Below are 56,579 nucleotides of genomic sequence, written 5' to 3' on the forward strand. Positions count from 1 at the left end.
CGGTTCTGCGAAAAGTGCCGCTTTTGGCGGGCGAAGCGTCCGGAATAAGGGTTCGACTGACCGCGACAAAAACACGAGGGGCCGAGGCACTCGAAGAGTGCTGGGGTCCCAATATCGAATTGGGGTGCGAGCACGACATGATCGAAATTGATCGGGAGTTGCTCGATCTGCCTCTCAAAACGCGGGAAACCGGCCCCTCAAAGGCGACGGCGGCCCTGATCTCGACGGTAGAGGTGGCGCGGCTGCTCAGCGACAGACTCTCCCTCGAGCGTGAACTTAGCTTGAAGGCCGTGGCAGCAAGAGTTCGGATGTCCGCCCGCACCCTGCAGAGGCGCCTGAAATACTGCGGCGTCGAGTTCGAGGAGCTGCTTGATGAGACTCGGCGAAGCGAGGCTATCCGGCTCATCCGCGAAGGAGGTCACAGCATGACCGAGATCGCCTATAGGGTAGGTTACAGCGATCCCGCTCATTTCACGCGCGCGTTTAGACGTTGGACTGGGATGGCGCCATCTCGATTTCCTCCAGACCATCAATGAGATAGATAAATGGAAGTCGTGCAAACATTGGCTTCCCTCCTTGCATGATTGTTTGGCGTTTTATGGTCTTAGGGGTGCCCCCCTCGGGATGCGAGCCACGACACTCCTCCCAGAGGACGAGCAAGGCGACACCTGGCTTCTTGAGCTCGACAGCAAGATCGGCCCAGTTCGGCTCGACGCGTCTTCAGGTGAGATCTAGCGCCGTGCCGTCGCACTGGCTGGCCTCGATGCGCTGCAGGAGCTTGCACGAGCTACTGAATGTTTCCTTAAACCGTATTCGATTTAAGGATAAAACATGGAGTAATTCAAAGTGCTACAGCGGTCTGTGCGCGTCTAATAAGACGCGCCGCGTTGTAGGACCTTAGTCCGAGACGGACCGGCAAAGGTCGTAGGTGCGTTGCCGAATCTCACTCCCCATGCATACTCGGGCAGGCAAAGCGCCCACGGAACAACGGCCCGCCCCGCCGCCGTGAGCGCGAGTGGTCCCAGAGCGAAGGCCCCCAAGCCCAATACCGCAGCGCTCTGGGACCCGCCTTCTGGCGCAACTGCCCGCCCTCTAGAATCTCTCGCATCACTTTCAGGTCTCCCGACTGCTGACTACGGTCGGGGCTTTCTGGCGCTGAAGATTGGTTGCGGCGACAGGATTCGAACCTGCGACCTCCAATTTATGAGGCTGGCGAGCTACCGGGCTCCACGCCGTAGACCGGTCAGATGGCCGTTCCGCGCCTCGCTATCAGGCATGTGCCCCCTATTGGAGCGCCTTGCCTGTCGGCTTTTCTGTTTGCAAACAGCCCCGATTAGCCGGAAACGCGCTGTCGCTAGCCGGGGAGTATGCCGAGCTGGTGCACTACTCGGGAAGCCAGTCTTTCGCCGTAACGCGCTTGTGCTGGGCGACGGCTCAGCGATCAATCCGCATCGGCTTTCGCCTTCCTGATTTGAGTGAGGCATTGCCTCGAATTGTTGTCGGATCCATCCACCTCTCCGGCGGAAGGCAAAGGTCGCCATTACCAATGCGGGATCAGAAATAGGTGGGCCACTTTCAAGCGACTACTAAAGCGCGCGAACGAGCCGCGAACAACCACAGGACGAAGAGTGTCCACCTACCCCGAGATTAACCTGCTTGCAGTAGGAACAAATAGTGAAAGGCGATCACCCTACCGCATAGCCGGCGGTCATTGAGGTTTGGAACCGATGACCGCCGCCCAATGGCAGCCTGATCAATAGTATGGCGACACGCACTCCTGGCGCGGCCCATAATACGGCTGGAAGGTATTGTCGTAGGCGCTGTATGAACGATAGCGGTCATAGCACCATTCGACATGGGCTGAGGGCGCGTTCGAATAGGCTCGGCGGGGCGGCGACGCGATCGCACCACCGATAACGACGCCTGCTCCAAATGCAGCAAGAGGATACCACCAGCCGTCACTGTGCCGACGATACCCGTCCCGCCGGTAACGGTAGCCGTTATAGCCGTTATAGTAGCCGTATCGAGGCCCCGAATTGTAACGGTACCCGTTGTACCCGCGCGAATGCGGCGGGCCACCATAGTGACCTGGCTTGTGGTGGATCAGTTCCACAGCTTGGGAGTTCGGCTGCGCTACTGACACAGGAGATACAGGCAGAGCCTGTGCCGGTACCGTCGTTAGGGCCGTGGCAACTGCGACGAACACCGCACCTATTCTTTTCATGACATCATCCGATCGTTCTTTACCGGATCATTTTCCGGCACCTGCCATGAACGCAGGATGAACGCGGGTGGTTTGGCACAGCATCGAGCGTTAAAGCTCCAGTCACCGGGCTCGCTGGATTTCATCCAGGAGCCATTCCCTGAACGCGCGAATCTTGCGGGAATTCTCCCGTTCCTCCGGATAGACAAGCCAAAGGCTGGTTCCGTTGCGGGCGATGACATTGAAAAGCTGCACCAAACGTCCGGCCTTGATGTCCGGCGCGAAGAAGGCTGGCGTAAGCAGTGCAACACCTTGTCCGGCGAGCGCGGCCTGGCTGACCACTATCTGCGTGTTGAAAAAGACCGCCGAGGAGATTTTTGGCTCGGAATCCGCAAATCCTGCCGCCTTGAACCAAGCTCGCCACCAGTCATCATCTCTTAGCAACGGCAGCGCAAGGAGATCAGAAGGTGCCGATATGTTGCCAGCCCCTGCCAAGAAATCTGGGCTGCAGAATGGAGCGAACTCCTCGGCCATTAGCTCATGAGATACCAGACCTGGCCAGCGACCGTTACCCGCGCGAATACCGACATCGAACGGCTCGCGCGCAAAATCGACCACGCGGCTCATAACTTCCAGTCTCAATTCAAGATCGCGATGGGCGGTCTGGAACGCCCCGAGGCGCGGTGCCAGCCAATTGGTCGCGAAGGTGTGGATCGCGGTAATCGAGAGCAAGTTCTCGGATGTCCATGGTATGGACACGCGAAAAGCATGTATGGGCCTGGCTATGTTCTTTAGCCTTTGAGGTCCAATATCCACGTATGGCAGAGGCAGCTTTCGTTCGACATGTTCATAGACACTGCTGGACAGGCAGACTCCGCCTGGTTCTGCCACTCCCTCCAGACGCACGGCGATGTTGACACCGTCTCCAAAGAGATTGCCGCCATCGGACAGGACGTCACCGAGATTGATGCCGATGCGAAATCTCATCTTGTTGTTCTCGGGAAGATCAAGAGAGCGCTCAGCCAGATCGTTCTGAATATCGACCGCAGCCCGCACTGCCTCGACCGCACTGGCGAATTCCGCCAGCACGCTGTCGCCTGCCCCTGCGAATATCCGACCGCGATGTTTGGAGACTAGCTCAGCGATAACAGTCTAGCAGATGCAGAACGCGGCGTGAGTCCGTTCCTCATCAACCTCCATAAGTCGGCTGTAGCCGACAACATCGGCAGCGAGGATAACGGTTAGGTGGCGCTCCATAGCGGGAATGAGGATACCGAACTACGAGGCGTAATGCCATTGCCCCGGCAATCCGCCAACGGCATAGATTTCACCTCCAACGCGATTGACGTGCTATTGTGCTGCGTGCGTCTACCGTCGACGTAGCGTTGAACCGTGGCGGCGACGGCCTCGAAATCATCGGCGGAGATGGTCTTGATGTTTTGCGCCACGACTGGCTCCCTTTTCTGCGCCAAGGCTGGCGGCAGGACAGCCCGCGTTGGCCGAGATAGACGATTGTCCGTGGCTGTCGTAAACTGATTGATGACGGCAACGGTCCCTTCGGGAGCGAGCGAATGCCTATCTTCATGGACCGGCACGATCTTGCGGGCGCCTCCGCTGCGGATGTCGCCGAAGCGCACCTTAAAGATCTCAGCATACAGGATCAGTATGGCGTCAAGTTCCTGACCTACTGGTTCGACCACCGGCGAGGAACGACCTTCTGTCTTATAGATGCACCGGACGCCGAAACCGCGCAGTGCGTCCACCGCGAGGCTCACGGGTTCGTAGCCGGCGAAGTCGTGGAGGTAGCGCTATCGGCTGTCGAGGCTTTTCTGGGCCGAATACAGGACCCGGAGGCTGCGGGGCTGTCCGCGAAGGAAATGGATGCCGGTCACCGGGCGATCCTTTTCACCGACATCGTTGGATCAACCGAAATGACATCACGGCTTGGCGATCGCATGGCAACTGAACTCGTGCGAGCTCATGACGCCCTCGTTCGTGGTTGCCTGAGCCAAACGGACGGCCGCGAGGTCAAGCACACCGGGGACGGAATCATGGCTGCGTTCCCCTCGACGGCATTTGCAGTCGATTGTGCGAGGGAGATCCAACGCGAGTTTCAGCGCTACAACGCGGGCAATGGCGAGCCCATTCACATTCGCATCGGGCTGGACTGCGGCGAACCTGTCGAGGACAGCAATGACCTTTTTGGCACCACGGTCCAGCTGGCAGCGAGGCTTTGCGCGGCCGCGCGAAGCGACCAGATCCTGATATCTGAAAACATATTCCGAGAATATGACAACGCGGCCGTCTTCACCCATGGCATGCGCCATCACCTGAAGGGATTTGCAAAGCCTGTCCTGGCGTATCAGTGCGAATGGCTGAATGCGTGAAGCGGATAGCTTGAAGCCCTGGAACGGCGTCTTCTGGCCCGCAAAGCAGCTGAGGCGCGACCTGCGCCGGGCCTCATCCCTGACGGATAAGCAGCGGGCTTACTTGCTGATCGTGATAATCCCAAAACTCTTTTTCGAACCGATCGACGATGCCCGATCTACTCTGCCCTGAAGCACGAATGGCCAGAAAGCCGGCATCGATAAAGATCGAAAAGGGGCGAACGGTCACGCCTCTTCCGACGAATTCGCTGGCCGACGTCGGATCGATGATCGCGATGCCGGCACCCTCGGCCACCAGCGCAAGGGCGGTGTGGGACAGCTTCGTTTCCAGCGTCGACAGCTTGGGAATTCCGGCAAGCGCCACTTCCACACGCATGGCGAAAATCGTACCGGGCTCAAGGCTGATCATTCGCTGTCCCTTGAGATCGTCCGGACAGATCACTTGCCTTGCACACAGTGCATGACCATCGGGAATGGCGACGACCCCGGGCAAGGGGCGGGTCTCGATGGTAAAGCCGGGTCGATCGAGCGGGCCATCGGCATAGCCTATGTCGGCCTGGCCCGCAGCAACCGCTTCGATGACCATCGACGATGGAAGGCCGCTTAGCGAGGCGTGAAGGCTCGGCTTGTCACGCAGGAAGCGCGCGAGGAACCGCGGCAGGAAACCATTGCCAAGCGCCGGCATCGCCGCAATGCGCAGGGTCCCAGCCGACTGCCTTGCTATTTCTTCGGCGACGGCCGCGATCCGGTTCAGCCCGACGAAGGCCCGTTCGACTTCCTTCCACAGCGTGACGGCTTCCTGAGTGGGATTGATCTGATTGCCGCGGCGATCAAAGAGCCGAAGCTTCGTTGTGTATTCCAGATCGCGGATCAACCGGCTGACCGCCGGTTGAGTGATCGACATGAGTTCTGCCGCCGTCGTCATCTGGCCGGTCAGCATGACAGCCCTGAAAGCCTCGACCTGTCTGAGATTCACATCGGCCTCCATAACATTTGCTTATTCTCATGCCGAATTTTCGAATTTGACGTCATGGATCCCCCATGCAAATTTCGTTGTCAAGCGAGGGCACTCCATTGGCTGGCTGAGGACTTTAGACAGGGTCCGGCTGGCGGCGGCACCTTCTCATCACAATCGAAAACCTTAAGAACCGGCGCTCCATCGGGCGCCGAAACGATGACGCATGCAAACATGCGCAGGGAACCGAAAGGCTGAATTGGTGGGTTACTTGCAGCTCATGGGCTTTAGCCCCGAAGGGTGGGGATACGATATGCTGGCGGCGACCGGCATGACGGTCTCGGTCGCAATCAGCGGGTTTCTTGCCGGCGGCATCCTGGGATGCCTCGGCGCGGCGGCGACGTTCTCGCGGTTCGCCGCGCTGCGTTTCGTCGCTGCGTCCTATACGACCGTGCTTCGCGGCATTCCCGACCTGCTCGTCATCTACCTCTTCTATTTCGGTTCGAGCTCGGTCATCTCAACGGTAGCGGCGATGTTCGGCGCCCAGGGTTTCGTGGGCGCACCGGCCTTTCTGACCGGAACACTTGCGATTGGCGTCGTTTCCGGCGCCTACCAGACGCAAGTGCTGCGAGGAGCGGTTCTGGCCCTTTCCAAGGGCGAGATCGAGGCAGGCCGGGCCTATGGCATGCCGCCATTCCTGCTTTTTCGTCGCATCATCCTGCCACAGGCCGCCCGTTTCGCGATACCCGGTATCGGCAATGTCTGGCAGCTGGTGCTGAAGGAATCCGCGCTGATTTCGGTGATCGGGCTGGTTGAACTGATGCGTCAGGCCCAGATCGGCGCCGGATCCACCCGCCAGCCGTTCAGCTTCTACCTGACGGCGGCAGCGCTCTATCTGACGATCACCTTTGTCTCCGGCCGCGGGTTCCGTATCGCGGAACAGCGTGCAATGCGCGGTGTGAGGAAAGCTGTGTGATGGCGCTCGACCTTCCTTTCCTCGCGGACACTTTCCTGGCGCTTCTGACAGGCATCCCACTGGCGCTTCAGCTCGCCGCAACGTCCATCATCGCCGGCGGCATCCTTGCCTTCGGCCTCGCACTGATGCGGGTATCCGGGAGATGGTGGCTCGATGGCCCGGCCCAGATCTACATCTTCATCTTCCGCGGAACCCCACTCCTCGTGCAGATCTACATCATCTATTACGGCCTCAGCCAATTCGAGATGCTTCGGCACAGCTTCGCGTGGCCGTTCTTGCGGGAGGCCTATTGGTGCGCCGTCATCGCGCTTGCGCTCAACACCGCAGCCTATAGCGCGGAAATCATCCGCGGTGGCCTGATCTCGGTTCCTGCCGGCCAGGTGGAGGCGGCGCGCGCCTGCGGAATGTCGAACACGACGCTGTTCCGGCGCATCGTGCTTCCGCTCGCCCTGCGGCAGATGCTGCCCGCCTATAGCAACGAAATCATCCTGATGACGAAGTCGACGGCACTCGCCTCGACGATCACGCTGATGGAGATCACCGGCATCGCCGCCAAGCTCATCTCGGCAAGCTATCGCCCCGTCGAGGTCTTCATCTGCGCCGGCGCCATCTATCTCACCATCAACTTCATCGTCGCACGGCTGTTCGCTGGCCTGGAGTACGTCTCGACGCCGGAGCGACGGACCCCGTCCGCGATGGGTTGCGCCTCCGAAACACGGAAGGAATGTCATGTCTGACCATGGAAGTGTACCGGCAGTCGAACTATCGGGAATCCGTAAACGCTACGGCCCGCTGGAAGTTCTGCACGGCATCTCGCTCACTGCCAACGAGGGTGACGTGATCTCCATTCTCGGATCGTCGGGATCGGGAAAGTCGACCCTGCTTCGCTGCATCAACATGCTCGAAGTTCCCAACGCCGGATCGGTCGCGATCCATGGTGAAACCATCCGGCTCCATCAAAGACAAGGCGCCACGCCACGCCCGCACGACAGCCAGCAGGTCAACCGTTTGCGGGCCAAGGCCGCGATGGTGTTCCAGTCCTTCAACCTTTGGTCCCATCTGACCATTCTCGAAAACCTGATCGAGGCCCCGGTGCACGTGCAAAAGCGGGACCGCAAGCAATGTCTGGCGGAGGCGGAGGCCCTGCTTGAGCGTGTCGGCATTGCCGACAAACGCCACCATTATCCCGCCCACCTCTCCGGCGGCCAGCAGCAGCGCGCGGCCATTGCCCGTGCATTGGCGATGCGTCCGAGCGTCATGCTGTTCGACGAGCCGACATCAGCGCTCGACCCCGAACTGGTCGGCGAAGTGCTGAAGGTCATGCGCGACCTGGCGGCGGAGGGGCGCACCATGCTGATCGTCACACATGAGATGGCGTTTGCCCGCGACGTGTCGACCCGCACGGTCTTTATCCATCAGGGCGTCATCGAAGAAGACGGCCCGCCATCTGAGGTTTTTTCCAACGCGCGTTCCGAACGGTTCCGGCAGTTCATTTCACGGGAGGAAAGAGCCGCCGGCTAGAGCATTTCAGGAAAGGCGGCGGCAATGCCCGAGCGGATCTGCCGTCGACAGAAATACCAACCAGAAAACACATAAGAGGTGAACTGATGAAAGTGCATACGATCCTGACAACTCTCCTTGTTGCGCTTGGCGGAACTGCCGCGGCCCAGGACAAGGTGCTGACGATCGCAACCGAGGGCGCCTATGCACCGTGGAACTTTTCCGGGCCCAACGGCACGCTCGACGGCTTCGAGATTGATCTCGCCAAGGTGCTTTGCGAGCGCATGAAGGTGAAGTGCGAGATCGTCGCCCAGAATTGGGACGGCATCATCCCGTCGCTGACGGCGAGGAAATACGACGCGATCATGGCCGGCATGAGCATCACGCCCAAGCGTGAGGAAGTGATCGCCTTTTCAACCCCCTATGCCGCGGGCATCAACGCGTTCGCCGTCGCCGCCGACAGCCCGCTTGCCGAAATGCCGGGCACGGGCGAGAGCTACTCGCTGGATAGCCAGGCGGACGAGGCCAAGGCTCATATCGACGAAATCGCCAAACTGCTCGACGGCAAGGCCGTGGGCGTACAGGGGTCGACGACGGCATCGGCATTCATGGAGAGCTATTTCAAGGATGCGGCCGACATCAAGGAATACAAGTCGACGGAAGAGCACAACTTCGACCTGGTGAACGGCCGGGTCGATGCCGTGCTCGCCAACGCGACGGTTCTTACGGAGTCGCTGGCAAAGCCGGACATGCAAGGTGCGAAGATATCCGGCCCCCTCTTTTCCGGTGGAATCTTCGGCTTCATCGCCGTCGGGTTGCGCAAGGAAGACACCGCACTGAAGATGCAATTCGACGAAGCGATCGAGGGCGCGCTTGCCGACGGGACCGTGAAGGAGCTGTCGATGAAGTGGTTCAAGATCGACATCACCCCCCGGCTCTGACGGACCCGAACCGGGTGCGGCGGCCTTAGCCGCACCCAACTCGCTGACAATATCGAGAATACTTCATGGCACTTCTGGACGAATGCGAGATGGCCGTCGTGGGCGGCGGCCTCGTCGGCGCAGCATTGGCCTGGGGCCTTGCGCGATCCGGCACCCAAACCATGGTGCTGGACGGGGAAGACCTGGATCTCAGAGCATCGCGCACCAACTTTGCGCTGATCTGGGTGCAGGGCAAAGGTCTGGGCGCGCCGCATTATGCGCATTGGTCGAAGACTTCGGCCGAGCTCTGGCCCGAATTCGCGCAGACGCTTGCCGCCGATACCGGCATCGACGTGGCCTTGAGCCAGCGCGGCGGCTTTTCCTTCGCGCTGTCGGCTGAAGAACTCAGAGACTGGCGAATTGAGCTCGAAACCATCGCCGCGCAATCCATCGGAGAACCCGCCCCCTATGAAATATTCGATCCGCAGGCCCTTCGTGAACGCCTTCCCCTGATCGGTCGCGACGTCGTCGGTGCGATCTATTCGCCGACCGATGGCCATGTGAACTCGCTACGGCTCTTTCGCGCCCTTCATGCGGCCATGAAACATCGCGGCGTCGAGTATCGCGCCCATCGGCGCGTGGACCACATCGAACCGATAGCGGGAGGTTTTCGCCTGACGGGCGAATGGGGTGGCGTGCGCGCGCGCCGCATCATCCTTGCCGCTGGTGTGGACAATGAGCGCCTCGCACCGATGGTCGGCCTTCGCGCGCCGCTCAAGCGCAGCAAAGGCCAGATTCTGGTGACCGAGAAATGCGCGCCGTTTTTCAGCTTTGCATCGACGACCATCCGCCAGGCCGACGAAGGTGGCGTGATGATCGGTGACAGCGAAGAGTGCACGAGCTCTGCCTTAACCACCAATCAGGACATCACCGCCGTGCTGGCAAGCCGCGCGATCCGTGTTTTCCCGACGCTGGCCGACGCCAATGTCGTCAGAAGCTGGACCGGATTTCGCGTCAAGACCCAAGACGGCTTGCCGATCTACGAACAGTCTTTGACCCATCCGGGTGCCTTCATCGCCATCTGCCATTCCGGCGTGACGCTGGCCGCCAATCATGCACTCGCCGTGGCCCCGCAAATCGCGGCGGGGACACTCTCAAGCGCCCTGTCTCCCTTTCATTCGCGGAGGTTCGATGCTCCTAAGAACGCGTGAAATCACCGACAAACTATCCTTCACCTTCGACGGCGAGACGCATTGGGCCGAGCGCGGCGACACGCTGGCACTCGCGCTCCTGGCAGCCGGCGTCGACGTCTTCCGCAAGAGCGCCGTCGGCGGCGTCCCGCGCGCGCCCTATTGCCTGATGGGCGTCTGCTTCGAGTGCCTGGTGACAGTCGACGGCGTGCAGAACCGGCAAAGCTGCCTGATTGAAGTGCGTGAAGGCATGGTCGTTGCCAGCCAACAGGGTGCACGCACTTTGACGGAAAGAGAGTGCAAATGAACGCACATACCGTCACCCATGCCGAGCAGTTGGCCGCGCGGTATGACCTCGTGGTCGTCGGTGCCGGCCCCGGGGGTCTCTCGGCCGCGATAGAAGCCTCGACCGCCGGGGCTCGCGTGCTCGTCGTTGACGAAAATCGCTGCCTCGGCGGGCAGATCTATCGCGCAATCACCCGCAACACGCCAGAGCGGCAGCCGTTCCTCGGCGAGGATTACTGGAAGGGCCGTTCGATCGCCGCAGCCTTCCTGGACGACATGGCGGTGGATTATGCACCATCGACCACCGTCTGGGATCTTGTGCCTGCCGATGGAGCCAGGCCCTGCGATAATGCCGTGGTGGGTCTGTCGATCGGCGGGACGACCCGCAGGATTGAGGCGCGCGCGGTCATCCTTGCAACCGGCGCCATGGAGCGGCCGATGCCGGTGTCGGGCTGGACGCTGCCCGGCGTGATGACCGCGGGTGCGGCGCAGATTGCACTCAAATCCATCGCGGGCATCCCGAAGGGCAGGACCGTTCTGGCCGGTTGCGGCCCGCTTCTCTATCTGCTCGCGGCGCAACTGCTTGATGCCGGGGCAGATATAACCGCTCTCGTCGACACCACCGACAAACGACAGCGGCTACCGGCGCTGCGTCATCTGCCGGACTTCCTGCGCTCACCCTATGTCGCAAAGGGACTGGCTCTTCTCATCAAGGTCCGCAGGCGCACACGGATTATCTCGAACGTCTCGCAGCTGTCGATCAACGGCACAGACAAAGCGCAAGGCGTGGCCTTTCGCGCCGGCGGTCGCCACCAAACGATTGCCGCCGACTGCGTGCTCCTGCACCAGGGTGTCATTCCGAACATCAACCTTGCAAGTGCGGCAGGTTGCGAAATCGAATGGAACGATCGACAGCGCGCCTTCCAGCCGCGGACGGATCGCCAGGGACGCACGACCACGACGGGGATTTTTGTCGCCGGCGACGGCGCCTTCATCGGCGGCGCCCAGCATGCTGCGGTCAGTGGACGGATCGCTGCACTTGCCGCCCTATGCGACCTCGGTCTGACCACACCCAGCAGCGTAGGTGAAAGGGCCGGTCGGCTGGAAGCGGAGCGCGAGACATATCTTCGCGGCAGGGACTTTCTCGACGTGCTTTATCGACCGGCGCAGCAATTTCGAGCGCCACCGGACGAAGGCACCATCGTCTGCCGCTGTGAAGAGGTGACCGCCGGAGCGCTACGCCAGGCAATCGCCCTGGGCCCACCGGGCCCAAACCAGCTCAAGACGTTCACGCGTTGCGGCATGGGGCCCTGTCAGGGCCGCCTCTGCGCCTCCACCGTCACGGAGATGATGGCGGCGGAACGACGCGTCAGCCCAAGCGGGATCGGCACCTATCGCCTGCGCGCGCCGGTCAAGCCGCTTCGCCTTAGCGAACTTGCGGCCCTTCCCCAAACCCGAGATGCGGTGGTCGCCGTGACCGGCCGCGTCCCTGAAGAACCAAGCAATTTACAAACAGAGAAAGGCAATGCCCCATGACTGAACGCCACCTCCCCACCCCGATCATGCATCGCGTCGTCGAGCACAATGGCATTGTGTTCGTCGGTGGCACGACCTGCGACGACGAAAGCCTCGACATGGCGGGACAGACTGAGGAGATCCTTGCGAAGATCGAGAGCTATCTGGCACAAGCCGGGTCGGACAAGACAAAGCTGCTGTCGGTAACGATCTTCATCACCGAAATGAACCTCAAGCCTGAGATGGACGCAGTCTGGAAGAAATGGCTGACACCGGAGACCTTTCCGGTACGCGCAACCGTCGGCGTTGCTGATCTCGGCGCCGACACCAAGATCGAGGTCGTGGTGACGGCACATCGGTAATTGATCCGACCATCTTCACACTCCGGGGTCCGTCAAACCGATAAGGCGGACCCGACGCAATGATGGCAAGCATCGCCATGCCGGGTGGAAAGAACAATTTTCAACAAGAACAAACCGAGCCCCGCTCGTTTTGCGCTTTGTCAAAGCCGACGCGCAAGCGCGAGTACTATGTCTCTGGCTTGAACCGGATATCGAGAACGGCCGCTCCCAGAAACGACCGACCCGTCAGCCGTCAGCGCCGATCCACGCGACTTCTCGTCAACGGCGATGCCCACCCCGAGATCATCCGGCACAAGCAAACGGTCAAGACTTGAGGCGCACGTCAGCAGTGTCTCCCTGATAACGATTAAGACCGATATCTATCCGGGTCGCCCTGCGATGGATTTCCGCCATGACCGGCTCGAAAATCTTGTTGCGGCGCTCGAGGTCGGCATGTTCGGCAAGGTAAGCCGGCACCAGTTCGGCAATCTCATTGAAGACGGATTGTTCGTCGATCGTGGCCAGGCGCCCATTCTGCACCACGATCCGGCCAGCGACCATCACGGTCTCGATCGAGGAGCCGTTTTCCGAGTAAACCAGATGCTTTGCGACGTCGTTGAGCGGCATGAAGGGATAGCTGCTGAGATCAAGGATCAGGAGATCTGCCGCCTTGCCGATCTCGATCGAGCCGGTCACCTGTTCCAGCAAGGCCGTCCTCGCGCCGCCGATGGTCGCCATGGCGAGAATCTCGTCCGCTGCCACCCACCTCTCATAGTCGGGCCCGGCGGCGCTGTGGACGAGGCCGGCGACGCGCATGACATCGAAAATGCGCGCTGTATCGTTCGAAGAGACGCCGTCGGTACCAAGGCCGATCGACACACCGGCATCGAGCAGGCGGCGGATCGGCGCAATGCCGGCGCCGAGCTTCAGGTTCGAGACGGCATTGTGGGCGACCGAGACTCCGGCCTCGCCCATCAGCCGCATGTCCTCGTCGCTCACCCAGACCGAATGCGCGATCGTCGTGTTGCGTTTTAAAAGACCGAGATCGTGCATGTAGGCGATCAGGGATTTACCATGCAGCATGTGGCCGGTCACGGCTTGGGTCTTGGTTTCGAGAATATGCGTGTGGAACGGAACGTGCTTTTCGACCGCAAGATCCATGCACGCCGCCATGAGATCCGGCGAACAACGCTGCGGCGCGGAGGGGGCGATCATGAAATGCAGCCGGCCCGATTTGCCGTGCAGGCTGGCGAAGGCCGACCTGCAATAGTCGATATAGGCATTCGCCGTCAGCGGCGGGCCAAAATCGAGAAGGGCCTGCAACTCGGGCGGCATCACCTCGCGGGCAAAGGGCAGCGCATCGAGTGTGTGGACGTTCATCACGGCGCTCGAGACATTGGCGCGAATGCCGGCATCGTCATAGGCGCGAAAGACGGTTGAAAGGCGATCGAGATCATGCCGGGGCGGATCAAAGAAATCGTCGCAGAAGGTGGTGACGCCGTTGCGCAGCGATTCCATGGCCAAGAGCAGGCTGCGCAGATAAAGCAGCCGTTCGCCGATCGGGTCGTTCATCAGCAGCGGATAGGCATAGAGCAGCCAGATTTCGAGCGGCATGCGCTCGTAGCGGCCCCGAAGGAAGGTCTCGCTGGAATGGGTGTGGGCATTCACAAGCCCAGGCATCACCAGCTTGCCCCGTCCATCAATGATATGTGCGCCGGGGCCGGCCGAGAGGCCTTCACCGATGGCCTTGATGGTCTCGCCCTCAATCAGGACGTTGCCGGCAAATGGCGCTGCGCCATGGCTGCCATCCATCGCCACGATCGTCGCGTTGCGGATCAGGATTTCACTCATGGCAGGTTTCCCAGTGAATTCAGGAGAAGATCATAATAGGCGACGGGGTCGCCGTCCGTGACATAGAAGACATTCTTCGGCCGGTCGGTGATCTGCCACCAGTCGGCGACCGTCATGCCTGAAGTCAACGTGCCGTTCAGTTCGACGGAGACGTTGATCTGCCGTCCTGAAAACATCTCCGGCGCCAGCATGAAGGCCGGCACGCATGGCCCGTGCAGAGGCGCACCTTCCCAGCCGTATTTCCCGAGGTCGAAGGTTTCGGAAAACTCCAGCATTTCGGCGGTCGCCACGCTGCAACGGTTTCCAAGTGCCCGCATGGCGCCGAGACGCTCCGGTGTCGAGCGCATCCTGTGCGTCACGTCGAGCGGCAGGAGCGTGGTCCTGATGCCGGCCCTCAGCACGATGTCAGCGGCCTCGGGATCGACATAGCAGTTGAATTCCGCCGTCGGCGTGATGTTGCCGACCTCGAAATAGGCGCCGAGCATCGCGATGACCTCGTGGATCTTGCCAGCAATGTCGGGCGCCTTGCGCAAGGCCATGGCGAGATTGGTCACCGGCGACAGCGAGCATATCGTGATCTCGCCGGGATGGGCGCGGACGGTATCGATAATGAAATCGACGCCGTGCTTTTCCTGCGGCCCGATCTTCGGCTGTGGCAAATCCGGGCCGTCAAGACCGGTCGGGCCATGCACGTGTTCGGCCATAACAAGCGGACGGATGATCGGATGCGGGCAACCGGCGAAGACGGGAATATCCGGCCGGCCGGCCAGTTCCATCAGCTTCAGGCAGTTGGCGATCGTGTGATCGAGGTTGATGTTACCGGCCGTGGCGACCAGCCCGAGAACGTCGAAGGCCCGTCGCTGGCCGAGGATCATCAGGATGGCAGCCGCCTGGTCCTGACCAGGATCGGTGAGGATGATAAGCTTGCGTGTCATGCCGTCACCTTGCCGGGAGCGCCGCCACCGAGCCACGCGTAAAGCTCCCAGGTCTCGCCGTCAGGCCCGTGGAAATAGAGGCACCGGGCGTTCCACGGGTAGTCGGCCGGAGGATTTATGAAGGTCACGCCGTCTTTTGCGAGATCCGCATAAAGGACATCGATATCCGCGGGACTGTCGAGCCGTACCGCCACGAGCACCGCCGATGCCGATCCCTTGGGCACGTGTACATCGGCATGTTTCTCGATATGCGACCGCTCCCACAGCGCGAGCGTCAGCCCCGCACCGGTGAAATCGGCAAAGCCGGGTGCGCGGTGCCTGAGTTCGAAGCCGAGCTTCTGCGTATAGAAGCGGATCGACGCCTCGAGGTCGGTGACCAGGATGCAGACATCCTGGATCGGATGGCGTTGCGCGAACGTCATGGTGCCTCCCTATTGATCCCTAAGCTCGGCGAAGGAACTGGCGGCCTTCGCACCGCCCCGCAGCTTGCCGGAGAGCCAGACGCCGAAGACGGTCGCGAGATAGGGCAACGCCTGCAGGAGATCGTGCGGGATCTTGTCGCCGAACATGAGCTGCGCCCGGATACCGAGCGCGCCGACGACGGCGAAGAAGAGCGCAGCGAAGGTGGCCCCCACCGGATGGGAAGCGCCGAAGATGACCGCGGCGAACGCCATAAATCCGCGACCCGCCGTCATGCCCTGGGCGAAGAATTGCAGGCTGCCGGCGGCAAGTTCCGCCCCACCGATTGCGCACAGCGCCCCGCCAATCGCCAGCGCCACGAGGCGCATGCGCGAGGGATTGGCCCCAACGCTGCGGGCAGCGAAGGGATGCTCGCCACAGGCGGCGAGCCGGAGACCGAAGCGCGTGCGACGCAGCAGCACCCACATGCCGAAGACCACGAACGGCATGGCGGCGACCGCGATCGACAGCACGCCATAGGCTCCGAAGGTGGGCCCGAGCTTCGGAATGCCGAACGGTGCGGTCACGCTCGCCTGGCTTCCGAAGATCGACTGAACGGCGAGCGCCGTGCCACCGACGCCAAGGCCCGTCAGGCCGAGGCCGGCGATGATCGGATTGGCCTTGAGCCTGTCGATGACGAACCAGAGGAGGACGGAGGCGAGCACGCAGATGAGGATGGCGATGAGCATGGCAGCGAGGATGGAATTGGTCAGGATGATGCCGACGATCGTGGCGCAGGCACCGATGATCATCAGGCCCTCGAGACCGAGGTTCCACACCCCTGCCCGCTGCGCAATGACGCCGGCGAGGGTGACATAGATCAGCGGCGTACCGGAACGCAGGATGGCGATGATGATCTCGTTCATGATGGGCGCCCTCCGAGACGCAGCACCTTGTCGACGAACTTCGACCTTGCCGTGATGAACAGCGCGATCGCCGCATTGATGATGTCGATCGCGGCGGCCGGCAGCCCGGCCATGATCGGCAGATAAAGCGCCGCCGAGGCAAGGCCGCCGAAGAACACCGCCGCCGCCGCAGTGCCGACCACGGAGAGATTGGCGACAAGCGCGATCAGGATCGCCGTGAAGCCGTGGGCAGGCAGGAACCCGGATGCGATGCGGCCGTTCGGCCCCATGAACTCGATGGTTCCGGCGAGACCCGCCAGTGCGCCCGAGATGATGAAGCTCGAAAGACCCAGTTTCCACAGCCGCGCGCCCTGCCACTCCACCATCGTGCCGTTGCGGCCGGCAAGGCTCGCAAGAACCCCGAAGGCCGTGCGGTTGACCAGGAGCCACATCAAAATGCCGACGGCGGCCGCGATGGCGATGATGGTTGGGGACAGGCCGAGCGAGTCCGAGATGCGGTAGGCCGCGTCGAGCGGGCGACTTGATGCCTGCTGACCGGATCCCGAAGGATCCTTGAGCGGTCCCGAGGTGACATAGACCAGAAGCAGGCCGGCCATGAAGTTTCCCATCAGCGTGGTGATCACCTCGTCAGTACCAGACCGTAATCTCAGGAGCCCCGGCCAGAGCGCCCAGAGGGCGCCTCCCAGCATGCCGGCGATGATGAGCGCCGGGATAACGAGGAAAGCCGGCCCGCCCTTGAACGCCTCGGCGGCGAACGCGGCGCAGATCGCGCCGACATAGAACTGGCCCTGGGCGCCGATGTTGAAGAAACCCGCCCGGAAGGAAATCCCGACGCCTACGGCCGTGACGAACAGTGGCAGCGCCCATCTGAGGCTCTGTTCGATCGCACCGCTGCGCAGGAAGGCGCCATCGACTACCGCCCAGAGCATGGCCCCCGCGTTGTAGCCGGCAAACTGGAACACCAGAGAGCACAGGATGAGCGCGAAGGCCACGAAGATCAGGCTGCGGGCAACCGTGATGAAACTGTCTTTCATGCGCTTACCCTCGCAGCCGCATCGGTCATGGCTGCGCCCACCGACGCGATGTCGAAGGGCGCGCGGAATTCGCCGTTCACACGCCCCGACAGCATCACCACCACACGGTCGGAGATGTCGAACAGCTCGTCGAGATCAGATGAAATCAAGAGGATGGCGGCGCCGCGATCGCGCGCCTGCCGGAGCGCCTGCCACACGAAGGCAGTGGCACCGATGTCGAGACCACGCGTCGGCTGAGCCGCGATGATCAGCCTGGCATCGCGATCGACCTCGCGCGCAAGGATCACCTTCTGGGCATTGCCACCCGACAACGACCCCGCCTTCTGCGCTGAATTGTGGTAGTGGACACTCCATTCCCTAAGCGACCGGTCGCAGGTTTCGCGCACCGCAGAGGGGCGGATCACCTTGAGCAGGCTTCCCTGCAGCAACTCCCTTGCGCTCCAGTTCTGCCAGAGCGAACTCGTGAGGCTGAGACCTTCGACATTGCGCTCGAAGGGAATGATCCTGAGACCAATCGCGCGACGGGCGGCGAGCGGTTTGCCGGTCACATCACGGCCTGCAAGCACGATCGAACCGCCGGCAAGATCGGCAAGGGCGGAAATCGCGCGCACCAGTGTCTTTTGTCCGTTCCCCTCCACGCCGGCTATGCCGACGATTTCGCCTGGGCGAATGTCCAGATCGATGCCATCGAGCGCGATGCCCTCACTGTCCGGCCGTGTCGAGACGGCCTTCATGGACAGCACGCTCGGACCTCTCGCGTTCTCCGGATGACCTGCGCCCTCGCCTGCGGGCGATTTCGACCCGACCAGCGCGTCACGCTCATGCCGGTCGAGCGTCTTAGCAATCGCATCGCCGACGATCAGGTTGGCGAGCCTCTCGGCCGAAACCTCGGCGATCGGAAGCGGCCCCTCGACCTTTCGGCCGCCGCGCAACACCGTGACCGTATCGGCGATGCCGAGCACCTCGCGAATCTTGTGCAGGATGAGGATGACGGTAACGCCGCGCTCCTTGAGACGACGGACACGAGCAAACAGCATGTCTATGCCTGAGGGAGAGAGCACTGCGGTCGGCTCATCGAGGATGAGCACGCGCGCATCCATGACAAGCGCCCTTGCGATCTCGATGCCCTGCTGGGTCTCGATCGGCAGGTCGCGGATCCGCCTGTTCAAATCAACGTGGACGTCGAGACCGGCGAGATGGGTCCGCCATTTTTCCGCAAGCCCCTTGCGGCTGTAGATGCCACCTTTGCCAGTGGCGCCGAACTCCATGGTCTCGGCAACGGTAAAGGACGGCGGCAGGGCAAAGCTCTGATGAACCAGCTCAACGCCCGCAGCCCGGCTCTGGCTGACCTGGCCGGTGCGGATTTCCTGGCCCATCACGTCGACCGCGCCGGCGGTCGGCTGAACAAGTCCCGCAGCGACGCGGGCGAAAGTTGTCTTGCCGGCGCCGTTCTGGCCCACGACCGCGTGGATCTGGCCGGGAACAAACGAAACGGCAACGTCCGACAGTGCAGTCACGTCTCCGAATTTCACGGTGACATCCCGGCACTCCAGCGCAGGCTTCGGAAGGTTGGACATCAAAAGGTTCCCATCGAGAGCGAAGGCTCACGGACCGTCAACAGGAAGGAAGACGATCCGCGAGCGTCCGGCGGCCCTCCCCGAAGGCAAAGGCCGATGCCGGTTTTTCGTCAAGGCTCCGGTGCCGACCCTGCGGCCGGCGCCGGAGGCTCAGAGTGTGGTATTGAATGGAACCTTGATGGAGCCATCAAGAATACCGGCACGCGCCTTTTCGACCTCGACAAGCGCTTCCTTCGCCCTGGCATTCAGCTCAGCCGGCCCCTGTTCCGCGAAGACCGGCGAGGGAATGAAGTCGATGACGCCGGTGCCAAGGCCCGTATGCTCGTGCGTGCCGCCCTTCCATTCAGGACCGACGGCCTTCGTTGCCTCGTTGTAGAGCGAGACGCCGAAATCGAGGCCGACGATGGAGATAAGCGACTTCGGACCGAGTGCGTACTGTCCCGGAGCAAGGCAGCTCACCATGCGGCCTTCCTTTTCGTTGGCTGCGGCGATAATGCCGCCGTCGGTGGCCGCCGCGTCCGTCTGAATGTAGTCGATGCCGTCATTGTACATCTGGGTAGCGATTTCCTGGCCCTTTGCAGGATCCTGGAACGAGCCGGCAAAAGCGGCGATGACGCTGGCGTCCGGCTTGATCGAGTGGACGCCGGCTTTGAACGCGTTGAAATCGGCGTTGAGCGGCGGGATCGAAACACCTCCGATGAAGCCTGTCTTGCCCGTCGTTGTCATCTTGGCCGCAAAGACGCCAGAGAGATAGCAGCCGAGATAGTAGTCGTAAGACACCGTGACTACGTTCGGGATCGCCGGCTCGAAGGGGTCGGCGAACAGCTGGATCCATTTGGTACCGGGATAGGACGGCGCCAGCGCCTTGAAGGGCTCGGCCACTTCGTTGAAGGTGGAGATGATGATCGCAGCACCTGCGTCGCCGAGCGTGCGGTAGATGGTCTCGTAGGTCGCGGGGTCCTGCGCGTAGACGGCGCGGTATTCAAAACCCTTCTCTTCCGACAGCTGCTTGAGCTTGGCGATCATCTGATCGACCGGGCCGTTGTCGCCGGCGGCCTGCGTGTGGACCAGTGCGACCAGCCCGCCGGACGCCATGGCAAATTCGGGCACGATGCTGGCGGCAAGACCGAGCGCTGCGGCGCCCGCGCTCGCCTGCAGGAATGTGCGACGGTGCATTATGTGTTGTGAAGCCTTGTCAGTCATGATTGTTCCCTCTTTTGTTGATTGTCTTGTGTCATGCGCATTCCGACACGCGCGGACAATGCCGACGAGTGCCTGGTCGTCTCAAAGCGGCGGCGAATAGGATGCAGGGTTCATGATCATCACCTCCTGCTTCTGGATCGCATCGAGCGCCCAGACCTCGGAGATGAATTTTTGCCAATCCGGATCGGCGTACATGGCCGACCGGCGCGCCTCGCGATCCGCAAGGCTGTCGTAGGCCCACATCAGAACGGTGGTGTGAAGCGTACCGAGTTCCGAAACGTAGAGGCCGACGAACGTGTTGAGATGGCGTTTCTGCACCGGGAGGCCGTCGGCCTCGTATTTCTTCATCCACTTGTCGACCGTGCCTGGTTTGAACGTATAGGTGCGGTGTTCGAGGATCATCGGATCACTCCCTTAGCTGTTCAGGATCAATTCGGCGCATTTCTCGCCGATCATGATGGCGGGCGCGTTGGTGTTGCCGCTCGAGATGATCGGCATGATCGAGGCGTCGGCGACACGCAGACCCCCGATGCCGTGCACCTTGAGCTGCGCATCCACCACCGCCATCGGATCGTTGCCCATCTTGGCGGTGCCAACAGGATGGAACGTCGTCATGGCCGTTGCGCGCAGCCAGCGGGTCAGCCCGGCATCGTCGAGCGCTTCCGGCCCGGGCGCCAGTTCCTTGCCGCGAAAGCGGTCGAATGCCTTCTGGCCGACGATGTCGCGCGTCAGCCGGATGCCGTCAATCATCGTGCGGATGTCAAAATCGGACTGGAGGTAGTTCGCCTGAATCTTCGGCTTGTCGGTCGGGTTCGCCGACCGCAGCGTAATTTCGCCGCGGCTCGCCGGATTGACGGGTCCGACGCGGATTGTGAAGCCGTGATCGGCCTCCACCGCCCGCTTCTTGGCGAAGGGATTGGGGAAATGCAGGTTGGCGGTCTTTTCCAGCGCTGGCATGAAATGCAGCTGGATATCGGGCGAGACGAGGCCCTCGTTCGAGCGAATGAAGGCACCCGCCTCGTAGGGAAACGTCGTCGTAACGCCCTCGCCAAACAGCATTCCTTGTGCGACGGCGGGAATGAGCTTGTCGGCGCGCAGGTCGCCGAACAGCGTCACCGGCTCGCGGCATTCCCAGCTCATGACGCAGTCGACGTGGTCCTGGAGGTTCTTGCCGACACCGGGAAGATCGAGCGTCGGCTTGATGCCGAGCGCACTCAGTTCGTCTGCCGGCCCGATGCCGGAAAGCAGCAGCGCCTTGGGCGAATTGACCACGCCTGCCGACAGGATGACTTCGCGCCCGGCACGCGCGATGCCCGGCCTGCCATCCTTCAAATATCCGACGCCGCATGCTCGGCCACCCTCGATGAGGACACGCGTCGTTTCGGCGCCCGTCAGCACGGTAAGGTTCTTTCGTCCGAGCGCCGGGCGCAGAAATGCCCAGGATGTGGACCAGCGCTTGCCCTTGCGAATGGTGAAATCGTAGCGGCCGAACCCTTCCTGGGTGGCGCCGTTGAAGTCGTCATTCTCTGGATAGCCGGCCTGCAGGCCCGCCTCGCAGAACACGTCCATCAGCGGATTGTGGCCACGGGCACGGCAGACGGTGAGTTCGCCGTCCGTGCTGTGAAACGCGTCATCGCGCTCGATGTGCGTCTCAGAGCGCCGGAAAGCCGGCAGCACGTCTTCATAGGACCAGCCGGGTGAACCGAGCTGCGCCCAGCGATCATAGTCGTGGCGATTGCCGCGCACGTAGATCATGCCGTTGATGGTCGAGGTCCCGCCGAGAACCTTGCCGCGCGGCCAATAGAGGGAGCGGCCGTTGAGATAGGGCTCCGGTTCCGTGTGATAGTGCCAGTTGTAGATGCCCGAATGGAAGAGCTTGCCCATCAGCATCGGTAAACGAAAAAGCGGATTGCGGTCCTTGCCACCAGCCTCGATCAAAAGCACGTGGTTGGCCGGGTTCTTCGACAGGCGGTTCGCAAGAACGCAACCGGCCGAACCCGCGCCAACGATGATAAAGTCATATTCCGGGGTAGACGCCATGGTTCACCATGCGATGGGACGGCCGCCCATCGCCTCCAGATAGAGATTGCAGAGAAGGAAGGGATTCTCCCGGCCAAGCACCTTGTCGGCGAAAGCGGGATGCTCTCGCTCGATGCAGGCGACATTGCCGGTGCGGCCCTCGCGAATGCCGGTTTGGGCGAAGATATCGGCCGCAGCCGCACCGAAACCGAGAAAGACGATCGGCTCGCCCCGCGCCAGAAGCATTTCGACCACACGCAGCATCAAGGGCCGCCAGAACGGAAGATGTCCGCGCGACTGATGCGGATCGATATCGACGCGAAAGCGGGAAAGCGTCAGGGATGCGTTGAGCAGCAGCACGCCCTCGCCCACCCAGCGGTCGGCGATTGCGTCTGGCGCCTCGAACGCGCCGGCAGGGTCGCACAACAGGCGCCGCACATCGGGCCAGCGACCGAAGTCTTCGCTAAGGCTCTCGTCACCGAGCCGCGCGGCCGCGATGAGCTGCATATAGGCGCGGATGCTCTTCGAGAACATCTTGTCCAGCTCGACCCACGCGGCAAGATTGCCGGCCTCGAAGGCTCGGCCCGTTGCGAAACCTGGCTCCGGATAGGGATCCTGACCGAGGATCATGCAGCGCACGCCGTCGGGAGCGATCCCATCGAAGGCCGCAAGAGCATGCGCACCCTTCGGCTGCCCGGGAAAGGTCTTGCCGCGACGCGCGGGAAAAATCGGCTCCCAGGATTCGAAATCGAGACCGGCATCGACCCGATCGAAATCATCGCCGATGGGTCCGAGCGCATCCTGCCAGACATCAGGCAGATCGGCCTCCCAGCCGGCCAGCGTTTCCGCCATCGCCTCCCTCAGTCGTCCCGACATCACACCGCCCCTCCAACCTGCTGAACGAGAGACTAGACAAAAGCTGACCAAAGTGTCAACTTTCATGAACGCAAAAAATGACTATGTCGTCAGGTTTTTTTGACCAGATCGTCAACTTTTTTTTGCAAAGGGCGATGCGCTTGCATTTTGCCGGAAAACTCGGAAATTGCGGAAACGGTCTCGCCGCCACGCATGATTGTCTGGTAGGGAGCAGCGGCGAGATGGAGGCGAGATCGCATGGCAAGGGCAGCACGAGATCCGGAGGAGCGTATCCGCGCACGCAATATGCGCCTCATCATCAAGGCCGGGATCGAGATATTCGCGCGTAAGGGCTTCGACGGCACACGCATCGCCGAGATCGCCGAGGCCTCGGGCCTGCCCAAGGCCAACGTCTATTACTACTTCTCCTCCAAGGAGGAGATCTACAAGGCCATCGTTACACACCTAATCGCCAGCTGGGACGACGCGCTGAAATACATCTCGCCCGAGCGCGAGCCAGCTGACGCCTTCCGCCTCTACATCAAGGCCAAGCTCGATTACACGCGTAAGAACACTGCGGAATCCCGGCTCTTTGCCAGCGAGATCATCCAGGGCGCCCGGTTTCTGAAGAAGAAGGATCGCGACCACATGCGCCAGGTCACGGATGCGCACGTGGCAGTCGTCGAGGGATGGATTGCGGCAGGAAAGATGCTTCCGGTCGATCCGCGCCACCTGTTCATCATGCTTTGGGCATCAACCCAATTCTACGCGGATTTCGAGCCCATCGCAGCCGACGGACTGAAGAAGGCGCGTTTGAAGGCAGAGGATTATGACACGGCAGCGACGACGATTACCGAGACGATCCTCAAGGGCATTCTTCCGGACCCGGCGCAACGTTCATGAATGAATATAACATGAGCGGGCCTCAAACTTGATTGCTCTCGAAAGAATTCAAACCGTCGACACCCGCCATGTCACGCTACGGACATTAGTAGTTTGCGAGCTTCTTGCCGGTTGATCATGCGGCGTAGATATCAAATTATCCGGCAAGGCTTTGAAAGCGACGAGGGCCGATTGCTTGATTGTTTTTTCTCCAACGCTCCCCGGAAACGGCAAAATAACGGGTGTGTTCGTTAGCCCGGATAGCCATATCTTGGCCGTCGCGAGCTTGTTTCCGCTGCTTACAAATCCGCCAGGGCGTGCCGCCTATACCGGGCAAAGGTTGCGCCATCGGCTGGCCCTCTACCATCGCGGCGAGCGGCGGCCCTTTGCGGCCTTCGATATGCTGCGGCTCCCCATCAACGACATCAGCTTTCATCCGCACGAACCGGTCATCGCGATTGCGGCAGGCAGCTACGATGGCGGCTGGTTTTTTGAAGGCGAGCTGGTCGCTTGGAACTGGTCATCTGATCGGTCCTGGCCGCTGGCCGGGGGTCTGCCCGAGATTGAGCTCTGCAGCTTCAATGTCGCTGGCGATCGGCTCGATCTGCTGGTCAGGCCTTGGGACGAAGAGTGGGGCAACGAAGAAAGTGAGGAAGATCCGTTCGACCGGCTCTACCCGGTGAACGTTGCTTACGAGGGGGCAGTCGGCAGTATCGCTGTCGAGATCGATCCGGCGACATGGATCGCGCGTCAGACGATCGATAGGCAGGTGTCTGATCAAGATCGGCAATCGGCGATGGAACGGCAGCTGGCCAATTGGTTCGGCACCGATCGACTGGTGCAGCGAGGCGCAATCTGGGACGTCGCTTGGCTGGACAACGGCCGGCTCGCCGCCGTCCATGACCTCTGCCTGCTCGAAATTCATGACCTGGAGAACGGCAGCGTCGTCTGCTTCTCCGGTGAGGGGTATGGCGCGCGCATCCTGCGATCGTCGCCGCCGATTGTTCAGATCGGACCGCCTGCCTCAGCGCTTGGCGAAGCACCGCGCTCGCGACTGCAGGTGCTCCGTGATGGGCGGCTTGCGGAATTTGGCGCGTTCGAGGGCGTCTATACCTTTGTCTCCTCCCGCGACGGCCGGGTTCTGGGACGGCGCGACAGACATCCGGCGGGCGTTGGCCAAGCCGATGTCCTGATCGATATCTGCACCGGACAGGCCCGGTTTGCCGACCTCGGCCACTATGACTGTTTCAATCATCATATCGGCGTCGATGGCGCGCCAGATCTCTACTTGCTGCAAGGCACTCCACCGACCTCACACAAGAAGAAGCGTCTCTGCCGCGTGCGACCGGACGGCACCGTCGAGGACTTGTGGCCGCTGCTGCCTGCCGACGGCAGCCACGCCAGCCATGCCATGGAATGCATCGGCTGCTACGTCGAGGACGACGCCGGTCGTGGTATCGTCGTGGCCGGCCGGCACTATCACCCGGATCCGCGTCAGGGCCATCATGGCTTCATCTACCGAAAGGCGATCAAGCGACCGGGCCGTGAGATTTGGCGTCACACCACCACGGCGGCCGCCAGCGCTGTGGTTCATGTTGCGCCAATCGGACTGGTTGTTGCGGCGCTGCTCGACGGCACGATCCTCGTGCTCGACGCGGCAGCCGGCACAGTCGTGGCGAAGGCGCGTGCCGCCGTCAACGGGGTTGCGACGGTCATCTATGCGATGGATGCTTCAGACGCCTTGCTGGCTGTCGGAACGTTCGACGGATGCATCGCCGTCATTGCGCTCGACGACCTGTCGGCCGATGGCGGCATCCTGGAACTGGCCTGAGTCGTCCACCCTGCGCACCTCACGATCCTGCTTCCTTGACAACTCGCCTTCCCTTACAATCCCTTCCGGACACAGAGGAGTTCCGCAATGAGCGAAGACGCCTTCAACATATCGATCCGCAAGTTCTTGAAGGAAGTCGGCATCACCTCGCAGCGCAAGATCGAGGAGACGGTGCGCGAAGGGCAGACCGGCGAAAAGACGCTGAAGGTTCGCATGACGCTGACGGCGGAAGGCACAGACCTCAACCACGTGGTAAATGGCGAGATCGAGCTTCCGTAAAACGCATCAAGCTCTCTACCGTGCGACGTCGCACCCCATTAATGCAATTTCGGATCATGGTCTCCACTCATTGCCCATCCGCATAGCAGTGGCCTTGCGTGTGCGGGGGGGGGCGCGAGTGTGCGCGACCTTTTCTGGTCAGGCCGGCCGTCTTGTTGATATGTCCGACCTTGCAACAAAAAGATGCCTCCCAATTGAGCGGCGCCTGAACGGATGCCGGGCGTCGGATACGCCGGGCGTGACACTGTTTGGGTTCAAGTGTCGGGCCGCGGCCACTGGATCATCGCGCTGAAAATCCGGTGGCCGGTCAACGGTGATGCCCGACGATCAAGCCTCGTCAGGCCCCTTCCTGTACACTAGGAACTTGTTGCCCTCAGGGTCGCGAAAATATGCGCAGTACGGGCCGTCGGAGTTTTCCCCTCTCGGTCCGGGAGCGCCTTCGTCAAAGCCGCCAGCCGCCAAAGCAACCGCATGGACCTCGTGAACCTGAGCACGGGACCGAGCTTCGAAGGCGACCATCCCGCCATTGCCGACGTTTGCCGGTGCGCCGTTTAAGGGGCTGATCACGCCGAATTCGAGCGCCTGGTGCCCGTAATAGACAGCCCTTCCGGGCTGCACCAGAACGCGGCCGATACCGAATACGCCGAGCAGCTTGTCATAGAAAGCCGCTGCAGCATCCAGGTCATTGGTGCCTACGGTCGAGTGACCCGGCAGCCCGCGGGGCTTGTCGGGCTGAGCTGTGATATCGTTCATTACGATCTTCCTCTTATGTTGCGCGCGGCCAGGGTGGTGACACCACTCTCAGCTCGCAGAGGAGATCTGCGCGTTTCTTGTGTATCGCATTTTTCACAAATGCAGCCGGTGTGTTTCGAACTGTGTCAAACTGCCGGGCGGATACATCCTCATACAACTGCCCTTTGGAGCGATACGGACCCGGGACGTGAGCGGCGATACATGCCGTTACAAACGGCCCGTCGGGCGGACACATCGTCAATACACGAACGCACTCAAATGGTGCCGCTGGCCTCAATGACGAAGGCTCGAACAATGCGGAAAGGAAGACCAGATGAAAATGTCTCATGTCATGGCGGGTGCGCTGCTGATTGTTGGAAGTGGATTGGCGCTGCCCACGGCCAACGCACAGCAACCGGGAATTCAGCGCACCGACCTTGTGCAGCACGATCTCAGCATACCCGCGCACGAGACCGTTCAGGCACGCGTCGATTTCGGGCCCGGCGCAATCTCCATCAAGCACTCTCATCCGGGCGAAGACGTGGCCTATGTCCTCGAAGGCTCGCTGGAATACCAGCTCGAGGATAGAGCGCCGGTTACCCTTCATGCCGGAGAGGCCCTGTTCATTCCGGCCGGGGTGGCTCATCTCGCGAAGAATGTCGGCAGCGGCAAGGCATCGGAGCTCGCGACCTACATCGTCGAGAAAGGAACCCCGCTTGTCGTCCCGGTCAAGTGAGCGTTTCGACATGGATCCTCGAAAGCAGAGAGAAGGAAGTGTGAAAATGACCGCTGAGAAAACCGCCAACGCTTTTGCGCTGTCGCGCCGGGCTCTGCTCTTAAACGGAGCGGTGGCGGCAGCCCTTGCGGTGTCTCGCCCTGCTAGCGTCGTCGCCCAAGCGAACACCACGACGCCTTTGGAGGCCGGCGAAGTTCGCCCCTTCCGCGTTGATGTCCCGGCGGCAGAGCTCGTCGATCTCAGACAGCGCCTTGCCGCGACACGCTGGCCAGACCCGGAAACGGTCGATGACCGCTCCCAGGGTGTACAACTGGCGAAGCTTCAGGCGCTGGTGCGCTACTGGGAGACGGACTACAATTGGCGCAAGGCAGAGGCGAAGCTTAATGCCTTCCCGCAGTTTCTGACTGACATCGACGGCCTCGACATTCACTTCATTCATGTGCGCTCGCGTCATGCGAACGCATTGCCGCTCATCATGACCCACGGCTGGCCCGGTTCCGTTTTCGAATTGTTGCAAGTCATTGGCCCGCTGACCGATCCGACGGCGCATGGAGGGACGGCGGAAGATGCCTTCCATGTCGTGCTTCCGTCCATTCCAGGGTTCGGCTTTTCGGAAAAGCCCAAAGGTACCGGCTGGAACCCGGATCGCGTCGCTCGCGCCTGGGACATCCTGATGAAGCGCCTTGGATATGGAAACTACGTGTCACAGGGCGGCGATTGGGGCGCCATCATTTCCGATGCGATGGGCCGCCAGGCTCCTGCGGGTCTGCTCGGCATTCATGTGAACAGGATTGAGCGCTCGACCACCATCCCGCCGGAAGTTGCACGGGCGTTGAGAAGTGGTGATCCTGCACCGGCGAATTTGACCGCCGAGGAACGGGCAGTTTTTGACCAGGCCAGGGAGTTCCTCAGCAAGGGCTTCGGCTATGCGGCAATCATGGGAACGCGTCCACAAACCGTCGGGTATGGCCTTGCCGACTCGCCGGTTGGACTGGCAGCATGGTTCTATGACAAGCTCGCCGACTGGGTGTTCACACGCGGTGAACCGGAACGCGCGTTGGGCCGCGACGAGATCCTTGACAACATCACGCTTTATTGGCTGACGAACACCGCGACCTCGAGCGGCCGGATTTACTGGGAAAGCAGCGCCGGCAACAGCAAGTTGGCTCCTATTGCGATCCCGGCGGCCGTGACGATATTCCCGGGAGAGGTTTACAGGCCGCCGAAGGACTGGGTGGCACGAGCGTACCATAACCTGATCTACTACAACCGAGTGGACAAGGGTGGACACTTCGCAGCCTGGGAAGAACCGGAGCTTTTCAGCGCCGAGTTGCGCGCCGCATTCCGGCCATTGCGCCGGCTCTAGTAACGCATCGATTTCGAAGAAGCGCACGAGCCGGTGAATTTGGCGAACTCCGCTGCCACCTTCACGCAGGCGGCCTTTGAGCGCAAATCCGCGAAGACCGATCCCGGTCAGTTCGATCTCGCGCTGAAGGATTTGGAAACGGCCATCGAGATTGTCCAGGCTGAGGAGGGAGACCATGTCGCACCTTGACTCCCTCCGGCGCTATGTCAGGCTTCAGATGTGAGGATGCCTCGAATTCGCATCCTCTCGATACCCTCTACGTTACTCGGGGGACTTCAGCCATGGACAACGCTCAAGCTAAGAAAATGATCTTGGAGTTCTTGCGCACACCCTGGCGGTGATCGCAACATCTCATGCAGACGGCAAGCCTGAAGCTGCGGCCATTGACTTTTCGGTGCGTGACAACCTCGAAATCGTGTTCTCGAACAGACCCGCAAGTTCGAGAACCTGTCAGATAGAGCAAGCGTCGCACTTGTCGTCGGCTGGGACAAGAATATCACGGTTCAATATGAGGGCGACGCCATGAAGGTTTCCGCCTCCGAAATGCAGGAATACCAGAAAGCGCATCTTGAAAGCGTTCCAGTTGAGAGAGAGTTTGTCGAGAATGGTGCCGTCTTGTTTAAGGTCGTCCCTCGGTGGATGCGATATTCCGATTTCACCAAGGACCCTGTTGAACGTCTAGAGGTCCGCTTTTAGTGCCACGCGAGCGTGCGCTGACCAACTATCTGCGGAAGAATGCCAGTACGCGGTGCCAGACGTAGCATACGCGGTATCCCGATCGCACCTTGATCGGATAATTCCACCACAGGAGTTCGCTGATGTTGCTGCTTGTGGCCCGTTGACGATGGCGGTGAGTGTGCTGGTCAAGTAGGCCAAGGGATCGATGGCGTTGAGCTTGCAGGTCTCAATGAGCGTGGCGATAGTGGCTGAGCTTTCGGCCCCGGCGTCGTGCCCCGCGAAGAGTGCGGTCTAGCGCCATCGTCCGTTCATTCTGCCCATGTCGGCGATCACCGGTTTTGGCTGTCACACAGCCAGGCGGATTTCCGGATTACTGCACCCGGTTCGGGCACAACGCCTTGTACTGGTCCAAGGCTACATCGTAGCCGGAGGCGCTCGAGCCGTCCAACGGCTCCCCGCCGCCTGCCTCGACCAGTAGGTATTCGGTGCTCATCCCGGTCGGATCATAGTCCGGGTTCGACCCTTTGAACTGGTAGCCTTGTCCATTGAGCGTGATGAACGTGCCGGTTTTGCAGTTGGCCGAGATTTCCGTCAGCAGCTCCACCTTCAGTTCGTCCGCGATGCACTTCGGCGTTACCTTCTGCACGTACTCCCGGCAAAAGGCGGTGGCATTCTCCCGCGTGTGTTTCGTGAATATTTTGGCGTGAGTCGTCCCGATGTTCGACTTCTTCACCACCGTCACCTCCATGCCGGCACGCGAGCCGTAATAGAGCGTCTCCGCCTTTGCCGCGCTCATGGCGAGCAACAGCCCGATCGTCGTGGCAATACGCATCATTTCCCCTGTGTAATTCCGCGTTGGAGCAACATACCACGATCAACCCTCCGTTGCGTACCTTCCCCCTTGTGCAGCGCGAAGCCCCTTGGGGCTCGGCGCTGGCAACATGACCGCTATCTTCAGAAAGATGGTTTTTGCGAGGGGCTCAATGAGCACCGGCGCCGCCTCCAGCGCCCGGCTTTTGGGTCAGCAACAAAGCAACCGCAGCGATTGCGAGCACGACCCCGATGACAGCGAAGGTGTCGCTGAAACCCAGAATGAGCGCCTGGCGTCGAACGACTTGGCCCAGAGCCGCGATCGCCTTGTGACTGGCAAGAACCGGGTCGGAAACGCCGTGCGCCATGAAGTAACTGGCAGTCTGGGAGAGACGGTCGCGGACCTCCTCCCGGGCAAGGGTCACCGACTGGCCGATAATGTTCGAATGAAACTGCTCACGCTTCGTCAGGATCGTGCCGAGCGTTGCCGTGCCGATGGCGCCGCCGAGGTTGCGCAACATGTTGGACAGCCCCGAGGCCGCAGCTGCGTCGGACGGCACAATACCAGCCGTGGTGATGGCGGTGATCGGCGTCAGCACCAGCGCCTGTCCGATCGCACGCACGATGTTGGGGATCCAGAACTGATCGCCGGCACTGTCCGCCGAAAGGGTAATGTTCATGAAGCAGCTGATCGCAAAGATCGAGATGCCGAGGAAACCGATGTAACGGACGTCGAACCGTTTCATCAGGACAGGGACGAGCGGAATGAGCAGCAACTGCGGCAAACCCGTCCAAGCCAGGACGTTGCCGATCTGCTCGGCGTTGTATCGCTGAACCTGGCCCAAATATTGCGGCAGAATATAAACGCTACCGAAAAGCGCGACACCGACGAGCATATTGACGGCAACGCCGATCCCGAAATTGCGCTGTGCCAGCAGACGCAGCTTCACCAGTGGTTTCTTCACGGTGAGTTCAATCCAGATGAAAGCGGCAAGAAAGACGAAGGCAACAATGCTGAGCTTGACGATGAATGGAGAGGAGAACCAATCCTCCTTGTTGCCTTCCTCAAGCACGGTCTGAAAAGCGGCGAGCCCGACGGTCATCGCAATGATGCCTGCCCAGTCACCTTCCTTCAGGAGGTGGAGCTGCATCGGCTGCTTGTCGAGCGTCAGGGCAAGGGCAACGACCATGAGGGCGCTCGGTACGGCGTTGATGAAAAAGATAGACTGCCAACCGTAGTTTTCGGTCAGATAGCCGCCGATCGTCGGGCCGATCGCCGGGGCAAACGTGACCGACAGAGCAAAGAATGCCAGGCCGAGCGGCTGCTGCGTCTTCGGAAGCTTGGTCAGCACCATGGTAAACGCCATGGGGATCAGAACGCCACCGGCAAAGCCCTGCAACCCGCGCAGAAGGATCATCGTTCCAAGGTCGTGAGCAAAGGCACAGGCAATCGAAAACAACGGGAAGAGAACGGAGTTTACCAGAATGTATCGGCGGAACGAGAAGACGCTGCTGAAATAGGCCGTCAAGGGAATGACGACGATTTCGCCGATCAGGTAGGAGGTGGAGATCCAGGCGCCATTATCGATGCCGGTACCAATGCCGCCCTCGATATCGAGCAATGAGGCATTGGTAATCTGGATGTTGAGAATGGCCATGAACGCGCCGATCATGCCGGCGAGTACGGCGATCCAATCCCTGGTGCTGGCCCGCGGCTGCGAGCCGACTGTGGTGGTTGAAATTTCGGAGGACATGGCTGCAATCTCCTCACCTTTGCCATCAGACCCGGTTGCCCTGAGCGGCAGCTTTGGTATCGATACTCGGCTGCACCGACATGCCGGGGCGAAGATCGCCGGTAGCGGCGCTTTTACCGTCAAGAATGATTTTGACCGGGATCCGTTGGACGACCTTTGTGAAGTTGCCCGTGGCGTTATCAGGCGGAAGCAGGGCGAACTCCTGGCCACTTGCCGGCGCGATGCTGTCGACACGGCCATGATAGGTGCGGCCGGGGAACATATCGACTTCGAGATCGACAGTTTGACCGGCATGCACGTCGGTCAACTGTGTTTCCTTGTAATTGGCGATCACATAGACCGCCGTGATTGGCACGATCGACATCAGCTGCGTGCCGGCCTGAACATATTGGCCGACCCTTAGCGTGCGGTTGCCCACCGAGCCGTCAACAGGCGCGAGGATGGTCGCATAGGAAAGATCGAGTTCGGCCTGGCGTTGAAGGGCCAGGCCACGGGCAAGAGCGGCCTTTGCCTGGGCAACCTCGGCGTTCAAAAGATCAACCTGTTTGATCGCGGCGTCGAGAACGGCGCTGTCGCGCGCGACGGCGGCCCTGGCTACCCCGATCTGCGAGGCTGCCTGCTCAGCGGTCCGCACCGGGCCATATCCTGTGGTCGCAAGATTCGAATAGCGCTTGTCATTCTGTTGCGCGAAGGTCTCGTTGGCCTTGTCGACGTCGACGGTCGCGCGTGCTGCGGCGATCGTCGATTGCTGGATGTCGAGGGCGGCTTCCTTGGCAGAAAGCGTAGCCTCGGCGGCAGCGACATCAGCCTTCGCCTGGTCGAGCGCGGATCTGAAATCGCGATCGTCGATTCTTGCAAGCGGTTGACCAGCGATGACCGTTTGGTTGTCGCTGACAAGCACTTCGATAATATGGCCGGACACCTTCGGAGCGATCGTGCTGGAGTCGGCCTTCACATAGGCATCATCCGTTGACACGTGGAAGCGGCCAACCGTCCAATAGTCATGGCCGAAATAGGCTGCGGCGGCAATCAACGCGAGCGCAGTTGCCCCGATGAGCAGAGAGCGGCCCGAGCGTTTGCGGGCCGTCCTTGCTTCGGCCGACCCGGCCAGCTCTGCTACGCGTGGCGGCTTGCCGGCATCGAGCGTTGCAGGCACCGCTTCCGCAACCGCATGAGCGGCGGAGGGGACGTTGTTATTCAGGGCATGCAGCTTATTGCTAGGCATTGTTATTCTCCGGAACAGGTCGCGAAGGCTACGGCCTCTGGTTAATTGGAAATTTGATATTTTCCAAAATACGCGCTATAAAATCGAAGTCAACGGAAATTTGGAAACTCACGATGGTCCAAAATCACAAAATCGAGAAGAGATCGCGAGGCCGGCCCCAGGTGCGGTGCGACGAGGACACCAGGAATATCATCATCGAGGCCGCAAACAGGCAGTTCCACGAGAACGGATACGCAGCAGCCAGCATTGCGGCGATCGCGCAAGAGGCGGGCGTCTCGACCAAAACGCTCTACAGGCTTTTCCCGACGAAGGCCGACGTCTTTTCGGACCTGATTTCCGATCGTATCGCCCGCTTCCTGTTGGCGCTGGATGTGGGCACGCTTGCGACGACGGACCTGCGGCAGGGTCTCGAGCGGATGCTGACGGCCTATGGCATGCTGACGCTCTCCGACGATACCATCACCATCACGCGCCTTGTCATCGGCGAGTCCGACCGCTTCCCGGAGATCGCAGCCTCCTTTTATGAGCAGGCGATCGTCAAGACCAACAACTTGATGGAGGATTGGTTGCGTAAGCAGGCCGATCGCGGCGCCCTTGCGCTTGCAGATCCGCATGCCGCTTGCGGGATGCTTCGCGGGATGATGGTCATGGAACCCCAGCGGGCCGCCATGCTGCGTCAGAAACCGGCGCCCCGCATCGAAGAGATTGCCGCGCGCGCGCGGATGTGCGCGGATTTGTTTCTAAGGGGCACTGCGACTGCTCGATCTTGACGGTATGTTACCGGCGTTGCGCCCTGACTATTCGGTCGAGCCGAAATCGTTGTCCCAGGACTCCAACATGGCGTCGGCCAGTGTGCACGAACCAGCATCGAGTTGATCCATCGTGGGAGCAGCCAATGCCAACCGCACCCATGCCAATATCACGCTCCCTGACCAACGGCTTGCCATTGGGCGCAACTTATTTTGCGCGAGGCATTCCATCACGCTGAATTTGTCGCACCCAATGAGCCTTGCGGCGGCGTCGATCCGGCTCACCTACAAAGTCGTATCTCCATCCTTGTAGGGGCTCTGTCGCCAATTATTAGTCCCGTTGCCGTTGTGGAGCCAACGCCATCGTCTGCGCATAGGCGAGCGGAGAGCGGTTGCCCGGCATGTTTTCGTCCAGCACCAGCGTCTTGAGATCGCCGGCGCGAACATCGAGAGATATGGCACGATCGAGCTTATCGATCGACCAAACGGCGTAACCGAATGCCGAGTCAAATCCACAATCGCAGCCGCAATCGCCTTTGGCGATTTTCGACGGTCTTTTAGATAGGCACATGATCTGCGGTTTTGGCAACTTGTAGCAATGCCCCTCATACGCATAACCATAAATCACACCGATGCTTTTTATATAATCCACTTTACCACCCAAACTAACAGGAAGGAAACTATAAGACTTTCCATCAAATACCGCTATTGTTACTCCATTGCCGACAACTCCGGAGCTCTTCAAAATATAATCAATTAACCTTCCAATATCATCAATTATGCTGTCGTCTCCAATACTTCTGATCTTACCATCAATCTCAGATATCATTTCATTAATATTTTCATCTTTATTTTGTTTATCATAAAATTTCGCCGGCCGCCCATACAGTCTAATATCTCCTGGACGATAAGCCTCGTATTCAATTACATCTTTTAGACCTTCTAGATCTTTTGCATTTCCAACAACAGGATTAACATAACAACCACTCATCTTTCCCTCCTATGGCTCATCTTGAACCGATGATTTCACGCCACGCAAAATTCTCTTCCAGCAGTTCGGCCGCCGCTCCACCCGCCGCGGCAATGACGGCGTTTGCCGCTTGGTCAAGGCGCAGTGTGTTCGGATCAAGCGTTCTCAATGCGGTAGCAAGCGCCGCGCCCACCGCGTCGCGTGCAGCGGTCAGTGCCAGCTTGAAATACAGCGGCTTGATGCTGAATGCGTCCGCCGTCGCCTGACGAAACGTATCGAATTCGTCCCGCGCCAGTTCCCGGATATCAACATCCAGAAGCCGGCTGTCGGCGCAGCCATTTGCAACCAGGTCCCGATGGTAAATCGCAACGATACTATCGAAGATGGCGCCGACGAACGGCAGCGCGCGGTCGTGCACTTCGTGGGTCACTGCGGACATTTGCCGGAAATTGGTCGCCAGGCGGATCTGCCTCTCGGGGCTGGTTTCCGCAAAGCGGTTCAGTTCGTTGTAGAGCAGCAGGTTGCCTCTCGTTCGTCGCAGAAGCCGGTCAATCGCAGAATCGAAATGGAGGAACGAGATCAGCGAAACACAGTCGGAAAAAGCTTCGGAGAACGAAAAGAAGTCGCCGTCGGGCGATATCGCGGTGGGCACGTCTGTCTCCGACAGCATTATGAGGTGCCCGACTTCGTGCGCGATCGTGTCAAAATTCAACGCATAGGGTCGAAGTATGCCGTCGACATCGGACCAGCCGAGTTCCAGAAAGCCATAGCCCGCCTGCGCATTGTCCCAATCGGCAAAAGGAATAATCTCAAGCCTCGGAAAACTTTGATTGAAGAACCAGTGGATCGGCCGCCCGAGATAACTCTGCCAGATGTCGAGAACGAAACGTACGCAGGCGTAGGCGTGGATGGCGAGAAATGGCCGGGAGGTCGGATCGATGTTGTCGAAGTGACGATCGGGGCCTGGCCTCACCGGCGCACGCCTTGCCCCATCGAATGGTGGCAAACCCGCTAGTCCGTAGGGCCGCTTGTCATAGAGTGGATCAGCGACATACATGAAAAGGTCGCTGGGGCCCTCGCCGATTTCGTCGCGCGGGATCGACAGCCACACACGATCGGGCTGTTCGTATCCTGGAATGAAGGGCGGCTGGGGATAAATCCAGAAACGCGTGCCGAGACGCGCGTTTGCAGAGTCGAGGGCATCGTCCCGAAGCAGACGCATCGCACAATTGCCCCCCTCGATTGAAAATCCGGCAATTAAGGATTCAATTTATAAGTGTTTACTAATTTTGAGTCAATGCCGCCCGCCTCAAGGTCCCGAACAAAGGTATTCGTCGCAACCCACGAGGTGCTTGCACGGGCCGCATTTCGTTTCGTCGCGATGGCTCGCGCGCTTTGCAGCGCAAGCAGCGCGTCCAGTCTTTTTTGTCTCACCATCTCATTCCGCAGCTCTTTGAGCTTCTCCGCCCGACACCCCGCAGCGCGCAAGATCGCTTCCAACTGACGCTCTCGAAAGTTCATGTCCCGCGCGATTGTTGTCAGCAAACCGCGCTCGGAAGCCGTTATGAAATTCCCGCGCATCAAGCTGGCGAACGTCCGCTGCAGATCTACCAATGAGTCCGTCAAAGGAAGGAAGCCAAGCTCCGGCGGCCCCGAATGAACGGCGACGGCATCATCGGGAGCGAGCCGCCAGCGCCGATACCACCTGTAGATCAGGCCCACGCCGATCATCCCGAATTCGTTGAGTTCCGCCGCTCTGAGTGCGCCCATGCTCGCAGCGCCGATCACGACGATCCCCTGTGCCATCGCCCAGAGGATTTCCTTGTGTCGGACAGCCGGCCTGTCTTCGAATTGCCCGTCGATCAGGACCATCGCACGCGGGCGGAATGCGTGGGCGGCGAGCAGAATGTCGCCTTGCGCGACGGGCTGCAGGTAGATGGCGTCGAGAACTGGCTCCGCCTCGGCCAACCGAAGAGTCGGACCAAGAAACACCAGGATCGGACTTTCCTCGCTCGCATCGACCATGTGAACACTCACCGTAAAATCGAAAAAGGAAGGGCTCCGGGAAGGATGGCCCTTATGCACTGAACTCCCGTTTCAGCGTCCGCTCCGACGGGCACTGCTAATATGGGTCCCAGCCCGGCAGATGTGACCCCGTCGACAAGCGATCCGAGATCGCAGATTGCGGGCGCTTCGATTGCCGGGTGTGGCGTCCCGAATGCGCCACCAAGAATGAGCTGGCGGGCCTTCTCAACGACAGCATCGGTGCTTCGTCTATAATGCTCCCGGGTTTGATCATCGCGTGCACCCGATATCGCCCCTGCGCGTGCTGACACGGCTTCGAGCATTGCGCTTGACGCCGCCGCCTCGACGCTCGGCCCCGCCGCATAACCCTCCGTCGGAAGAGCAAGGATGGGCTCGCCCCGGCCCGTCTCGATCGACTGGCACCAGACGACTGGAACTTTTGCCGGCGAAGGGGCGAGCCAAAGACCAATGGATATATCGTGCTTGCCGGCGACAGACAGTATGTGATCAACGCTGTCACCCAGCCCGAACGGCGAAATTCGCATTCGATCAAAGAAGCCGTGGGTGGCGAAAGCGCGCGCGACGGCGTCGCGTTCGATGCATTCGAACAGTCCATGCAGAAACGCGCCGACGACGGTCATGTGACAGGCAAGACCCGTGGTCGTACGCGTGAACAAGCCATCATGGGCGGGCGGCGGATCCGTGTAGCAGGTGTGAACAAGTTCCAGCGGAACCGGCTGCGTCCGACCTGTCGCCACATCGATGCCGGTGATCCACGGTATCGTCGTTTCCCGCCAGGTCCCCCGGCGGCCAGGCACCAGAAGATTTTCAAACAGGCCCCCGACGATCTTGAGCTCATCGGCCGTGGCGAGAAACACCCGCTCCGGCGGGATGGCTTCAGCGTAGAAGCGCTCCAGCGATTCCATGATCGCCCCCACTGCCGCGCTTGCCGTGGCAAGACCTCGCCCGAGCGAAGTGACTTCAGACAGGGCGGCGGGTCGAACGGTCTGCACCACCGGCAGCCCGATCCGGTCAAGCCCGGTCAGATCACCGAGGCGGGTTATGCGCGCGCGCCGACAGAGCGGCAGAATTGCACGCAGGCATCGATCGTCCACTTCGGGACCTGCGAGCTGCGACAGGGGTTTGCCGAGGTCGGCAATGATACGGCCGCGAAAGGTTGCGAGCATCCCTCTGGGGTTTGACGGATCCGTGTTCCGGCCTGTCGGTTCAAAGCTCAACGACAACGCCAAGCTCCTGGATTGAATGCCTCGCCCGCCTCAGAAGCGCCGTTGCTCCCTGGCTCTCGGCAATTTCCACCGCCGAGCGCAGGTCGGCGACAATTGGTTCCGTGGTGGTGTTGCCCCGCGCATGAAGGACAGCGCGTCGTCGGTAAAGCTCGGCAAGCCAATAGGCATGACCGGTTTCCCTGGCCTTTTCGATCGCGTCATTCGTGACCTCGATCGCCGACTCATATTTGTCCGCAAGCCCGAGCAGAGTGGCGTGCATGTAGAGATAAATCGGCAGATCTGCGACGGCGCCAAGGTTTTGCAAGAGCGACAGCCCCTCGCGAAACATCGTGTGCCCGCTCGTGAGGCTCTCGCCATGAGCGCGAGCCCACCCACCGAAGAGCAGCGACAGACCAGACAGCGACTGCATCTCATGGGTCTTCGCGAAGTTCGCCATTCTTTCGGAAATTTCGATGAGACGCCCATAGTCGTCCCGGTAAAAGGCGGACACCGCTTCCGTATCAAGTGAATGCGCCTTGCTCGGCACATGGGATATCCGATCAACGAAAGCGACCATCTTCGTCAGAGCCGCGTTCGATGCTTTCGATTGTCCCGTCAGCCACAGCGAAAGTGCGAGTTGCCCGAGACCGCAAACCTTGGCGTCATGGCCGCCAAACAACATTCGGCTGGTTTTCGCCGACTGCTCATCGTAAAGGGCAAGGCCCGCCTTGACCGCATCCTGGGTTTCCCGATGATGGCCGAGATTAAAATCGATCGCCCAGATGCAGTGGTTGACCTGGAGCTGTATTTCCGGGTCTTCGGCTTCCGCCAGCATGGCCTGCACCTGCCGTGCGCGATCGCGCATGACGCGAAAATCCGATCCAGTGAGCCACCAGCCCCAATAGATCGGAAACCACTTGGATTGATCTTCCATCGGCTGTCGGCGGGCGATGACCACCCCATCTTCATAAAGCTTGCGAGCCGGCGGCGCGTTCAGTCCCAGAAGGCCGGTCAGAATCGGACCGAGCGACGTCAGCGCCGATAGCTGCAGGGGTTCGACCGGATGTCCTTGGCTCACTTGGTCGCAAAGTGCCAAACCGTGCTCCAGATAGTTGCGCGCCTCCACCATCGCCGACCGGCTCGAACTTTCCTTGCCCGCCGAAATATACAGATCGATTGCGCTTTCCATGAACCCGGCCCGCTCCGCATGCTCGGCCAATGTTCCGGTGTCGATCCAGGGCGCCATTTGGCGATTTTGGCTGACAGCGCCGAACAGCCGGCGATGCAGTGCCTGCCGCTGCCGTCGCAGCAGCGCGTTGTAGATCGTTTCCTGAATCAAAACGTGCCTGAAACCATAGGTCGTATGTCCCGGCGCCCTGATCCTCATCAGGAACCCCGTGTCGCACAGGGTATCAGCGGCCTTGGCCAAAGACTTCTTGCCAAAACCCGGCAGCAGCGCTCGAAGCAGCGATAGGGTAAACCATGTGCCGGCAATTGCGCCCGCTCGCGCCACATCTCTGGCCGGGCCCAGGTGCTTGACGCGTGCATCGAGTATTCCCTCGAATGCGGATACATGGGTGGGTCCAACGTTTTCCGATAGGCTCATCGTATCCGTCGCAACGTTCTGCGAGACCCATTGGCAGATTTCCTCGATGAAGAGCGGTACGCCGCCGGATATCCTCTCGGTGATGTCATAGAGTTCAGGAAGCATAGCCTGCCTGTGCTCCGGCCACCTTGCTTCGATGGCCAGTCGTGTTTCGTCACGATCAAGGGGGAGCAGCGTCAGACGGGTGGGGTTGGCTGCATCCAGCCAATCCGCCGCAAAACCGAGACGTGAGGTCACCACCAGGAGAATCGGAAGTTGGCGCGCAACTCGCGCGGCCTCCGCCAGCAGATCCTGGGAGGTCGGATCGATCCAATGAATGTCTTCGATGGCCAGGACGACCGGCCCATTCGCGCACAACGCCTCGAGTGCGCGAAACACTGCGCGCAGAGCCTTTTCCCGGATGGCTTTGGGACCGTTGTCGGCAAGCCGTTGATTTCGTCCCAGCGCGCCCAGCAAGTATGCGAACGTTTCAATCGTTTCTGCGTCGCGTATGCCGTTGCGTTCGAAAAGCGCTGCCACAGCGGAAGCCGTCAGACCCCCCTGACCGTCCTGTCCTGACATGACGCCCATAAAGCTGTTCAACAGGGGATGCAGCGTCGAGCGATACCCTCCGGGCAGGCACTGGAAGAAGAACAGCCCTGATCGCCGGTCGCGAGTCTTCTTGCGGATTTCGCGCAAAAGGCGCGACTTTCCGATGCCCGCGTCTCCCTCGATCAGGAGTACTTCGCCCCCCTCGGCGGGAATCCTTTCCCAACAGGCGGCGATCATGCTCAGCTCGCTTTCGCGACCAATGAACGGGCCGCCAAGGCTTCCGAACGCGTAGAACCTGTCGACCTCGATCTTGTGCCCAAGTGCACGCCAAACCTTCTCCGGCACGGTAAAGCCCTTGAGCGTCTTGACGCCTTCGAACACGAAGGCATGCGACCTGCCGGCCAGGTTGCGCGTGTCCTCAGAAACAAAAACGCTGTCTGGTGCGGCGATCTCTTCCAGACGGGTGGCTATGGCCAGTGCCGCACTCGTAACCGGTTGCCCCTTCCCCTCGTCCGTCTCCTGGATCAGCGCGATGGATGTGGCAATCCCGACGCGAACGTGCAAGTCTTCGCGCCCAGCTTCCCGGCCGACGCGCGCGCAACCTTCGACGATCCCGAGGCCTGCGCGAATGGCGAGCGATGCCGCATCCTTCTCACCGACCTCGATAGGGAAGAGCGCTACGCCTCCATCTCCGGCCTCAAGTTGCATGACGCCGGAATGGGAGATTATCGCCTGTTTCGCCGCATTCTGAAACGCTGCGATCAGTTCCTGGTAATCCTCTATATCCAGCAGGGAAAGAAGCCTGGTCGACCCGACAAGATCATAACAGAGGGCGGTGATGATCCGCCGCTCGCCACCATACAGGGAGGCGCGCGCCTTGTGACGCGAAGCTTTCGTCGGTTGTCGTAGTCCGTTGACCCGACTTTCGCGCAGCATTCGCCACTCCTGCCGCTTCGCGTGTATGGACGCAAAATTCCCCTAAATAATTATAGCATAGGCGGGCGGTGTTAATAGGCGCGGGGAATTAGGGTGGGCTAATTTAGCTCGGACAAACGCTTTTAATTGCCAGACCATGGGCGAAACTAGGTCGGCAGACAAGCCGGCCCGATCGGCTCGAAGGACTTGTAGGCCAGGATAAACTCCTGATGCCCGAGCCCCTCGTACTTCGTCGGTTTATCGTGCTCACCTGCATGGCACATCTCAAGGAGGCACGACGGACCCTTCTTGCGAGCATCGCTCGAGATGACCGGGGAACATCATACGAATAGCAGATCGCAATTTCGAATCCGAGAATAGCGCTGCTTCAGCCGACCTCAGAACCAGAGAATGAGACCGTCACCCACTGTGCGCCTCGAGCGGGCTCAGGTATGTCTGCTCTCGACCCATCGAGTACTCTTCTTGCCTCCGGCGGACAAGAGTTAGCGCCGGGAACGAAGATACACGAACCACGATCTTCAACATTGGATCGGAATTAGTAGGCTGCCACTTACGCTGCCGGTGGACGATACCGAATCGACTTTGCCTTTTCCAAAGCTTCCAGCGTATCTTCGACGCTGAGGAGGACAGTGGTCTCCATAGAGCTGACCGCGCCGCCTGCACCGATCGCCAGCGCGACAGCCGCCATCGATACGTTGTCAGGCGCCTCCCACAGATTCCAACCATCATGCTCGCCGAAGGCGTACCAGAACCCATGGAGCTTTCCGCCGACGGATTCAATGTAGGTGCGTGCCGCCTCGCGGCGATCCTCAGGGTTTTCGATCATGCGCGCCCACGTGTCGGGCGTGTAGCTGAAGCGGGTGAGATACATGGCCATGAATGCCTCCTCCTCCAGAACAACACAGTTAACGCTCAAGCTGGGGAGAACGCGAGTCATTTCCAACGCGCGGATCGCCGTTCGGCGTCGGCGCTCACTTGTATCTCGAGGCGGATTTTTGTGACCCTCAAGCTCCGGCGCCACTTCTTGACGGCTGGGATGGCGGACAGCCTGTTCTTCAGCATCGCCCTTCTTAGGTTTCTTGGGCGTAATCAGTCACTTCAGCTTCAACAACAAGCACTGGCCGGTCGAGTGAAAGGGCCCGCGCTGGCGCCGCTCGCTTGCTGTCACGCTCCTGTGGAGGAGCACTCAAACAGGACCTTACTCGTCGACGCATCGATCCCTGCCAGGCTCACTTCATATCCCCAAAGCCGGCTTATATGCGCGAGTGTCGCGTCCCGATTGCTTTCCTCCAGCAGAATGCCGTTCTTGATGACGTGCTTCAGTCGAAGCTGCCGATCTCCCAGCAGATCGACATCGACCACCTGTATGTCCGGTCTATTGGCCACCGGGTCATAGTTCCGAGCGAGCCCGGCACGCACGGCAGCGTACCCCTGCTCGTTATGGATGGAAGTGACCTCACAAAATTTGTTAGTCGCGCGGTCAGAGAGACGAAACAGGCGGAATTTGCGGATCAGCGCCGGGCTCAGATATTGCAGAATGAAGGACTCGTCGCGGTGGTTCTCCCAGGCGCCGATCAGCGTGCCCAATGGGTCACCGTTGCCAGATATGGTGGGAAACCAGTCCCGATCCTCTTGCGTCGGCATGGTGCAGATGCGTTCGATATCCTGCATCATAGCAAAGCCCAGCGCGTAAGGGTTGATACCCGAGAAGCGGGAATCGTCGAAGCCAGGCTGAAACACCACATTGGCGTGGCTTGCCAGCAACTCCAACATTGCGCCTTCACTGACCCTGCCCTGGTCGAACAGTCTATTGATAATGGAATAGTGGACGAAGGTCGCGCATCCTTCGTTCATCACTTTGGTCTGACTTTGCGGATAGAAGTATTGCGCGATAACGCGAACAATCCGCAAGATTTCCCGCTGCCAGGGCTCAAGGATCAGGCTGTGCTTCTCGAGGAAGTAGAGCAGATTCTCCTCGGGAAGGTTAAGCGCCTTCTTCCGTTCCGAAGCCTCGCGCTCCGCCTCCTCGATGCCGGATGTTCCGCTTGCCGTCGGCAGCGTCCGCCATAAATCGCTATAGGTCTGCTCTTCATATTCCAGCCGCTCCCGGGCCCGCGCCGTCTCCTTTTCCGATGAGAGCCGGGGGGGGCGGCGATAGTGGAATACGCCGTGATCCATCAGGGCATGCGCCGAATCGAGTATCTCCTCCACCGCACTGAGACCGTGCCGCTCCTCGCATTTGGCGATGTACTTCTTGGCGAAGTCCATGTAGCCGAGGATCGCGCCGGCATCCGTCCACTGGCGGAACAGATAGTTGTTCTTGAAGAAGTGATTGTGGCCGAAGGCCGCATGCGCGGTGACCAGCGCCTGCATCGGCATCGTGTTTTCTTCCATGAGATAGGTGATGCAGGGATTGGAGTTGATCACGAGTTCATAGGCCAACCCGCGATAGCCTTTTTGATAGAGTTGACTTTCAAAAACGAAGCGCTTGCCAAACGACCAGTGCTGATACATCAGCGGCATGCCGACGGACGAATAGGCGTCGAGCATCTGTTCAGAGGAGATGATCTCGATCTGGTTCGGATAGACGTCCAGTCCCATCTCGCCGATCGCAATCGCCTCGATCGCCTCATAGGCCCGCGAAAGCGTCGCGAAGTTCCATTCCGAACCGTCGAACAGCAGAGTGGAGGCTGGCCGTCTTGCCATTCGATCGTCCCCTCACCTGCGCAGTTGAACAGGTTGATGCCGGGCAAAGAGTTTGCGGAAGACGGGGTAGATGTCGGCGGGCATTGCAACGCGCGTCATCTGGAAATTGGGTACCGCGCTGTCGACCGTGCGGTAGGCGCGCCAGAGTGAGGTGCCGTTGTCCGTCGACCCGAATATTCCGCTTTCGCGCTCGTCTATGATCTCGACATAGGCGTAATACTGGCACAGACGCATGAGCGATTCCCGCAGAAGTTCGGCGCACCGCTCCGAGTCGCCGTTGGCATTGTCGCCGTCGGAGGCTTGGGCCGCATATATATTCCAGAGATTGGAGGGATAGCGCTCCTCGATGACCCGGAGCATTTCCTCAAGCGCCGTCGAAACGACCGTGCCGCCGCTCTGCTTGCTGAAAAAGAACGTCTCCTCGTCAACTTCCCGCGCCTCATCCGTGTGGCGGATGAATACGATGTCGATCCGCTCGTAACGACGCTTGAGAAACAGATGCAAGAGAACGAAGAAGCGCTTGGCAAGATCCTTCTCGCGCTCCCCCATCGAGGCGGAGACGTCCATCAGACAGAACATCACCGCACTGGCATTCGGCAAAGGCTGACGTTCGAAACGGTTGAACCGCACGTCGACGGGATCGACATAGGCGATACGCCGCCGCCGCCGTTCGAGCACTTCCAGTTCTTCGCGCAGATGCCAGAGCCTGTGGCGCTGCTGCGGGGGCGGTTGCTCCTCCCGTTCCAGTGCCGCGATCTCGTCGGCAAGCGCCTGCAACTCCCTCTCGCTCGGGCGACGCAGGGCCATGCGCCGCCCGAAGCTGTTGCGCATCGTTCGCCCGACATTGATATTGCTGGGCGTGCCCACCGTCGAGAAACCGACGCGATGGGACTTGTAGCTGACGGTTTCGCGCAGGTTCAGCTTCACCATGTCCGGAAGCTCCAGATCTTCGAAGAAAAGATCGAGCACTTCCTCGCGCGACAGCACGAAAAGAAAGTCGTCCGTGTTTTCGCCCCGTCCGGGGCCGCCGACCCCTCCACCGCCGCCTGATTCCGGCTTCCTAAGTCGGTCTCCGGGCGAGAAGGTCTCGTTTCCGGGCAGGACATAGTGCCGCTCGCCGCTGCCGCGCGAATGCTGGAAGCTGGGCTCGTCCGCACCACGCTTCGGGATCGGAACGCCGTGGGCGGCGTCCACATCGATGATCCTGTCCGACTTTACCTGATCCCTTATCGTGCGCTTCAATTCCTCATGGACCCGCTTTAAAAAGCGCTGCCTGTTGCCGAGACTCCTGTCCTTGGGGTTCAGCCGGCGATCGATGAAATTCGGCATGTGCCCATCCCCCGCTTACGCATCGTCAACCGGCCTTGTTGACGCGCATATACCAGTCGACGAGCCGCCGCACCTGACGCTCGGTGTAGCCGCGTTCGGTCATGCGTTCCACGAATTCAGCGTGCTGCTTCTCGGTCACGCTGTCCTTCTTCGAGCCGAAGCTGATGACCGGCAAAAGGTCCTCGACCTGGCCGAACATGCGCTTCTCGATCACTTCCCGGAGCTTTTCGTAGCTTGTCCAAGCGGGGTTGCGCCCGTTGTTTCTGGCGCGGGCGCGCAGGGTAAACTTTACGACTTCGTTGCGGAAATCCTTGGGGTTTGCGATCCCTGCAGGCTTTTCGATCTGCGACAGCTCGCCGTCGAGAACGTTGCGATTTAGGATCTGACCCGTATCAGGATCCTTGAAGTCCTGATCTTCGAGCCAGGCATCCGCGTAAGAGATATAGCGGTCGAACAGGTTCTGACCATATTCGCTATAGGATTCGAGATAAGCCTTCTGGATTTCGTGACCGATGAACTCGGCATAACGAGCGGCGAGCTCCGAGCGGATGAAATCGAGATAGTTCGCTTCGGTCTCCTTGGGAAACTGCTCCCGCCGGATGGCCTGTTCCAGGATATACATCAGATGAACCGGATCGGCCGCCACTTCCTTGGTGTCGTAGTTGAAGGTCTCCGACAGCACCTTGAAGGCAAAGCGGGTACTGACGCCGGTCATGCCCTCATCGACGCCCGCGGCATCGCGATATTCCTGCAGGGACTTCGCCTTGGGATCGGTATCCTTCAGGTTTTCGCCGTCATAGACCCGCATCTTCGTGTAGGACGGCGAGTTCTCGTGTAGAGCGAGGCGCGTCGCCACTGTGAATCGGCTAAGGTTCTCCAGCACCTCGGGCGCACATGGGCTCTCGGACAACTCGCTCTCACGAAGCAGCTTTTCATAGATCAGCCGTTCCTCCGTGACGCGCAGGCAATAGGGAACCTTGACGACCAGAATCCGGTCGAGAAAGGCCTCGTTGTTCTTGTTGTGCTTGAATTGCAGCCATTCGGATTCGTTGGAATGGGCAAGCACGACACCCTGGTAGGGGAAGGCGCCGAAGTTCTCCGTGCCGTTGTAGCTTCCTTCCTGCGTAGCGGTGAGCAGCGGATGCAGAACCTTGATCGGCGCCTTGAACATTTCGACGAATTCGAGCAGCCCTTGCGTAGTCCTGTTGAGCCCGCCGCTATAGGAATAGGCGTCGGGATCGGCCTGGCTGAAATTCTCGAGCTGGCGGATATCGACCTTGCCTACGAGCGCGGAAATATCCTGGTTGTTCTCGTCGCCCGGTTCCGTCTTGGCGATGGCGATCTGGCGCAGCCGCGAGGGCGTGAGTTTGACGACGCTGAACTTCGAAATGTCGCCGCCGATTTCGTCCAGCCGCTTGGTTGCCCAAGGCGATACCAAGTCGGTGAGCCGCCTCTTGGCAATTCCGTATTTGTCTTCGAGCAGATCCCCCATGCGATCACGGTCGAACAGGCCGAGGGGCGACTCAAAGACGGGACTTATCTTACCGTCGATGGCCAGCGTGTAGATCGGCTGCTGCTCCATCAGCTTCTTGAGACGTTCGGCAAGCGACGACTTGCCGCCACCCACCGGCCCCAAGAGGTAAAGGATCTGCTTGCGTTCCTCGAGCCCCTGCGCGGCATATCGGAAATATCCGACGATCCGCTCGATCGTATCCTCCATTCCATAGAAGTCCGCAAAGGAGGGGTAGATCTTGATGGTGCGGTTGGCGAAGATACGGCCGAGGCGCTCATCCGCGCTCGTGTCTATCAACTGCGGCTCGCCGATGGCAGCCACCATGCGCTCCGGCGCCGTGGCATACATGCTCCTGTCGTCGCGACAGGCGAGGAGATATTCCTGCAGACTTAACTTCTCTTGCACTCCGCTTGCGTAAGTCTGCGAAAAGAGGTCGAAAACATCGCCGTCATTGGCTCTCATGGAAGCCTCCTGCGGTCGCCCGAAGTCCTACGCTTCTGCTACGACCACTTCAATTTCAACGAAATTAGGCCCGGGTTTGTTCCCGAAATTGGCTGCCTTCACTACTTATCCATCTCCCAGGCGCTGACGCCGAGCGAATCAAGGCGCTGCTTACTAACAATAGCATCGGCCAGCCATCTTCGCACCCTATCTGAACAGCGAGTCCACTGTCCAAAAGCATGAAACAACCGAACGGCCCATCAGGTTGATCGGAGTACGGGAAAAAGGGCCGCATTGATGATCAAAATCATAGGGGTCGCGCCGCCGAGCGGGCATTGCGCGGCTTGGCCGAAAGTCGCGGCTCTTTGCCGTCCCGATTGCGGGCCCTTCATGGCCACCTTGATCATGACTGCCAAGTTCAACGACATCGATCCGCAGGCTTGGCTGGCCGATGTGCTTGCTCACATCGCTGACATGCCAATCAGCAGGTTGGAGCATTAACCTCCGGGACGCCGACGGCGCTGACCGCTCAGGCGGATGGCTACCTCATAGGCCAACGTTGTTACCGAGCAGCCGAGCCTGATAATCCGCAAGATCGGTCGAGCGCACAGCACTTGTGTGGGGTTATTTGGTCGTGCCACGGTAAGGACAGGAAGATGACGACTACGCTTCGAAACTACCATGCACGGATGCAACGGGTCCTAGATCACATCGATCAGCATCTTGACTGCAATCTGGACCTGGATGAGTTGAGCCGCGTGGCCGCCTTCTCCAAGTATCATTTCCATCGGCAGTTCGCGGCGGCCTTTGGGCTGTCCGTGCATCGCTATATCCAACTCGTCCGCATGAAGCGAGCATCCTACAGGCTGGCCTACAGGGACGCAGACAGCGTGACCGAGATAGCGATGGATGCCGGCTACGAAGCTCCTGACGCCTTTGCTCGCGCATTTCGGCAACGGTTCACCCAGTCGCCTTCGCAGTTCAGGAAATCTCCCGATTGGGAACCATGGCTTGCCGCCCTCGGGCCTCTCAACCAAGCAAGGAGCAAGCTCATGCAAAGGACATTTGCAGCCAATGACGTCGAAATCCGCGAGGTGTCTCCGACCTCTGTCGCAATCATGAAACATCAAGGTGATCCGGTAAGGATCGGCGACACGATCAAGCGCTTTATAGCATGGCGCAAAGCCACTGGCCTGAACCCGAAGACCAATCTGACTTTCAACATCTTCCATTCCGATCCGCGCGTGACGTCGGCGGACGAGTATCGGCTGGACCTTTGTGTCAGCACTGATCAGCCGATCAAGACGAACGGAGAGCAGATTGAAGCGGGCATAATCCCCGGCGGCCGTTGCGCCGTGTTGAAAGTCGTCGGCAATACTGATGATCTGGAGCCTGCCGCGCTTTACCTCTACCGCGATTGGCTGCCGGCCAGTGGCGAGGAAGCGAGGGATTTCCCCCTGTATTGCCAGCGCCTCACCTTCTTTCCGGAAGCACCTGAACATGCGGCGATGGCAGAGCTCTTCCTACCCCTTAAATAGCGACCCTTAATGGCGGCTTGTCCGTTCCCGTCCAGAGCGGCGGACAAGCTGCTTCCCACCCAAATCCGCCGATCCGCTGAACGTGGGCATTCGATCAGGCGAGATCATAGCGGCCCTCACCGAATGGCTACTGTTTGAGCTTTGCGGGTCGGGTGCAGCCATGTCTCCGGCCTGTTTATGCGGCACGTTGTTACCGCCCGCCCTGATGTTGTCCGATTGATCCGATCCCTATCACGTGGACGCGCTGTTGGTGCGATAACGCCGCGGGCGCTTCGGTTCGTGCGCCCATTCCGCTAGACTGTCACTGACCCGCATACCGCGTCACACGACTTGTACGCGCCCGCCGAACCCGGAACGAAACAGAGCTTCGTGCGCCTCCTGATCCGGGTCATAGCAGCAGTCCTTGACTAGGCGCACATCGTAGTCCGCATCACTGGCCCAGGCGATGCTTGAAAGAACAACGCCGGTGGTGCTTATCCCAGCCATTACAAGCGTGCTTACGCCGCGCGTCCGGAGGTCGGCGGCAAGCGATGTGCCATAGAAGACGCTGGCTCGCGGACAGGCATAGAAAAGGTCACCCCGTTCGACCGCAAGACCTTCGACGGGCAGACCAGTACGAAATCGTCCGGTCGGTAGATACGGTGAGATTTGGCGGTTATCCGCCGGCGGTGCGTGTTCATACCCTTCGCCTAGCGAAAAGTTGGGAAATAGCAACGGTCGACCAGTGGCGCGCCAGCGCCGGATCAGTGCGTTACACTGCCCCAACAACGGCGATGGTTGCTCCCCGAAAAGGATTGCGAACACGTCGACTTGATAGTGCATAATGACGAGGGCCGCTCTATCAATGTAGCTGCCTTGGAAATCGACCGCCATCACAACCCTCCAAAATCAAATTTGAATTCGACCCCGGTATTCGTCAGCGCCAAGTGTAGCTTAAGCCGATGAACCTCTCGCAAACGAGAGGCGAGGCCATGTATTCATTTGCTCCACTGTCGCTGTCGCCCCGCCGCTGTCCATCGCTATGGCCTTGCAGGACTGAGCCGTGATCGAAGGCCGACGAACTCGGAGACAGCAAAGTCAATGAGTTTTCGGATACGAGGTATGCGGCGCATGTCGCTATGAACGCCGATCACGAGTGGCAATGTCGGTGGAGAGTTCCCTGTATCCACGGCAAGCAATCCCAGTCGATCGGCGGCCAGAAAGAAAGGAAGCGTGGCAACCGCTACACCCGCTTCCACCGCACTCAGTTGTGAGCGTATCGAATTTGTCCGCAGGATCACCCTTGCGTCCGGAAGGATCTCCTTCAGCCACGTGGAAAGCGATACGCGTACGGGCGCCTCGGCGAGTTCGACGATGGAATGCGCCGTGCTATCCCCGGTTGCCGGCTTTCCGAAACGCCCGATGTAGTCGCGCGATGCGAACAACCCGTACCGAACTTCCGCCACCTTCCATTCAACGATGTCCTTCTGGTCGAAGCCGCCAAACCGGAAGGCGATATCAGCGTCTCGCCGGGACAGGTTGAAGCGCCTGCTATCGTTGATGAGATTGATGGTGATGCCCGGATGGTCGGCGGCGAACTTCGCCAGAATGGGCGCGATGACATAGTCGCCCAGCCAGTCGAGGGTAGTCACGGTAACTGTTCCCTGCAGCCCTTCCTCCTGCGCCGCAAAGCGGCGCTCTACTGCCAGGGCACTCGCCTCCATCTGCTCGAGAATCGACAGGATGGACTGGCATGCGACAGTCGGCATCAGCCCGTTCGAATGCCTTTCGAAGAGCTTATGGCCGCATTTTGTCTCGAAGGCGTCAAGGCGACGACTGAGCGTCGGCTGCGTGGTGCCAAGGCTGCGGGCCGCCGCACTTAGGGAGCCGTGGCGTGCGAGCACCTGAACAAGACGCAGTTCTTCCCAGTCCATACGGCTATCTCCATCCCAAATTTGCGCCTGCACCCTACGACGGACCCGAAGCCGGCACCGCAAGATCCGTCAATCCACCGCCAGCCGAGGTGGGCTGATCCCGGCGATAATTCATAGACAGCTTGGTGCCTGCCGTCATTCCCCCGTCGATGGGAAGCACCGCGCCGGTGATGTAACTTGCCTGTTCGGAACAAAGCCAGAGCACTGCCGCCGCAACCTCCTCGACCGTGCCAAGACGGCGCATCGGCGTCGAAAGAGCGGCTTGCTGCTGTACCTGTGCGCCTGCGGCTTCGAGATGATGGGTCAGGATCGGCCCTGGGGCGACGACGTTTATGCGGATCCCCTGATCGGCGTAGTCGAGCGCCGCAGCCTTCGTAAGGCCGATAATGCCGGCCTTTCCCGCGACATAGGCCGAAAGACCTGATGTCCCATTCACCCCGGCAACGGAGGCCATGTTGGCGATCGCGCCACCGCCGTTGTGTAACATGGCTGCGATCTGGTGGCGCATACCAATGAAGGTGCCACGAATATTGGTTCGCATGCTGCGATCGAAGGCCTCGATATCGAGATCGGCAAGGGGCGCCGGCATACCGCCGTCGGTCGCATTGTTAAAGGCAGCGTCCAGTCGTCCATACCGCTCAAGGGCGCTGTCCAGGGCGCGTTTCATCGCGCGCTCGTCACCGACATCCGCCTGGATCGCCAACGCCTCCCCGCCCCGCTCGCGGATCGAAAGCGCAACTTCATCGATCGCCTGTTTCGAGCGGGCAAGCAGCACAACGGACGCGCCTTCATTCGCAAATGCCCTGGCGGTGGCCGCGCCTATGCCCTTACTCGCGCCGGCGACCAGCGCGACCTTTCCGGAATATCTCTGTTCAAGTGCATTCATCGACCGACCTCCACGCTGAAACTGCGGTGGTTGTGTAGCCTACGCTTGCGACCACGTCCTCCTGTAGCGGCGTATGCCTCCCATACGCAGGCAGGCAATCGACTCGTCCACACCGAGCCGTTCCCATCGATGCGAGGCCCTGTCGGCAAAGACCGGGGCGCTGACGGGAGAAAATCGATGAGCGGACTGACGTCAACCGAACTGAAACGAACGCCGCTGCCGCGATTGCGGGACGCGGTTGATAAGGCGATCGACGACGCTTTGGCGCAAGAGCGGATCGTCGGCACCGTCGTCCTGGTTTCCATCGACGGCAGCCTCACCTACCAGCGCGCTGCCGGCTTTGCCGATCGAGAGGCGGGGCGCCGGATGCAACTCGAGAGCATCTTCCTGCTCTCATCCGTCACAAAGCCGATCGTAACAGCGGCCGCCCTGGCATTGATCGACAAAGGCGTGATGCATCTCGACGATGCGGTATCGACATGGTTGCCCGACTTCTCGCCGCGCCTGCCGGACGGAAGCCTGCCGCGCATTACCCTGCGCCATCTGCTGACGCACAGCGCCGGGCTCAGCTACGCCTTCATGGAACGAGGTGACGGCCCCTATCAGAGGCTCGCCATCAGCACCGGGCTCGACAACAACAATGACGATCTTTCCGACCTCATTCGGAAATTGAACGCCGTCCCGCTCGCCTATCCGCCCGGAGAGGGCTGGGGCTACTCGATGAGCCTCGACGTTCTCGGTGCCGTCATCGAGCGTGCGACGGAACGTGCGCTTTCAGACGCGGTGGCGACGCTGGTGACCGGTCCGCTGCAGATGGAGGATACGGCATTTTCGGTTGTCGATCGCAGCCGGCTTGTCACGCATTACGGTAACGCGACGCCTCGACCACGGCGATTGGCGGATGACGATGCCATTCCGTTCTTCGGCAATCCGGTCAGGTTCTCCCCCGTGCGGATTTTCAACACCCAAGCTTTTCCTTCAAGCGGCGCCGGCATGGCCGGCACGGCCGGCGATATCCTGCGCCTTCTCGAATGTCTCAGAACGGGTGGTACGCCCATATTGAAACGCGAGACCGCCCGTTCAATGTTTGAAATGCAGGCGAAGACTGCAGGCACAGCCGCGGGACCGGGCTGGGAGTTCGGCTTTGGAGGCGCGATCCTTGCCTCTCCTGAAGACGCCGGAAGTCCGCAAAGTCCGGGGACGCTGCAATGGGACGGCGCCTATGGGCACAAATGGTTCATCGATCCGGATCGACGCCTTTCCATCGTTGCGCTCACCAACACCGCGTTCGAAGGCATGATCGGCCGCTTTACGACCGACCTACGCGATGCCCTATACCGGAGCCTTTGACATGCCGAGATCTGCTGTTCCCGTCGACCTCGACCAATACTTCGCGCGCATTGGCTACGGCGGGCCGCGCTCACCGGATCTTGCGAACCTTCGGGCGATTATCGCGCACCATGTCGCAACGATTCCGTTCGAAGCCATCGACGTCCTTCTGGGACACGGGATCGATCTGTCGCCCGCAACCGTCGATGTCAAACTGATCGCGCGCCGGCGCGGCGGATACTGCTTCGAGCACAACGGACTGTTTCAAAGGGTCCTGTTATCGCTCGGCTACGTGGCAGAGCCGCTAATTGCCCGCGTCCTGTGGATGCGGGAAAGAACCGCTCCGCCGCCGGCCTGGTCGCATATGGCGCTGCGCGTCGTTGTTGATGGAGTAGCCTATCTCGTCGACGTCGGCTTCGGCAGCTGCGTTCCAACACTTCCCTTGCGCTTTGACGTCGCGGCGCCACAACCGACGACGCATGAGATGTTTCGTTTGACCGCTACACCGGAAGGCTTTTTGCTCAAGGTCCTGCTCGCCGCAAAGTGGTCACCGGTCTACGAGGTTTCGACGAGAATCTGCGCCGACGAGGAATACGATATCGCAAACGCCGGCGCCTCGACCCATCCACACTCCCATTTCCGCCAGCAACTGCTTGTGGCCTTGACGACGCCGGAAGCACGAAACGTACTGCTCGGGAACAGGCTGACGATCCGCCATCGTAATGGACAGGTCGATCGTCGTTGGCTGGATGCAGTGGCAACCGAGGAGGCGCTGATTAATCTGTTCGGGCTGCCGTTCCAAAACGAATGGCGGCGAATCTTGCCCCAGGTAACGAGCACACCCGCATGAGCCATTGTCGTTGCCGACCATTGTCGCCAATTATCGCGAGGCTGGATGATGCCGCCGTTGGCGCCTGTCCACAAAATTCACCTGGAGGGACTACAGCGCCGCGCGTCTTACTTAGACGCGCAAAGGTCGCTGTAGCACTTTGAATGACTGCATCCGGCGCGTAGACGCGGCCCGAGCTAGAGATTTCGGCGGAAGAAGGCGACGACGGCTGCGTTCAGGCGCGCATGAAATTCTGCCCGATCGAAGCCGGGTGTATCGGTGCAGATTTCGTGCAACGCCGCCAGCTGGCTCTTTGTGCAAGGCGCGAGGAATGAGTAATGTCCGGCGCCAGGCTCGATATGAGATACTGGCATGACCGGCAACCCGCTCTTCACGATTGCGAAGTCCGGCTCCACTGGCACGATGTGATCCAGCTCCGCCGCCCAGAGTGCCACCGGCTTTTGGACTTCGCGCAGACCGTCAGGCAGGAACAGGGCCGGCATCGCCGGGGCGGCGACGAAGGCCGCCTTCAGCCGTTCATCGCGAACGATGTCCAGCGGCGCAGCGCCGAAGCTCCGGGCGATACTGTCTGCCCCGCCGAACTCGCGGCAGACCCATCTTTGCGGAAACGCCACACATTGGTCGATCAGACCGGAAAGCTCAGGCTTGCCACCCAGGGCGACGAGCGACGTGAAGCCGCCAATGGAGAACCCAAAAATGCCGACACGATCCGGATGGATTGCAGCACGCTGCGGCCAGGTCTGCAGCATGTAGTCGATGATCAGCGATATATGCCGCGGCCGCTCGGTCAGCTGTCTGCGGGTGGCGTAGTGGCGCATGTCGGCATAGTTGTCGCCGGAATGCGAAAGGGCGACAACGACAAACCCGGCTTCGGCCAGCGCGAAGGCCGTATCGTGATGGCCGTAGGCGCTGCCACCCGTGCCGTGCGAGAGGACCACCAGGGGTAGTCGCTTGCCAACGACGGGACCGTCGGCGGCAACGGTCTGGGTATAATCGCCGAGTGCCTGCAACCGAGGCGCTTCGTTCGATGGATACCAGATCGCTGTATGGATAGGCCGATCGAGAGGATCAGAAACTTCAACCTCCTGGAAGCCGACGCTCGCACAGGCGGCCGAGGATATGAGAAGTGTAACCTGAAAAAGAAGCACGAAAAACGGTCTGAACAAGATCATGGGGTTGGCCCGATTGAAATGACGCCGAGGACATTGACATGACGGTTGCGCAATAGAGACCCAGATCATGTTCGAGGTCGTCTCCGATCACGATCTGGTCAATAGTGGCCGCAAAACAGGACCGACTCGATGCTCTTCGTTCCGTTGCCGTTCGTCGCGGCGCTGCTTCTGCTCATTCTTTTGGTACAGATGAGCCTTCGTGAGCAGGCTGCCAGCCGCCATTTCCGGATATTGGTCCTGTTGCTTTGCGTTCTTGCGACGGTCATCGGCGTGCGCTGGGGCTATGGGATCGAACGTGTCTTGCCGGCCCAGGCCATTCTTGCCTCTGCCGTCGGCCCCATGGCCTGGGTCTGTTTTGCAACCTTCGTCGCCGAGCCGGGCAACAGATCCGCCTATCGCTTCTGGCCGCACATTTTGCCGTCGCTGCTGGTGACACTCCTTGCCGTCGCCTCACCACAATGGCTCGATCTGACCCTCATCGCCATCTTCGCTTGTTATGCGGTCGCCCTTGGACGTCTCGCATCGGGGGGCTCGGACGCGCTCGACCTTGCGCGTTTCGACGATGCCCCTCTCGTTCATCGGTCGCTGCAGATCATGGCTGCGACGCTGTTGCTTGCGGTCATCGCGGACAGCTTGATCGCATTGGACCTGCGCGTGTTCGACGGTTCGTATGCCGCCACGATCGTCACCGTTGCGACGATCCCCCTCGTGCTTTTGCTCGGGGCCGGGGCTGCGATCGCATCCCGAGCTCCGATCCCGCGCGAGCCCGAAGCCGTGCAGCCGGCGCCGGCATCCGACGACGACACCCATATTGTTGCGCGCCTGGCGCAACTGATGCAGACGCAAGGGCTCTATCGCGACCATGAGCTCAACCTTAGCCGGCTGGCGCGCAGGGCAGGCATTCCCGCCCGTCACCTGTCGAAGGCCGTCAACATCGTTTGCGGCAAGAACCTCTCGCAGTATGTCAACGATTTCCGGATCGCGGAGGCCTGCCGGCTCCTCGAAAAAGCCGATATCGCCGTCACCACGATCGTCTACGACGTAGGCTTTCTGACGAAATCCAATTTCAATCGTGAATTCCGGCGCGTGACCGGCATGAACCCGACAGAGTGGCGTTCATGCCGGATGGGTGGTCCTGTTCAAGTAGACAGCGCTAGCCGGGGCTTCCCCTGACCCCGCAAACAAGCTCGTCCGGTTGGGCATGTAACATCAAATTTTGCGATGGCCGGCCTTGCGCTTATGCGGGGCAGACCCGCCTGCATCCGAGCCGGAAAAAGGACCGTCAGCCTTGCTGCCGGAGGGATAGGATCGATGCGTCAACCGCATGAACTCGTGGCACGCGCGCCGCCACGACCAAAGACTGATCAAAGCGAAGTCGTCGGCCTGGACTCAGTAGACGATTGAATCTCAGTTCTTGAGTCGAATTGAACTACTTCCTCACCTATCGACTCGGGCTCAACTCGCTGGTGTGGACCGCTTGCCGGATAAGGATATT

General features: G+C 60.3%; 52 protein-coding genes, 1 tRNA gene and 2 pseudogenes (1 of these 55 running past the window's edge). 23 read left to right on the forward strand and 32 right to left on the reverse strand.

Annotated features, from left to right (window positions below; genetic code table 11):
• Positions 1-536: the 3' portion of an AraC family transcriptional regulator gene (locus J3R84_RS36225; RefSeq protein ID WP_082555620.1), read on the forward strand. 394 nt of this gene lie to the left of the window's left edge; the window shows 536 of its 930 coding nt (coding positions 395-930); the start codon falls outside the window, past its left edge; the stop codon is at positions 534-536.
• Between the two features lie 627 nt (positions 537-1,163).
• Here J3R84_RS36225 and J3R84_RS36230 read toward each other — a convergent pair.
• The 3 genes from J3R84_RS36230 to J3R84_RS36240 all read right to left on the reverse strand — a co-directional run bounded on the left by J3R84_RS36230 (position 1,164) and on the right by J3R84_RS36240 (position 3,292).
• Positions 1,164-1,237, reverse strand: a tRNA-Met gene (locus J3R84_RS36230).
• Positions 1,238-1,753: 516 nt separating this feature from the next.
• Positions 1,754-2,224: a BA14K family protein gene (locus tag J3R84_RS36235; RefSeq protein WP_082557384.1), complete on the reverse strand. Its 471-nt coding sequence runs from the start codon at positions 2,222-2,224 to the stop codon at positions 1,754-1,756.
• Positions 2,225-2,326: 102 nt separating this feature from the next.
• Entirely contained in the window at positions 2,327-3,292 is a 966-nt protein-coding gene (locus J3R84_RS36240; protein WP_203527419.1) for a LysR substrate-binding domain-containing protein, read from the reverse strand.
• A gap of 482 nt (positions 3,293-3,774) precedes the next feature.
• Here J3R84_RS36240 and J3R84_RS36245 point away from each other — a divergent pair, with 482 nt between their 5' ends.
• Entirely contained in the window at positions 3,775-4,590 is an 816-nt protein-coding gene (locus tag J3R84_RS36245; protein ID WP_057206949.1) for a nickel-binding protein, read from the forward strand.
• 73 nt (positions 4,591-4,663) lie between these two features.
• On the opposite strand, the gene J3R84_RS36250 is transcribed toward J3R84_RS36245, so the two are convergent.
• Positions 4,664-5,566, reverse strand: coding sequence for a LysR substrate-binding domain-containing protein (locus J3R84_RS36250; RefSeq protein ID WP_025430477.1), 903 nt, complete (start codon positions 5,564-5,566; stop codon positions 4,664-4,666).
• Positions 5,567-5,825: 259 nt separating this feature from the next.
• On the opposite strand from J3R84_RS36250, the gene J3R84_RS36255 reads away from it, so the two are divergent.
• The 9 genes from J3R84_RS36255 to J3R84_RS36295 all read left to right on the forward strand — a co-directional run bounded on the left by J3R84_RS36255 (position 5,826) and on the right by J3R84_RS36295 (position 12,607).
• On the forward strand, positions 5,826-6,521 hold the full coding sequence (locus J3R84_RS36255) for an ABC transporter permease (protein WP_057216688.1): 696 nt from the start codon (positions 5,826-5,828) through the stop codon (positions 6,519-6,521).
• Entirely contained in the window at positions 6,521-7,258 is a 738-nt protein-coding gene (locus tag J3R84_RS36260) for an ABC transporter permease (RefSeq protein WP_057216685.1), read from the forward strand. The genes J3R84_RS36255 and J3R84_RS36260 overlap by 1 nt, the downstream gene beginning before the upstream one ends.
• Positions 7,251-8,042, forward strand: coding sequence for an ABC transporter ATP-binding protein (locus tag J3R84_RS36265; protein WP_057226089.1), 792 nt, complete (start codon positions 7,251-7,253; stop codon positions 8,040-8,042). The genes J3R84_RS36260 and J3R84_RS36265 overlap by 8 nt, the downstream gene beginning before the upstream one ends.
• Before the next feature lie 86 nt (positions 8,043-8,128).
• Positions 8,129-8,962: a lysine/arginine/ornithine ABC transporter substrate-binding protein gene (locus J3R84_RS36270; RefSeq protein WP_057226091.1), complete on the forward strand. Its 834-nt coding sequence runs from the start codon at positions 8,129-8,131 to the stop codon at positions 8,960-8,962.
• A gap of 65 nt (positions 8,963-9,027) precedes the next feature.
• Positions 9,028-10,152, forward strand: coding sequence for an NAD(P)/FAD-dependent oxidoreductase (locus tag J3R84_RS36275; RefSeq protein ID WP_203527417.1), 1,125 nt, complete (start codon positions 9,028-9,030; stop codon positions 10,150-10,152).
• Entirely contained in the window at positions 10,133-10,438 is a 306-nt protein-coding gene (locus J3R84_RS36280) for a (2Fe-2S)-binding protein (RefSeq protein ID WP_057206937.1), read from the forward strand. The genes J3R84_RS36275 and J3R84_RS36280 overlap by 20 nt, the downstream gene beginning before the upstream one ends.
• Positions 10,435-11,952 carry an NAD(P)/FAD-dependent oxidoreductase gene (locus J3R84_RS36285; protein ID WP_203527415.1) on the forward strand — a complete coding sequence of 506 codons (1,518 nt, stop codon included), beginning with the start codon at positions 10,435-10,437 and terminating at the stop codon, positions 11,950-11,952. The genes J3R84_RS36280 and J3R84_RS36285 overlap by 4 nt, the downstream gene beginning before the upstream one ends.
• Positions 11,949-12,293, forward strand: coding sequence for a RidA family protein (locus tag J3R84_RS36290; protein WP_203527413.1), 345 nt, complete (start codon positions 11,949-11,951; stop codon positions 12,291-12,293). Before J3R84_RS36285 ends, J3R84_RS36290 begins: the two co-directional genes overlap by 4 nt.
• A 59-nt stretch (positions 12,294-12,352) precedes the next feature.
• Complete coding sequence (locus J3R84_RS36295; RefSeq protein WP_203527411.1) at positions 12,353-12,607, forward strand: hypothetical protein; 255 nt, start codon at positions 12,353-12,355, stop codon at positions 12,605-12,607.
• Here the strand turns inward: J3R84_RS36295 and J3R84_RS36300 are convergent.
• From J3R84_RS36300 to J3R84_RS36345, 10 genes are all read right to left on the reverse strand, one after another.
• Positions 12,597-14,123, reverse strand: coding sequence for an amidohydrolase family protein (locus tag J3R84_RS36300; RefSeq protein ID WP_203527409.1), 1,527 nt, complete (start codon positions 14,121-14,123; stop codon positions 12,597-12,599). The genes J3R84_RS36295 and J3R84_RS36300 overlap by 11 nt on opposite strands.
• Positions 14,120-15,058 (reverse strand): nucleoside hydrolase, encoded by a 939-nt coding sequence (locus tag J3R84_RS36305; protein WP_203527406.1) that lies wholly within the window; start codon positions 15,056-15,058, stop codon positions 14,120-14,122. Before J3R84_RS36305 ends, J3R84_RS36300 begins: the two co-directional genes overlap by 4 nt.
• On the reverse strand, positions 15,055-15,480 hold the full coding sequence (locus tag J3R84_RS36310) for a VOC family protein (RefSeq protein ID WP_025430489.1): 426 nt from the start codon (positions 15,478-15,480) through the stop codon (positions 15,055-15,057). The genes J3R84_RS36305 and J3R84_RS36310 overlap by 4 nt, the downstream gene beginning before the upstream one ends.
• Positions 15,481-15,489: 9 nt before the next feature.
• Positions 15,490-16,383, reverse strand: coding sequence for an ABC transporter permease (locus J3R84_RS36315; RefSeq protein WP_025430490.1), 894 nt, complete (start codon positions 16,381-16,383; stop codon positions 15,490-15,492).
• The gene (locus J3R84_RS36320; RefSeq protein ID WP_025430491.1) at positions 16,380-17,417 is read right to left on the reverse strand and encodes an ABC transporter permease; all 1,038 of its coding nucleotides are present in this window, start codon (positions 17,415-17,417) and stop codon (positions 16,380-16,382) included. Before J3R84_RS36320 ends, J3R84_RS36315 begins: the two co-directional genes overlap by 4 nt.
• Positions 17,414-18,994: an ABC transporter ATP-binding protein gene (locus tag J3R84_RS36325; protein WP_192433434.1), complete on the reverse strand. Its 1,581-nt coding sequence runs from the start codon at positions 18,992-18,994 to the stop codon at positions 17,414-17,416. Before J3R84_RS36325 ends, J3R84_RS36320 begins: the two co-directional genes overlap by 4 nt.
• 150 nt (positions 18,995-19,144) lie before the next feature.
• Entirely contained in the window at positions 19,145-20,170 is a 1,026-nt protein-coding gene (locus tag J3R84_RS36330) for a BMP family ABC transporter substrate-binding protein (protein WP_171520121.1), read from the reverse strand.
• 108 nt (positions 20,171-20,278) lie between these two features.
• Positions 20,279-20,599, reverse strand: a complete 321-nt coding sequence (locus J3R84_RS36335) for an NIPSNAP family protein (protein WP_057216645.1) — start codon at positions 20,597-20,599, stop codon at positions 20,279-20,281.
• A gap of 12 nt (positions 20,600-20,611) precedes the next feature.
• Entirely contained in the window at positions 20,612-22,237 is a 1,626-nt protein-coding gene (locus J3R84_RS36340; RefSeq protein WP_057216642.1) for a GMC family oxidoreductase, read from the reverse strand.
• 3 nt (positions 22,238-22,240) lie between these two features.
• A complete protein-coding gene (locus J3R84_RS36345) occupies positions 22,241-23,068 on the reverse strand; it encodes a uracil-DNA glycosylase family protein (RefSeq protein WP_057216638.1) in 828 nt (275 codons plus the stop codon).
• Positions 23,069-23,329: 261 nt separating this feature from the next.
• Here J3R84_RS36345 and J3R84_RS36350 point away from each other — a divergent pair, with 261 nt between their 5' ends.
• From J3R84_RS36350 to J3R84_RS36360, 3 genes are all read left to right on the forward strand, one after another.
• Positions 23,330-23,974: a TetR family transcriptional regulator C-terminal domain-containing protein gene (locus tag J3R84_RS36350; RefSeq protein ID WP_025430497.1), complete on the forward strand. Its 645-nt coding sequence runs from the start codon at positions 23,330-23,332 to the stop codon at positions 23,972-23,974.
• A gap of 250 nt (positions 23,975-24,224) precedes the next feature.
• A complete protein-coding gene (locus J3R84_RS36355) occupies positions 24,225-25,784 on the forward strand; it encodes a hypothetical protein (protein ID WP_203527404.1) in 1,560 nt (519 codons plus the stop codon).
• Positions 25,785-25,871: 87 nt separating this feature from the next.
• Positions 25,872-26,063 carry a DUF6494 family protein gene (locus tag J3R84_RS36360; RefSeq protein WP_192433441.1) on the forward strand — a complete coding sequence of 64 codons (192 nt, stop codon included), beginning with the start codon at positions 25,872-25,874 and terminating at the stop codon, positions 26,061-26,063.
• A 327-nt stretch (positions 26,064-26,390) separates the two neighbouring features.
• Here the strand turns inward: J3R84_RS36360 and J3R84_RS36365 are convergent, their stop codons facing one another.
• The gene (locus tag J3R84_RS36365) at positions 26,391-26,816 is read right to left on the reverse strand and encodes a VOC family protein (protein WP_203527403.1); all 426 of its coding nucleotides are present in this window, start codon (positions 26,814-26,816) and stop codon (positions 26,391-26,393) included.
• Between the two features lie 313 nt (positions 26,817-27,129).
• Between J3R84_RS36365 and J3R84_RS36370 the strand changes: the two genes are divergently transcribed.
• From J3R84_RS36370 to J3R84_RS36380, 3 genes are read left to right on the forward strand one after another with little or no spacing between them, the layout of a single operon-like run.
• Entirely contained in the window at positions 27,130-27,531 is a 402-nt protein-coding gene (locus tag J3R84_RS36370) for a cupin domain-containing protein (RefSeq protein WP_203527402.1), read from the forward strand.
• A gap of 46 nt (positions 27,532-27,577) precedes the next feature.
• Positions 27,578-28,897: an epoxide hydrolase family protein gene (locus J3R84_RS36375; RefSeq protein WP_203527401.1), complete on the forward strand. Its 1,320-nt coding sequence runs from the start codon at positions 27,578-27,580 to the stop codon at positions 28,895-28,897.
• 33 nt (positions 28,898-28,930) lie between these two features.
• Positions 28,931-29,086 carry a hypothetical protein gene (locus J3R84_RS36380; RefSeq protein WP_156408054.1) on the forward strand — a complete coding sequence of 52 codons (156 nt, stop codon included), beginning with the start codon at positions 28,931-28,933 and terminating at the stop codon, positions 29,084-29,086.
• A gap of 532 nt (positions 29,087-29,618) precedes the next feature.
• On the opposite strand, the pseudogene J3R84_RS36385 reads toward J3R84_RS36380, so the two are convergent.
• From J3R84_RS36385 to J3R84_RS36400, 4 genes and pseudogenes are all read right to left on the reverse strand, one after another.
• Positions 29,619-29,863, reverse strand: a pseudogene (locus J3R84_RS36385) (transposase domain-containing protein); the annotation flags it as partial.
• An 82-nt stretch (positions 29,864-29,945) separates the two neighbouring features.
• Complete coding sequence (locus J3R84_RS36390) at positions 29,946-30,407, reverse strand: hypothetical protein (protein WP_063978361.1); 462 nt, start codon at positions 30,405-30,407, stop codon at positions 29,946-29,948.
• A gap of 148 nt (positions 30,408-30,555) precedes the next feature.
• Positions 30,556-32,139: a DHA2 family efflux MFS transporter permease subunit gene (locus tag J3R84_RS36395; RefSeq protein ID WP_025430505.1), complete on the reverse strand. Its 1,584-nt coding sequence runs from the start codon at positions 32,137-32,139 to the stop codon at positions 30,556-30,558.
• A 25-nt stretch (positions 32,140-32,164) separates the two neighbouring features.
• Positions 32,165-33,364 (reverse strand): HlyD family secretion protein, encoded by a 1,200-nt coding sequence (locus J3R84_RS36400; RefSeq protein ID WP_057216627.1) that lies wholly within the window; start codon positions 33,362-33,364, stop codon positions 32,165-32,167.
• 113 nt (positions 33,365-33,477) lie between these two features.
• Here J3R84_RS36400 and J3R84_RS36405 point away from each other — a divergent pair, with 113 nt between their 5' ends.
• Entirely contained in the window at positions 33,478-34,134 is a 657-nt protein-coding gene (locus J3R84_RS36405) for a TetR/AcrR family transcriptional regulator (protein ID WP_025430507.1), read from the forward strand.
• A gap of 310 nt (positions 34,135-34,444) precedes the next feature.
• Here the strand turns inward: J3R84_RS36405 and J3R84_RS36410 are convergent, their stop codons facing one another.
• The 9 genes from J3R84_RS36410 to J3R84_RS36450 all read right to left on the reverse strand — a co-directional run bounded on the left by J3R84_RS36410 (position 34,445) and on the right by J3R84_RS36450 (position 47,417).
• Complete coding sequence (locus tag J3R84_RS36410; protein ID WP_025430509.1) at positions 34,445-35,104, reverse strand: hypothetical protein; 660 nt, start codon at positions 35,102-35,104, stop codon at positions 34,445-34,447.
• 16 nt (positions 35,105-35,120) lie between these two features.
• Positions 35,121-36,305 (reverse strand): gluzincin family metallopeptidase, encoded by a 1,185-nt coding sequence (locus J3R84_RS36415; protein ID WP_057216622.1) that lies wholly within the window; start codon positions 36,303-36,305, stop codon positions 35,121-35,123.
• Between the two features lie 35 nt (positions 36,306-36,340).
• The gene (locus J3R84_RS36420; RefSeq protein WP_057216619.1) at positions 36,341-37,108 is read right to left on the reverse strand and encodes a TfuA-like protein; all 768 of its coding nucleotides are present in this window, start codon (positions 37,106-37,108) and stop codon (positions 36,341-36,343) included.
• A gap of 8 nt (positions 37,109-37,116) precedes the next feature.
• Complete coding sequence (locus tag J3R84_RS36425) at positions 37,117-38,295, reverse strand: YcaO-like family protein (RefSeq protein ID WP_082557383.1); 1,179 nt, start codon at positions 38,293-38,295, stop codon at positions 37,117-37,119.
• A 40-nt stretch (positions 38,296-38,335) separates the two neighbouring features.
• Positions 38,336-41,407, reverse strand: coding sequence for an ATP-binding protein (locus tag J3R84_RS36430; protein ID WP_025430513.1), 3,072 nt, complete (start codon positions 41,405-41,407; stop codon positions 38,336-38,338).
• 550 nt (positions 41,408-41,957) lie between these two features.
• Positions 41,958-42,284: a GYD domain-containing protein gene (locus J3R84_RS36435; protein WP_057216616.1), complete on the reverse strand. Its 327-nt coding sequence runs from the start codon at positions 42,282-42,284 to the stop codon at positions 41,958-41,960.
• 287 nt (positions 42,285-42,571) lie between these two features.
• The gene (locus J3R84_RS36440; RefSeq protein ID WP_025430516.1) at positions 42,572-44,113 is read right to left on the reverse strand and encodes a SpoVR family protein; all 1,542 of its coding nucleotides are present in this window, start codon (positions 44,111-44,113) and stop codon (positions 42,572-42,574) included.
• Between the two features lie 12 nt (positions 44,114-44,125).
• Positions 44,126-45,442 carry a YeaH/YhbH family protein gene (locus tag J3R84_RS36445; protein ID WP_057216613.1) on the reverse strand — a complete coding sequence of 439 codons (1,317 nt, stop codon included), beginning with the start codon at positions 45,440-45,442 and terminating at the stop codon, positions 44,126-44,128.
• 25 nt (positions 45,443-45,467) lie between these two features.
• Positions 45,468-47,417, reverse strand: a complete 1,950-nt coding sequence (locus J3R84_RS36450; protein WP_057206879.1) for a PrkA family serine protein kinase — start codon at positions 47,415-47,417, stop codon at positions 45,468-45,470.
• Positions 47,418-47,716: 299 nt separating this feature from the next.
• Between J3R84_RS36450 and J3R84_RS39225 the strand changes: the two are divergent.
• Positions 47,717-47,897, forward strand: a pseudogene (locus J3R84_RS39225) (transposase domain-containing protein); the annotation flags it as partial.
• Between the two features lie 155 nt (positions 47,898-48,052).
• The gene (locus J3R84_RS36460) at positions 48,053-48,934 is read left to right on the forward strand and encodes an AraC family transcriptional regulator (protein WP_057216607.1); all 882 of its coding nucleotides are present in this window, start codon (positions 48,053-48,055) and stop codon (positions 48,932-48,934) included.
• Between the two features lie 321 nt (positions 48,935-49,255).
• On the opposite strand, the gene J3R84_RS36465 is transcribed toward J3R84_RS36460, so the two are convergent.
• The 3 genes from J3R84_RS36465 to J3R84_RS36480 form a co-directional block, all read right to left on the reverse strand.
• On the reverse strand, positions 49,256-49,807 hold the full coding sequence (locus J3R84_RS36465; protein WP_082557382.1) for a cysteine hydrolase family protein: 552 nt from the start codon (positions 49,805-49,807) through the stop codon (positions 49,256-49,258).
• A 146-nt stretch (positions 49,808-49,953) separates the two neighbouring features.
• Positions 49,954-50,880, reverse strand: a complete 927-nt coding sequence (locus J3R84_RS36470) for a LysR family transcriptional regulator (RefSeq protein WP_203528486.1) — start codon at positions 50,878-50,880, stop codon at positions 49,954-49,956.
• A gap of 1 nt (position 50,881) precedes the next feature.
• Positions 50,882-51,733, reverse strand: coding sequence for an SDR family NAD(P)-dependent oxidoreductase (locus J3R84_RS36480; protein WP_057216602.1), 852 nt, complete (start codon positions 51,731-51,733; stop codon positions 50,882-50,884).
• A gap of 177 nt (positions 51,734-51,910) precedes the next feature.
• On the opposite strand from J3R84_RS36480, the gene J3R84_RS36485 reads away from it, so the two are divergent.
• Together J3R84_RS36485 and J3R84_RS36490 are read left to right on the forward strand one after the other, a co-directional pair.
• The gene (locus J3R84_RS36485) at positions 51,911-53,083 is read left to right on the forward strand and encodes a serine hydrolase domain-containing protein (RefSeq protein WP_203528488.1); all 1,173 of its coding nucleotides are present in this window, start codon (positions 51,911-51,913) and stop codon (positions 53,081-53,083) included.
• A 1-nt stretch (position 53,084) separates the two neighbouring features.
• Positions 53,085-53,912 carry an arylamine N-acetyltransferase family protein gene (locus J3R84_RS36490; protein ID WP_057216596.1) on the forward strand — a complete coding sequence of 276 codons (828 nt, stop codon included), beginning with the start codon at positions 53,085-53,087 and terminating at the stop codon, positions 53,910-53,912.
• Positions 53,913-54,088: 176 nt separating this feature from the next.
• Here J3R84_RS36490 and J3R84_RS36495 read toward each other — a convergent pair whose 3' ends face one another.
• The gene (locus tag J3R84_RS36495) at positions 54,089-55,084 is read right to left on the reverse strand and encodes an alpha/beta hydrolase family protein (RefSeq protein ID WP_057216594.1); all 996 of its coding nucleotides are present in this window, start codon (positions 55,082-55,084) and stop codon (positions 54,089-54,091) included.
• A gap of 129 nt (positions 55,085-55,213) precedes the next feature.
• Here J3R84_RS36495 and J3R84_RS36500 point away from each other — a divergent pair, with 129 nt between their 5' ends.
• On the forward strand, positions 55,214-56,257 hold the full coding sequence (locus J3R84_RS36500; protein ID WP_057216591.1) for a helix-turn-helix domain-containing protein: 1,044 nt from the start codon (positions 55,214-55,216) through the stop codon (positions 56,255-56,257).
• The last annotated feature ends 322 nt before the right edge of the window (positions 56,258-56,579 follow it).

It is taken from the genome of Ensifer canadensis, assembly GCF_017488845.2.
In the GTDB taxonomy this organism is placed as follows: domain Bacteria; phylum Pseudomonadota; class Alphaproteobacteria; order Rhizobiales; family Rhizobiaceae; genus Ensifer; species Ensifer canadensis.

Excerpts from the sequence above, each read along its gene's own strand:
- J3R84_RS36235 (WP_082557384.1), bottom strand. The coding sequence starts at position 2,224 with ATGAAAAGAATAGGTGCGGTGTTCGTCGCAGTTGCCACGGCCCTAACG.
- J3R84_RS36245 (WP_057206949.1), top strand. The coding sequence starts at position 3,775 with ATGCCTATCTTCATGGACCGGCACGATCTTGCGGGCGCCTCCGCTGCG.
- J3R84_RS36255 (WP_057216688.1), top strand. The coding sequence starts at position 5,826 with ATGGGCTTTAGCCCCGAAGGGTGGGGATACGATATGCTGGCGGCGACC.
- J3R84_RS36260 (WP_057216685.1), top strand. The coding sequence starts at position 6,521 with ATGGCGCTCGACCTTCCTTTCCTCGCGGACACTTTCCTGGCGCTTCTG.
- J3R84_RS36265 (WP_057226089.1), top strand. The coding sequence starts at position 7,251 with ATGTCTGACCATGGAAGTGTACCGGCAGTCGAACTATCGGGAATCCGT.
- J3R84_RS36270 (WP_057226091.1), top strand. The coding sequence starts at position 8,129 with ATGAAAGTGCATACGATCCTGACAACTCTCCTTGTTGCGCTTGGCGGA.
- J3R84_RS36275 (WP_203527417.1), top strand. The coding sequence starts at position 9,028 with ATGGCACTTCTGGACGAATGCGAGATGGCCGTCGTGGGCGGCGGCCTC.
- J3R84_RS36280 (WP_057206937.1), top strand. The coding sequence starts at position 10,133 with ATGCTCCTAAGAACGCGTGAAATCACCGACAAACTATCCTTCACCTTC.
- J3R84_RS36285 (WP_203527415.1), top strand. The coding sequence starts at position 10,435 with ATGAACGCACATACCGTCACCCATGCCGAGCAGTTGGCCGCGCGGTAT.
- J3R84_RS36290 (WP_203527413.1), top strand. The coding sequence starts at position 11,949 with ATGACTGAACGCCACCTCCCCACCCCGATCATGCATCGCGTCGTCGAG.
- J3R84_RS36295 (WP_203527411.1), top strand. The coding sequence starts at position 12,353 with ATGATGGCAAGCATCGCCATGCCGGGTGGAAAGAACAATTTTCAACAA.
- J3R84_RS36300 (WP_203527409.1), bottom strand. The coding sequence starts at position 14,123 with ATGAGTGAAATCCTGATCCGCAACGCGACGATCGTGGCGATGGATGGC.
- J3R84_RS36305 (WP_203527406.1), bottom strand. The coding sequence starts at position 15,058 with ATGACACGCAAGCTTATCATCCTCACCGATCCTGGTCAGGACCAGGCG.
- J3R84_RS36310 (WP_025430489.1), bottom strand. The coding sequence starts at position 15,480 with ATGACGTTCGCGCAACGCCATCCGATCCAGGATGTCTGCATCCTGGTC.
- J3R84_RS36315 (WP_025430490.1), bottom strand. The coding sequence starts at position 16,383 with ATGAACGAGATCATCATCGCCATCCTGCGTTCCGGTACGCCGCTGATC.
- J3R84_RS36320 (WP_025430491.1), bottom strand. The coding sequence starts at position 17,417 with ATGAAAGACAGTTTCATCACGGTTGCCCGCAGCCTGATCTTCGTGGCC.
- J3R84_RS36325 (WP_192433434.1), bottom strand. The coding sequence starts at position 18,994 with ATGTCCAACCTTCCGAAGCCTGCGCTGGAGTGCCGGGATGTCACCGTG.
- J3R84_RS36330 (WP_171520121.1), bottom strand. The coding sequence starts at position 20,170 with ATGCACCGTCGCACATTCCTGCAGGCGAGCGCGGGCGCCGCAGCGCTC.
- J3R84_RS36335 (WP_057216645.1), bottom strand. The coding sequence starts at position 20,599 with ATGATCCTCGAACACCGCACCTATACGTTCAAACCAGGCACGGTCGAC.
- J3R84_RS36340 (WP_057216642.1), bottom strand. The coding sequence starts at position 22,237 with ATGGCGTCTACCCCGGAATATGACTTTATCATCGTTGGCGCGGGTTCG.
- J3R84_RS36345 (WP_057216638.1), bottom strand. The coding sequence starts at position 23,068 with ATGGCGGAAACGCTGGCCGGCTGGGAGGCCGATCTGCCTGATGTCTGG.
- J3R84_RS36350 (WP_025430497.1), top strand. The coding sequence starts at position 23,330 with ATGGCAAGGGCAGCACGAGATCCGGAGGAGCGTATCCGCGCACGCAAT.
- J3R84_RS36360 (WP_192433441.1), top strand. The coding sequence starts at position 25,872 with ATGAGCGAAGACGCCTTCAACATATCGATCCGCAAGTTCTTGAAGGAA.
- J3R84_RS36365 (WP_203527403.1), bottom strand. The coding sequence starts at position 26,816 with ATGAACGATATCACAGCTCAGCCCGACAAGCCCCGCGGGCTGCCGGGT.
- J3R84_RS36370 (WP_203527402.1), top strand. The coding sequence starts at position 27,130 with ATGAAAATGTCTCATGTCATGGCGGGTGCGCTGCTGATTGTTGGAAGT.
- J3R84_RS36375 (WP_203527401.1), top strand. The coding sequence starts at position 27,578 with ATGACCGCTGAGAAAACCGCCAACGCTTTTGCGCTGTCGCGCCGGGCT.
- J3R84_RS36390 (WP_063978361.1), bottom strand. The coding sequence starts at position 30,407 with ATGCGTATTGCCACGACGATCGGGCTGTTGCTCGCCATGAGCGCGGCA.
- J3R84_RS36395 (WP_025430505.1), bottom strand. The coding sequence starts at position 32,139 with ATGTCCTCCGAAATTTCAACCACCACAGTCGGCTCGCAGCCGCGGGCC.
- J3R84_RS36400 (WP_057216627.1), bottom strand. The coding sequence starts at position 33,364 with ATGCCTAGCAATAAGCTGCATGCCCTGAATAACAACGTCCCCTCCGCC.
- J3R84_RS36405 (WP_025430507.1), top strand. The coding sequence starts at position 33,478 with ATGGTCCAAAATCACAAAATCGAGAAGAGATCGCGAGGCCGGCCCCAG.
- J3R84_RS36410 (WP_025430509.1), bottom strand. The coding sequence starts at position 35,104 with ATGAGTGGTTGTTATGTTAATCCTGTTGTTGGAAATGCAAAAGATCTA.
- J3R84_RS36415 (WP_057216622.1), bottom strand. The coding sequence starts at position 36,305 with ATGCGTCTGCTTCGGGACGATGCCCTCGACTCTGCAAACGCGCGTCTC.
- J3R84_RS36420 (WP_057216619.1), bottom strand. The coding sequence starts at position 37,108 with ATGGTCGATGCGAGCGAGGAAAGTCCGATCCTGGTGTTTCTTGGTCCG.
- J3R84_RS36425 (WP_082557383.1), bottom strand. The coding sequence starts at position 38,295 with ATGCTCGCAACCTTTCGCGGCCGTATCATTGCCGACCTCGGCAAACCC.
- J3R84_RS36430 (WP_025430513.1), bottom strand. The coding sequence starts at position 41,407 with ATGCTGCGCGAAAGTCGGGTCAACGGACTACGACAACCGACGAAAGCT.
- J3R84_RS36435 (WP_057216616.1), bottom strand. The coding sequence starts at position 42,284 with ATGGCCATGTATCTCACCCGCTTCAGCTACACGCCCGACACGTGGGCG.
- J3R84_RS36440 (WP_025430516.1), bottom strand. The coding sequence starts at position 44,113 with ATGGCAAGACGGCCAGCCTCCACTCTGCTGTTCGACGGTTCGGAATGG.
- J3R84_RS36445 (WP_057216613.1), bottom strand. The coding sequence starts at position 45,442 with ATGCCGAATTTCATCGATCGCCGGCTGAACCCCAAGGACAGGAGTCTC.
- J3R84_RS36450 (WP_057206879.1), bottom strand. The coding sequence starts at position 47,417 with ATGAGAGCCAATGACGGCGATGTTTTCGACCTCTTTTCGCAGACTTAC.
- J3R84_RS36460 (WP_057216607.1), top strand. The coding sequence starts at position 48,053 with ATGACGACTACGCTTCGAAACTACCATGCACGGATGCAACGGGTCCTA.
- J3R84_RS36465 (WP_082557382.1), bottom strand. The coding sequence starts at position 49,807 with ATGGCGGTCGATTTCCAAGGCAGCTACATTGATAGAGCGGCCCTCGTC.
- J3R84_RS36480 (WP_057216602.1), bottom strand. The coding sequence starts at position 51,733 with ATGAATGCACTTGAACAGAGATATTCCGGAAAGGTCGCGCTGGTCGCC.
- J3R84_RS36485 (WP_203528488.1), top strand. The coding sequence starts at position 51,911 with ATGAGCGGACTGACGTCAACCGAACTGAAACGAACGCCGCTGCCGCGA.
- J3R84_RS36490 (WP_057216596.1), top strand. The coding sequence starts at position 53,085 with ATGCCGAGATCTGCTGTTCCCGTCGACCTCGACCAATACTTCGCGCGC.
- J3R84_RS36495 (WP_057216594.1), bottom strand. The coding sequence starts at position 55,084 with ATGATCTTGTTCAGACCGTTTTTCGTGCTTCTTTTTCAGGTTACACTT.
- J3R84_RS36500 (WP_057216591.1), top strand. The coding sequence starts at position 55,214 with ATGCTCTTCGTTCCGTTGCCGTTCGTCGCGGCGCTGCTTCTGCTCATT.